This is a genomic window from Aerophototrophica crusticola (assembly GCF_012913305.1).
Taxonomy (GTDB): domain Bacteria; phylum Pseudomonadota; class Alphaproteobacteria; order Azospirillales; family Azospirillaceae; genus Niveispirillum; species Niveispirillum crusticola.
Window position 1 is genome coordinate 2,229,186 of sequence record NZ_CP051775.1, and the last position, 53,546, is coordinate 2,282,731.

The following is a 53,546-nucleotide window of genomic DNA, read 5'->3' on the forward strand; positions in this document are numbered from 1 at the left end:
AGGCTGGGTTGCAAGCGGAGGTAAAGCTCGCGCCGTTCGCCCAGGCCATGGAACTGGCGCTGACGGAGGGCGGGGTCGTCACCGGCGTCTTCCACACCAAAGAACGCGCGGAGAAGTACCTTTTCAGCACCAACCTAGTGGATGACACGGTGCTGGTCGTCGTCAAGAAGGGCAAGGAGTTCAAGCTGAACACGGCCGCCGACCTGGCGGGCAAGCGGGTGGGCTACCAGGAAGGCGCCCGCTTCGGCCAGGAATTCGAGGATGCGGTGAAGAGCTTCACCTCCGTCACCGACAATGATCCCAAGGTCCGGCTGAAGCGCCTGCTGGACGGGGAGCTTGACGCCGCCATCATCAACCCGGGCCTGGGCGCCCTGGCAATGGGCACCAAGGCCGCCGGCCTGGACATGCGTGAGTTTTCCGCCCTGCCCACGCCCATCGCCCTGCTGCCGAACTACATGGTCATGGCCAAGGGCCCGGCGAACGAGGCGACGATGACCCGCATCAACGCGGCAATCAAGAAGCTGTCGGCCAACGGCACTCTGCAGAAGATCCGGGCAAGTTACGACCACTGACCGGGCGCGCGGCGCCCGTCTGGACGCCGCGACACCCCAGAAAGCGAACTGGCGCCCCTCCCTTGGGAGGCGGCGCCAGCGCTTGGTTCGGTCCGGTTGCCCGGCTCAGTTCCGGGCCTTGTCCACCAGCTTGTTGGCAGCGATCCAGGGCATCATGCCGCGCAGCTTGGCGCCCACCTCCTCGATGGGGTGCTCGGCCTGGCGGCGGCGGGTGGCCTTGAAGCTGGGCAGGCCGGCCTTGTTCTCCAGCATCCAGTCGCGGGTGAAGCGGCCGGACTGGATGTCCTCCAGCACGCGCTTCATTTCCGCCTTGGTCTCGTCCGTCACGATGCGGGGGCCGACGGTGTAGTCGCCATACTCCGCCGTGTTGGAGATGGAGTAGCGCATGTTGGCGATGCCGCCCTCGTAGATCAGGTCCACGATCAGCTTCACCTCGTGCAGGCACTCGAAATAGGCCATCTCCGGGGCGTAGCCGGCTTCCACCAGCGTCTCGAAGCCGGCCTGGATCAGCTTGGTCAGGCCGCCGCAGAGCACCGCCTGCTCACCGAACAGGTCGGTCTCGCACTCTTCCTTGAAGCTGGTCTCGATGATACCGGACCGGCCGCCGCCGATGGCGGAGGCGTAGGACAGGGCGACCTCCAGCGCGTTGCCGGACGCGTCCTGGTGGACGGCGACCAGGCAGGGCACGCCGCCGCCCTTCTTGTACTCCCCGCGCACGGTGTGGCCGGGGCCCTTGGGCGCCACCATGAAGACGTCCAGGTCGGGCCGCGGCTCGATCAGGCGGAAGTGGATGTTCAGGCCGTGGCCGAAGGCAATGGCGGCACCCTGCTTCAGGTTGGCGGCCAGCTCGTTGGCGTACAGGTCGGCCTGCAGCTCGTCCGGGGTGAGGATCATGACCACGTCCGCCCAGGCCGCGGCCTCCGCCGGGGTCTTGACGGTGAAGCCGGCGCCCTCCGCCTTGGCGCGGGTGGCCGAACCGGCCTTAAGCGCCACCACCACCTCGCCCACGCCGCTGTCGCGCAGGTTCTGGGCATGGGCATGGCCCTGGCTGCCATAGCCGACGACGGCAACCTTCTTGCCTTTGATCAGGTTCACGTCGGCATCGCGGTCATAGTAAACGCGCATGATTCTTTCCCGTACGAACGAATAACGTGAACTTTCCTTACCCAATGCCTTGCCGCAGGGCAACATGAAAATCCCGCAGGGCAGGTCTGACCCCCCGTGGCGGGCCCGGGGCGACACTTTGCAGCGGGTCAGGCGACAGGCAGAAGGCCGTCCACCAGGGCGGCATTGGCCGGATCGAACGGGTTCACGAAGGTGATGCCGCCGAGGGAGCGGCCGTCCTGGAAGTCCTCGGTCAGCAAGTGGGTGCAGCCGGCCCGGCGGACGGTAGCCCAGACTTGGGCGTCGAAGATCGACAAGCCATGCTCCCAGTGCGCGGTGATGGCGTTATCGAACGCGCCTTCGTCCAAGAAAGCGATGGTCGTGATGGCGCGTATTTGCCGGGCGGCGAACACCGCCTCCGCCCGGCCAAGCCTGAACTTGCGCTACAGGACATGGATGAACTCGGCATGGACCTGGGCGGGGACAACCACCGGAGCCAGGGCCAACCGCCGTACCAACTCCCCGGCCCGCTGCCGCTTGGCGGCGCTCTCCGGGCGAGAGTCGTACAGGTAGATCGGGACGTTAGCGTCGATTGAGGCGGTCATCATAGAGTTCGTCCCGGCTGAAACGCCAACCGGGCTCCGGCGAACCCAAGTTCGCCTGGGCATGGCTCAACAAGCCCTCGACGGCTGCCCTCCGCTCCTCGATTTCTGCAGCCATTTCCTCGAATGCGGCCATGCGCTCTTCCAGCGTCGGCACGACATTCTCCCGCCGGGACGGGCACCAGCCGGGCAACGGGCTTGCCGTGCTTGAGGATAAGGGTCTCCTCCCCCGCCTCGGCGCTGGCGAGAAGGTCAGCGACGTGTTCTTCGGCCTCGCGGGCCGTCACTGTCCGGGCCATGCCTGCCCCCTGTGATCCGTGCCTACAAAACTACCACAGGGGGAAAGACGCTCAGAGCCCCGCCGCCCCCCGGCTCATGGCCACGGCACCGGTGCGGCTGATGTCCACCAGGCCGAGCTGGTCCATCAGTTCCACGAAGCGGTTCAGCTCCTCCGCCGTGCCGGTGATCTCGAAGACGAAGCTGGTGATGGTGGCGTCCACCACGCGGGCCTTGAAGATGTCGGCGATGCGCAGGGCCTCCACCCGCTTCTCCCCCGACCCGCTGACCTTCACCAGCGCCATCTCCCGCTCGATGAAGGGGCCAGCCAGGGTCAGGTCCTTCACCTTGTGCACGGGCACCAGCCGGTCGAGCTGTGCCTTGATCTGCTCGATGATCATGGGCGTGCCCGAGGTGACGACGGTGATGCGGGACAGGCTGTCCTTCTCGTTCACCTCCGCCACCGTCAGGCTCTCGATGTTGTAGCCTCGGCCGGAGAAAAGGCCGATGACCCGGGCCAGCACGCCCGGCTCGTTGTCCACCAGGACGGAAATGGTGTGGCGGCGGATGGTGTCTTGCGGTGCCATGGGAGGGTTCCCGACGAGAGCTTCTTGTTTGTTTCCCCTCTCCCTGGGGAGAGGGTGGCGCGGCAGCGCCGGGTGAGGGGGACGGGTTCCGCGAAGCGGGTGGGTTTGCGTGGCGCTCTACGCCCACCTCCCTCACCCGCCCCTGCGGGGCACCCTCTCCCCAGGGAGAGGGATCAGACGAGCACCATCCCCTCCTCCGGGGTCGCCTCGGACACGCGTTCCTCGGGACCCAGCAGCATCTCGTTGTGGGCCTTGCCGCCGGGGATCATGGGGAAGCAGTTTTCCTTGGGGTCGACGCACATGTCCACCACCACGAAGCGCGGCGTCTCGATCATGGTGCGGATCACGTCGTCCACCTCCGACACCTTGGTGGCGCGCAGGCCCACGCCGCCGAAGGCCTCCGCCAGCTTCACGAAGTCCGGCAGGGCCTCGCTGTAGCTGTGGGAGTAGCGGGAGCCGTGCAGCAGCTCCTGCCACTGGCGGACCATGCCCATCCACTGGTTGTTCAGGATGAAGACCTTGACCGGCAGCCGGTACTGGGCGGCGGTGCTCAGCTCCTGGATGTTCATCAGGATGCTGGCCTCACCGGCCACGTCGATGCACAGGCCCTTGGGGTTGCCGATCTGGGCGCCGATGGCGGCGGGCAGGCCGTAGCCCATGGTGCCCAGCCCGCCGGAGGTCAGCCAACGGTTCGGCTTGTCGAAGGGCAGGAACTGGGCGGCCCACATCTGGTGCTGGCCCACCTCCGTGCTGATGAACACGTCGTCGCGGCCCTTCACCGCGTCGCGCAGCCGCTCCAACGCGTATTGCGGCTTGATCACCTGGTCGGTGCGGTCGTAGCGCAGGCAATCCTTGGCCCGCCACTGGTTGATCTGGTCCCACCAAGCCTTCAGCGCCTTCTGGTCGGGGCGCTTCTGCCGCGCCTTCCAGATGCGGATCATGTCCTCCAGCACATAGGCCGCGTCGCCGACGATGGCGATGTCTACCGGAACGTTCTTGTTGATGTTGCTGGGGTCGATATCGACATGGATCTTCTTGGAGCCCGGCGAGAATTCGCTGAGCTTGCCGGTCACCCGGTCATCGAACCGGGCGCCGATGTTGATCATCACGTCGCAGCCATGCATGGCCAGATTGGCCTCGTAGGTGCCGTGCATGCCCAACATGCCCAGGAACTGCGGGTCCGACGCGGGGTAGGCGCCCAGGCCCATCAGCGTGTTGGTGCAGGGATAGCCGGTCATCCGCACGAACTGGGTCAGCAGTTGGCTGGCGATGGGGCCGGCGTTGATCACGCCGCCCCCCACATAAAAGATCGGCCGCTTGGCATTGGCGATCAGCTCCACCGCCTCCTCCACCCGGTTCAGGTCGGGCTTGACCTGGGGGCGGTAGGATTTGGGTTGGCTTTCGCCGGGCGTGCGGTAGGTGCCCTCGGCGAACTGCACGTCCTTGGGGATGTCGATGACCACGGGGCCGGGGCGGCCGCTCTTGGCCACATAGAACCCTTCGTGCAGGGTGCGGGCCAGGTTGTTGACGTCCTTGACCAGGTAGTTGTGCTTGGTCGCCGGGCGGGTGATGCCTGTCGTGTCGCACTCCTGGAAGGCGTCGTTGCCGATCAGGTGGGTGGGGACCTGCCCGGTCAGGCAGACAAGCGGGATGCTGTCCATCAGCGCGTCCACCAAACCCGTCACGGCGTTGGTGGCGCCGGGGCCGCTGGTGACCAGGACGACGCCCACCTTCCCGGTGGAGCGGGCGTACCCTTCCGCTGCGTGGACGGCCGCCTGCTCATGCCGGACCAGGATGTGCTTGATGTCGTTCTGCTTGAACAGCGCGTCGTAGATGGGAAGTACCGCGCCGCCAGGATAGCCGAAGATCGTGTCCACGCCCTGGTCCCGCAACGCCTTGATGACGATGTCGGCACCGGTCAGCTTCGTTCCCGTCGACATGGCAGCACACTTTCCCTGAAATCGGTCCCTAGAGGCGGAAACAGCCCCTCTCGCAGGTGCGGGATGGGGCCTTGGGCCGGAAGCTAGACAAATCTGGAATGCCGGTCAACCCCGTCCGGAAATCTTCTTCTGCATATCACCCATGACACTGTCATAAAGTTGCTCGATTGCCGAATGATGCGCCCACGCGCCGGGATCGACCCGCCGCGCCGCGGCAAGCTGGTGGCGGAACCAGGTGAGCTGGCGCTTGGCATAGTTGCGGGTCATCTGCTGGGCCCGTGCCGTCGCGTCCGCCAAGGGAACCTCTCCCCGCAGATGGGCGAGAAGCTCCGGCACCCCAAGGGCCTTCATGGCGGGAAGGTCGGGGTCCAGGCCCAGGACGGCCAGTTGCCGCACCTCATCCAGCGCGCCCTGCTCCAGCATGGCCAGGAACCGGGCGTCGCATTGGGCATAGAGCCGGTCCCGCGGTGGCTCCACCACCAGGGGCAGGAAGGACAGGCCGGCGGGGGGATCGGGGTGGCGTGGCGCTGCCACCAGGTGATGCCGTGGCCGGTGGCCTCCAGCACCTCCCAAGCCCGCACCAGCCGCTGGGTATCGCCCGGGTTCAGGCGGGCGGCGGTCTCCGGGTCCCGCTCCGCCAGGAGGGCGTGCAGGGCGGGGCTGCCGATGTCCCGCTGGAGGGCCAGGGTGGCTTCCCGCACCGCCACCGGGATGTCCGGCATGTCGGCGATGCCCTGCATCAGGGTACGCAAGTACAGGCCGGTGCCGCCCACCACGATGGGCAGGTGACCGGTCGCGTGGGCGGTGCGGATTTCAGCGAGGGCCAAGTCGCGCCAGCGGGCGGCGCTCATCCGCTCCGACGGGGGGACGACGCCGTACAGCCGGTGGGGGGCGCGGGCCTCGTCGGCGGCCGAGGGGCGGGCCGTGACGACATGCAGCACCCCATAGACCTGCATGCTGTCGGCATTGATCACCATGCCGCCCGCCCGCTCCGCCAGGGAAAGCGCCAGGCCGGACTTGCCGGACGCGGTGGGGCCGCCGATGACGAGCACGGGTTGTGCCGCTTGCGTCCCCTCTCCCGCATCCGCATAAAGGCGCTGCCTCGACCCCGTGCTTCCGGACATTCCCGATGACCCATGTGATGACCCTGATCACCGACCCGGCGCAGGGCGGGCTGGACGATAGCACGGCGCGGCTGGCGCGCACCGCCCTTCGGGACCTGGGCGCGGAGGCAGGCGCCCCCGACTGGCTGCATGAAGGTATCGCCTGCGACGTGGCCTTCTCCGGCCTGGACGCGGACCAGGCCCAGGCCGCCGTCGCCAAGGCCCTGGCCGGCCAGCCGGTGGACGTGGTGGCGCAAGTGGCGGAGGGGCGGCGCAAGGCCGTGCTGGTGGCGGACATGGAATCCACCATCATCGAGCAGGAAATGCTGGACGAGTTGGGGGAGCTGGTGGGCGCCCGCGACAAGATCGCCGCCATCACCGCCCGCGCCATGAATGGGGAGATCGATTTCAAGGGCGCTCTCAGGGAACGAGTGGCCTTGCTGTCCGGCCTGCCGGGGACGGTGCTGGCGGACATGATGGGCCGCATCACCCTGATGCCGGGGGCGGCCACGCTGCTGGCGACCCTGAAGAAGCACGGCACCTATTGCGCCCTGGTGTCCGGCGGGTTCAAGCCCTTCACCGCCCATGTGCGGGACCGGCTGGCCTTCGATGAGGACCAGGCCAACGATTTGGAGGTGGCGGACGGCAAGCTGACCGGCAAGCCGCTGGAGCCCATCCTGGACAAGGACGCCAAGCTCCAGGCCCTGATCCGCATCGCAGGATCGCGGCGCGTGCCCCTGGTCGCCACCATGACGGTGGGCGACGGGGCCAACGACCTACCCATGCTGCAAGGGGCCGGCACCGGCGTCGCCTTCCATGCCAAGCCCACCGTCGCCGCCCAGGCCCGAGCCCGGGTGGACCATGGCGACCTGACGGCGCTGCTGTACATCCAGGGCTACCGCGCGGCGGAGATGGTCGCATCTTGACCGAATGGCTGCTGCCGCTCCTGCCGAATGTCTGGCAGGCCCTCGGCCTCATCCTCGTGGGTGTGGTGGCCGGGGTGATCCGGGGATTGACGGGGTTCGGGGCGGCGCTGGTGATCGTGCCGGGGCTGTCCCTGTTCCTGGACCCGGCCCATGCCGTCGCCACCAGCATGGTGGCCATCGCCGCCACCAACATCCCCCTGCTGACCGGCGCGTGGAAGGAGGCGGACGGGCGGACCGTGGCCGTCTTCTACTTGGGTTGCCTCGCGGCCCTGCCCTTCGGCGTGTACCTGCTGCTGGTCCTGCCGGCGGAGGTGCTGGAAAAGGCCATCGGCGCCAGCGTCATCGTCGCCAGCCTGCTGCTGTCGCGCCCGCGGTTCCGGCTGGAGCGGGCGGGCCTGCCCCTGAAGCTGGGGGCCGGGGCCATGGCCGGACTGATGAACGGGTCCGTGGGCATGGGCGGGCCGCCGGTGATCCTGCTGCTCCTCGCCCTGCCCATCCCGGCCGCGGTGCAGCGGGCCAGCCTGATCCTGTTCTTCACCTGCCTGAACTTCACCAGCGTGGCCCTGCTGGCGTGGAACGGCCTGATCGACGGGCAGGTGCTGGTCTGGGGCACAGTGCTGTGCGTGCCGCTGATGCTGGCGGCCAAGTGGGGGGAGCGGCTGTTCCGCAAGGCGGGCGGCGCCCATTTCCGGCCCATCGCCATTGGCGTGCTGGTGGTGACGGGCGTGGCGGCGATCTTAGGGTAAGGGGCCGACAGACAAGGAAAGGCCCGCCCGGCTGTTCGGCGGGGCGGGCCTTCAAGGCTCTTGGGAACGAACTGGGGCTAAACTCACTGGCAGGTCAGTGCCGGACCTCCCAGGCGAACTCCACATGGCAGGGCGCGTTGGGCATGGCCGCGATGGGGTTCATCTGAAGCCAAGTCCAGAAGTCCTTGAAGGCGAGCTGCGGCCGGGCCTGGGCATAGGCGCCCAGACGGTCCGCCACCCGCTCCGTCAGGGTGCGCGTCACCTCCTCATACGCGACCTCCGGCACCCCGTGGGCCACCGCGATCTCCCCCGTGCGGGGGTCGGCGGCACGGAAGCTGTGGGCCCCGTTCCGGAACGCGTACGCAACCTTGATCGGCTCTTCCTGGTACATGATGTCCGTCCTGCATCGGATCGCGAACGATATGTACCAAAGGAAACGTCGGCGCGAAAGGAAAAGTCACATGCGCCGTGCGCAGTGCAGCATTCCATCGCGCCGACTCCCCTCACTCCACCACGATCCGCGGCCCCGCGCGGCGGGCGCCGGCGCCGCCCACCTTTGCCCAGACCTGGGCGGCGATGGCGCGGTAGACCTTGGCGTGGGGGCTGTCCGGTTGGGACATGACGATGGGGGCACCGCCGTCGCTGGTCTCCCGGATGGCGATGTCCAGCGGCACCTCGCCCAGGAAGTCCACGCCCAGCTTCTCCGCCTCCGCCCGGGCGCCGCCGTGGCTGAAGATGTCCGTGCGGTGTCCGCAGTTCGGGCAGCAGAAATAGGACATGTTCTCCACGATGCCCAGCACGGGCACGTCCACCCGGCGGAACATGTTCAGCCCCTTGCGGGCATCCAGCAGGGCGATGTCCTGGGGGTGGAGACGATGACGGAACCGGCCAGCGGCACGTTCTGCGCCATGGTGAGCTGGGCGTCGCCCGTGCCCGGCGGCATGTCCACCACCAGCACGTCCAGCTCACCCCAGTTCACGTCGCGCAGCATCTGTTGCAGGGCGCTGATCACCATGGGGCCGCGCCAGATCATGGGCGTGTCCTCGGCCACCAGGAAGCCCATGGACATGACCTTGATCCCATAATTCTGCATGGGCTCCAGGGTCTTGCCGTCGCGGCTGTTGGGCTTGCCGGAGATGCCCATCATCCGCGGCATGCTGGGGCCATAGATGTCCGCGTCCAGCAGGCCCACCTTCTGCCCGTTGGCAGCCAGTGCCAGGGCCAGGTTGGCGGCGGTGGTGGACTTGCCCACCCCGCCCTTGCCCGAGGCGACGGCGACGATGGCCTTCACGCCCGGCACGGCGGCCTTGGCACCCCCGCCCTGCCCTTGGGGAGCGCCGTGCGAGTGCCCGTGGTCATGGCCATGCCCGCTACGGGCCGGCATCTGCGGGCCCGCCCGGTGGGCGGTCAGCACCGCGGTCACGGAAAAGACGCCGGGCAGCGCGTCCACCGCCCGCTCCGCCGCTTGGCGCAGCGGTTCCAGCGCGGGGCCACGCTTGGGGTCCACCTCGATGGAGAATCCCACGTTGCCGCCCTTCACCACCAGGCCGGACACCATGCCCAGGCTGACGATGTCCGCCCCCTTGTCAGGGTCCTTCACGGTGCGGAGCGCGTCCAGCACAAGTGCTTCAGTGACCTCGGCCATGGTTGAAATCCCTATCCCCTTCCCAATATTGGCAGTCATCTCTCGGCCGAGAGCCTTTCCTGCCAGCGCCCGGATATATACGGTGCCCGGCAGGCGCTGGAAAGCGCCCCGGCCGGGAAAGGCGGGGGGACGGTCATCCGCCTGTCCCGGGAAGAAATAGCGATAACAAGGGGTCGGTGCACATGCCCTGGAACAATCAGAGCGGTGGTGGTGGCGGGGGACCATGGGGGCCACCTCCCGGCGGTGGCGGCAACCCGTGGGGCGCCCGCCCGGCGGGGGCGGCGGCCAGCCGCCCGGGCCCGACCTGGAGGAGCTGCTGCGCAAGGGGCAGGAGCGGTTCAAGCGCTTCGCCCCCGGCGGCTTCGGCAGCGGCAAGGGCATCGCGCTGGTCCTGGCCATCCTGGCCGGCCTGTGGCTGCTGAGCGGGTTCTACCGCGTGCAGCCGGACGAGCAGGGCGTGGTGCTGCGCTTCGGCCAGTATGTCCGGACGGAGGAGCCGGGCCTGCGCTACCATATCCCCTCCCCCATCGAGACGGTGCAGCTGCCCAAGGTCACCCGCGTCAACCGCATCGAGGTCGGCTACCGGTCCGGCGGCGCCCTGCGCCCGCAGGAGGACAGCCAGGAAAGCCTGATGCTGACCGGTGACGAGAACATCATCGACATCGACTTCACCGTGTTCTGGCGCATCAAGGACGCGGGCAACTACCTGTTCGAGATCCGCGACCCCGATTCCACCGTGAAGATGGCCGCCGAGAGCGCCATGCGTGAGGTGATCGGCCGCACCGACATCCAGCCGGCCCTGACCGAGGCCCGCGAGGAGATCGAGCAGGCCACCCGCACCCTGTTGCAGCAGATGCTGGACGACTACCGCTCGGGCATCGAGGTGCAGCAGGTCCAGCTGCTGAAGGTGGACCCGCCGGCCCAGGTGGTGGACGCCTTCAACGACGTGCAGCGGGCCCGCCAGGACCGGGAGCGCCTGCGCAACGAGGCCGAGTCCTACCGCAACGGCATCATCCCCGCCGCCCGCGGCGAGGCCGAGCGGCTGATCCAGGAGGCCAGCGCCTACCGGGAGCAGGTGGTCAACCTGGCCCAGGGTGACGCGCAGCGCTTCCAGAAGGTGCTTGAGGCCTACCAGCTGGCGCCGGAGGTCACCGCCCGCCGCCTGTACCTGGAGACCATGCAGGAGGTCCTCAGCGGCACGAACAAGCTGATCATCGACGAGAAGCAGGGCGGCCAGGGCACCGTGCCATACCTGCCGCTGAACGAGATGCTGCCGCGCGCGCCGGGCCAGCCGGCCGCGCCGCGCCAGTAAGGGGGACGGGACATGAACAGGAAGCTTTCCGTCCTCGGCGTCGTCATCCTCGCCGCGCTGGTCATCTTCTCCGGCGCCTTCTTCACCCTGGCCCAGACCCAGCAGGCGTTGGTGCTGCAGTTCGGCTCCATCCAGCGGGTGGTCACCGAACCCGGCCTGAAGTTCAAGATCCCCTTCATCCAGGACGTGGTCTACCTGGAGAAGCGGGTGCTGGACGTGTCGCCGGAGAATTTGCAGGTGCTGCTGGCCGACCAGAAGCGGCTGGAGGTGGACGCCTTCGCCCGCTACCGGATCAAGGACCCGCAGCAGTTCTACCAGTCCGCCCGGACGGAGCAGAACGCCGCCTCCCAGCTGTCATCCTACGTCAACTCGGCGCTGCGCCGCGTACTCGGCAGCGTGACGCTGCTGGCGGTGCTGTCGGATGAGCGGGCCAGGATCATGGACCAGATCAAGTCCCAGGTGAACCAGGAGGCCCAGCGGCTGGGCGTGGAGATCGTGGATGTCCGCATCCGCCGCGCCGACCTGCCGGAAGCCACCTCCCAGGCCGTGTATGAGCGCATGCGCTCCGAGCGTGTCCGCGAGGCGGCCGAGGCCCGCGCCCAGGGCCAGGAGCAGGCCCAGCAGATCCGCTCCCGCGCCGAGCGCGAGCGTACCGTGATCCTGGCGGAGTCCCAGCGCGACAGCCAGATCCTGCGCGGTGAGGGCGACAACCAGGCGATCCGCATCCTGTCGGAGGCGGGCACCAAGAACCCGGAGTTCTACCAGTTCTACCGCTCGCTGGAGGCCTACCGGGCCGCCCTGAAACAGGACAACACCACCATGGTCCTGTCGCCGGACAGCGAGTTCTTCCGCTACTTCGACAGCATGGGCGCGCTGAAGCCCCCGGCGCCGGGTCCCCGGGCCGCGGCACCGGGGCAGTGAACCGGTAAGCCATTCGGTGCTAGACTGGCGGACGGCCGGACCGGGTTCCCCCTGGTCCGGCCGTTCTGCCGTCCAGGCCCTGACGATTCGGAATCCCCGTGACCGATTTCCTGACCGCCCTCGCCCTTGTCGTCGCGATCGAGGGCCTGTCCTATGCCGCCGCCCCGTCGGCCATGAAGTCCCTGGCCGCCAAGGCGGCCGAACTGCCGGAGCAGACCTTGCGCCAGATGGGCCTGGTCGCCCTGGCGCTGGGCGTCTTCCTGGTCTGGCTGATCCGGGGCTGAACCCCGCACGGGGCCGTTCCGGACCGTCGGAACGGAACCAAATCCCGCTTGGCACGAAGGAATGCTTCGCCACGGGAATGCCGCATCCTATATTGAGGATCGGGACAGGTGCCGCGGGGGACGGCGCCGCTCCCCTCCCTTCGCCCGCGCGGCGGGGTGGCACCGGCGGCAAGCCGGCAGTGAAGAAGGCCCATGGAGACTCATGTGACTATTCCCGTTCGACTCCGCCCTGCCCTTGCCCAAGCAGCACCGGCCCCGGCACCCCGGAGGCTGGCCCGCTGGCTGTTTGCCGCGCCGGTGGCGGCCGCGCTGCTGCTGACCGGCACGCCGGCGGTCCAGCCGGCCCATGCCCAGCGTGGCGCGCCGGAAAGCTTCGCGCCGTTGGCGGAGCGTATCCTGCCGGCGGTGGTGAACATCTCCACCAGCCAGACCGTGCAGCAGAACCGGCCCGGCGGCGGGCGCTCGCCCGTGCCGATGCCGGAGTTCCCGCCCGGCTCCCCCTTCGAGGACTTCTTCCGCGACTTCTTCGAGCGGCAGCAGCAGGACCCCAATGCCCCGCCGCGGCGGGCGCAGTCCCTGGGCTCCGGCTTCATCATCGATGCCAGCGGCTACATCGTCACCAACAACCACGTGATCGAGGGCGCGGACGAGATCACTGTCATCTTCCAGGGCGCCGACCAGCAGGAGCTGAAGGCGGAGCTGATCGGCACCGATAAGGAGACCGACCTTGCCCTGCTGAAGGTCAACGCCGGCCGGTCGCTGCCCGCCCTGAAGTGGGGTGACAGCGACGGCATCAAGGTGGGCGACTGGGTGGTGGCCATTGGCAACCCGTTCGGCCTTGGCGGCACGGTGACCGCCGGCATCATCTCCGCCCGCGCCCGCGACATCGGCGCCGGCCGCTTCGACGACTTCCTGCAGACCGACGCCTCCATCAACCGCGGCAATTCCGGCGGCCCGCTGGTGAACCTGAACGGCGACGTGGTGGGCATCAACTCCGCCATCTTCAGCCAGACCGGTGGCAGCATCGGCATCGGCTTCGCCATCCCCGCCAACATGGCCAAGAACGTCATCGGCCAGCTCCGCGAGGGCGGCAAGGTGAAGCGCGGCTGGCTGGGCGTGCAGATCCAGAACGTCAACCCTGATGAGGCGGAGGCCCTGGGCCTGAAGGAAGCCAAGGGCGCCCTGGTGGGCACCGTCACCCCGGAGAGCCCCGCCGCCAAGGCAGGCCTGCGCCCCGGCGACGTGATCCTGACCTTCGACGGCAAGGACGTGGCCAACAACCGCGCCCTGCCCCGCATGGTGGCGGAGACGCCCATCAACAAGAAGGTCAGTGTCGGCGTCTTCCGCAAGGGGGAGCGGCTGACCGTGTCCGTCACCCTGGGCGAGTTCCCGGAGCAGCCCACCGTGCAGGCGGCCCTGCCGGGCGGCCGCGGCGGCCCGCAGGAGGAGCAGGGCCAGGCGAACGTGGAGGCGGTGGGCATGACCGTTTCCGGTCTGACCCCGGAGCTGCGCAAGCAGTTCAACCTGACCGAGGCGGCCAAGGGCGTGGTGGTGACCAAGGTCAACCCCAACAGCCCCGCCCAGGCCCGCCAGCTCCGCCCCGGCGACGTGATCGTCGAGGTGAGCCAGCAGGCCGTGGAAAAGCCCGCCGACGTGCAGGACCGGGTGAAGAAGGCCAAGGAGTCCGGCCAGAAGGCCGTGCTGCTGCTGATCGAGCGCGGCGGCGAGCTGCAGTTCCTGGCGCTGAGCCTGGGCTGAGCCGTCGGTAACGTCGGGCCTCGCTGCCGCTCGGCACCGACCCACGACTTGAATAATGAAGGGCCGCCATCCGGGATGGCGGCCCTTTTCCTTGGTCAGGCGAGCGGCGTGAACAGGCCTGCCGCCACGTCCGGCGGGATGCCCAGCAGCATCACCGTCGGCCCGCCGGCCAGCGTGAGGACGCTGCCGCCCGCATGGTCGCTGGTGACCAGCGGCGCCGGCTCCCCCTCCGCGCCCCAACCGTCCAGCAGCAGCGAGTCCCTGCCCAGCCGGAAGTCGGTGATGGTCACCCGGCCCGTGGCGGTGCCAATGACGAAGCTGTCGCGGCCCGCCCCGCCGGTCAGCACCTGGTCGCCGCCGCCCGCCACCAGCGTGTCGTCGCCCAGGCCCCCGTCGGCAAGGCCGCCGCCGCTGCCCAGCACCAGCCGGTCGCGGCCATCGCCCCCGTCCAGCACGGCCCGTCCCGTGCCGCCCGCCAGCACGTCGTTCCCCCTGCCACCCAGCAGGGTCGCCGCGCCCCAGCGGGCGGTCAGGGTATCGTTGCCGTCGCCCCCGTCGGCCGTGAGCGTGCCATAGCCGCCCAGCACCGTGTCATCCCCTGCCCCGGCGCTGACGAAGGCGGCCTCCGCCCTTGGCACCCACCGGCCGCGGTCCACATGGGTGAAGCTGTACCACATGTCCTCGGGCGTGGAGGGGGCCGGGCCGACCCCATCCACCTGGATGACATCGCCGCCCACGAGCCCCCAGGCATAGGGATTGCCCGTGTAGGCATAGGACCAGCCGCTCAAGGCCCCGTCGGCCGGATCCCAATCCCAAGCCCCTTCGTTGTAAATGTAAACCGAATCCAGATGGTTCGGGCCGATCCCGTACACGTCCATCCATCCCAAGGGCTGGCCGGTGAAGCCCTGCTCCAACGTCTTCCCGTCGAAGCTCATGGACCCGGTGCCCTTGCCCTCATAGGTCCAGCGCTCCTCCTCCCCGGAGAGATACCAGCGGAGATAGGCGCTGCCGGACTGGCCCAGGTCCGGGACCCAGTCGAACACGGCCGGATTGCTGATGGTGATGCTGTCAGCCCCATCCGTCCCAAAGATAGTCCTCATCGCCGCCTTCCCCGATCGTTTGGATGAGGAAGTATGGCGTTCCGGGAGCGGCGCTTTCAAATGTACTGAATTACGTCATTGATCCTTGCGATTTGCCAAGCATGCTCACGGGATTTCCCGTCATCTTCCTAGGCAAAGAAAAAGGGCGCCGGAGCACATGACCCCGGCGCCCCTTTGTGCTTGGCCTGTCAGCGTAGCGCTTGGTCCAGGTCGTGGAGCAGGTCGTCCAAATCCTCCACGCCCACGGACAGGCGCACCAGCCCGTCGTCGATGCCAAGGGCCGCCCGCTGCTCCGGCGGGACGGAGGCGTGGGTCATGATGCCGGGGTGCTCGATCAGGCTCTCGACCCCGCCCAGGCTCTCCGCCAGGCTGAACAGCTCGCACCGTTCCAGCATGCGCCGGGCCGGCTCCAGCCCGCCCTTCAGGTGGATGGTGATCATGCCGCCGCCGGCCCGCATCTGCTTCTTCGCGATATCGAACTGCGGGTGGCTGGGCAGGAAGGGATAGCGGACCCGGGCAACCGCCGGGTGCTTCTCCAGCCACTCGGCGATCACCTGGGCGTTGGCGCAGTGCCGCTCCATGCGCAGGGCCAGGGTCTTAAGGCTGCGCATGACCAGGAAGCTGTCGAACGGCCCCTGGATGGCCCCCACGGCGTTCTGCAGGAACTTCAGCTTGTCCGAAATCTCCCCCGCTTCCCGGGCCACCACCATGCCGCCCACCATGTCGGAGTGGCCGTTCAGGTACTTGGTGGCGGAGTGGCAGACGAGGTCGAAGCCATGCTCCAGCGGGCGCTGCACCCAAGGGCTGGCGAAGGTGTTGTCGCAGACCGTGATGATGCCGTGCTTGCGGCCCAGGGCGGCCAGTGCCTCCAGGTCGGCCAGCTTCAGCAGTGGGTTGGTGGGCGTCTCCACCCACAGCATCCGCGTCTCGGGCCGGATGGCGGCTTCCACCGCCTTCAGGTCGGACAGGTCCACCAGGGAGAAGGACAGGTTGGCCGTACGCTGGCGCACCCGGTGGAACAGCCGGTAGCTGCCGCCATAGAGGTCGTCCATGGCGATGACATGGCTGCCGGCATCCAGCAATTCCAGGATTGTCGCCTCCCCCGCCAGGCCGGAGGCGAAGGCGAAGCCGCGGTGGCCGCTTTCCAGGTCCGCCACGCAGGCCTCATAGGCGTTGCGGGTGGGGTTCTGGCTGCGGGCGTACTCATAGCCCTTGTGGACGCCCGGGCTGTCCTGGACGTAGGTGCTGGTCTGGTAGATGGGCACCATGATGGCGCCGGTGGTGGGGTCCGGCTGCTGCCCGGCATGGATGGCGCGGGTGGAGAAGCCTTGGCGGTTCGGGCGGTCGGTCATTGGGCAAACCTGTCAGCTCGGGGGAGACCGTTGTAGGGCGGCGGGAGGCACGGGCGCCAGCCCCGCCTCCCATTGGCCTCACCCCAATTGGCGGCGCAGGTGGTTCAGCATGTCCACCCGGGTCAGCAGGCCCAGGAACTTGTCCCCGTCCATGATGATGGCCACCAGGTTGCGGTCGAACAGCCGGGTCAGCTCGGACATGGGCGCCGTCACCGGCAGGGTCTCCAGCCGGTTGACCATGGCGGTGTAGACCTTGTCGCGGAATCGGGTGGGGTTCCGCTCCACATGCAGCAGCAGGTCGGATTCGTCCAGGATGCCGATGACCCGGTCCCCTTCCATGACGGGAAGCTGGGAGACGTCGCTGATCCGCATCCGCTTGTAGGCGGTCAGCAACGTGTCCTCCGGCCCGACGGTGACCACTTGGCCCTTGTCCCAGCGACGGGTCATCAGGTCGCGCAAATCGTTGTGGCGTTCCCGCGGGGTGAAGCCCTGGTCTTCCATCCAGGCGTCGTTGAACATCTTGGACAGGTACTTGTTGCCCGTATCGCAGACGAAGGTCACGACGCGCTTCTTCTCCGTCTGGTCGCGGCAGTACTTCAGCGCCGCGGCGAACAGCGTGCCGCTGGAGCTGCCGCCCAGGATGCCTTCCTTGCGCAGCAGGTCGCGGGCCGCGTTCAGGCTTTCCGCGTCGGAGCAGTAATAGGCGGCCTTGGCATATTTCAGCTCGCAGACCGGCGGCACGAAATCCTCGCCCACGCCCTCCACCACCCAGGAACCCGGGTCCTCGTGGGTGCCCTTGTTCACCAGGTCGGCGATGATGGAGCCGACGGGGTCGGCGATGACCATGGCCGTCTTCGGGCTGGCCTTCTCGAAAAAGGCGCCCAGGCCCGACAGGGTGCCGCCGGAGCCCACGCCCACCACCACCGCGTCGATGTCGCCGCCCATCTGGCGCAGCATCTCCGGCCCGGTCCATTCCTCATGCGCCCGCGGGTTCGCCGGGTTGGCGAACTGGTTCATATAGACGCTGCCGGGGATCTCCTTCGACAGGCGCTCGGCGATGTCCTGGTAATAGTCGGGATGGCCCTTGCCCACGTCGGACCGGGTGATGTGGATCTCAGCACCCAAAGCCCGCAGGTGGTTGATCTTCTCCACCGCCATCTTGTCGGGATGACCAGGATCAGCTTATAGCCCTTGGCCGCGCAGACCAGGGCCAAGCCAAGGCCGGTGTTGCCGGCTGTGGCCTCGATCACCGTGCCGCCGGGCTTCAGGCGGCCCTCGGCCTCCGCCGCCTCCACCATCTTCAGCCCGATGCGGTCCTTGATGGAGCCGCCGGGGTTCTGGTTCTCCAGCTTCAGGTAAAGCTCGCAGGGGCCCGTGTCGAACCTGGTGACACGGACGACCGGCGTGTCGCCGATCATGGACAGGATGGCGGGCGCCGCATGGGCGGTGGCAGGCATGTTTCCCCCGGAAAAGCTGGTTTTGCCGGGCAGGGAAAACTATTCGGGAAGCCGGGGCAAGGACGTTCCGACTCGCGACATCAAGCTGCCTCTGATGAGCATTCCCGGAAAGATTCGGGCGGTACGGGCCGCCCCGCCGCATCGATCAGTCCGCGCTGATACAGCAGCTCCAGGTTCTGCACCAGATTCGCGGCGCAGGCCGGCCGCTCCCACCCTTCCAGCCAGTTCTGCTCCAGGAAGGCCAGGATGGCGGGCTGGCCCAGCTCCACCTCCCACAGGATGCCGATGAGGCTGGCCAGCGCCTCTTCCTCGATCTGGGTGTCCTTGTCCACGCAGAGCTGGGCGTCCGCCTCCGCCACCCGCCCGCTCTCCGGCCCGGCGCCAAGGCCGAAATCCAAGAGGGTGCGCCGCTCCGGGCTGGCCACCAGCCAGTGCCCCACCTCATGGATCAGCACATAGGCCTCGGAGCGCGTGCGGATGCTGCGTCCGTCATAGCTCCAGGCGTCCTGCGGGGCCTCGTCGATGGTGCCGATGCCGAAGCGGCGGGCCAACTCGATCCCGGCCTGTCGGTGGGCCGGGGTGTCCACACCCAGGGGATCAGGTCGCGGGTAGCGGCAATCCGCTCGAACACGGCAAGGGCCATGGAGTCCGGGGCCAAGTTGGCGCGGACGCTGGCGATGGCTTGGGGAAGCTGGTCGTCGGGGATGGTGGTGAGCTGCATGGCGCGGGAAGATAGGCGAACGGGCCTGCATATCCCCTTGCGTATTTTGCCGCTCCCCCTTGCCGTACGTCGAGCGCACCGGACCGGAGGGCGCCCTTTGGTGTTAGGCAAGGTCTGAGCGATGCCATGGGAAAGACGATGACGGACACGCTTTCGGCACCCGAAGCCCTGTTCGAGCCAGGCCATGCCGTGACCCTGCCCTTCACCGTGACGGAGGGCATGATGGAAGCCTTCCGGACCGTCAGTGGGGACGACAACCCGCTGCATGACGACAAGGATTTCGCGGCGGCGCGGGGCTTCAAGGGGCCGGTGGTCTATGGCGGGCTGCTGGTGGCCCAGGTGTCGCGGCTGCTGGGCACCCGGCTGCCGGGCCATGGCTGCGTCTGGCAATCCCTGAACCTGCGCTTCCGCCAGCCTTTGCATGTGGGAGAGGCGGCGGAGGTGACGGGCACGGTGATCCATGGCAACGCCGATGTGGGCGTCGTGAGGTTGGCGCTTGCCATCACGTCGGGCGGCCGGAAGCTGGCGGAGGGGAGGCGCAGGCCCTGCTGCCGCGGGGGCGGGCATGAGCGCGGGCACGGTCCTGGTCACCGGCGGCAGCGGCGGCGTGGGCGCGGCTGTCTGCCGGCAAGCCGCCGCGGCGGGCTGGAAGGTCTGGGTCGGGTATGGCAACGGCGCCGACAGGGCGGAGTCGCTGGCGGTGGAGATCAACCGGGTCGGCGGCTGGGCCAGCGCCCTGCACGTTCCCCTGGCCGACCCGGACGGCATCCGGGAGGCAGCCATCGCCCTGGCCGCGGATGAGCCGGCCGACGCGGTGGTGCTGTGCGCCGCCGCGCCGCCTGACGTGGCGCCCTTTTTCAAGCAGACCCCGGAACAGCTCCGGGTGCAGTTCGAGGTGAACGTCGTCGGCAACCAGGTGCTGCTGGCGGAGTTGTGGCGCCGCTGCTTCCGCCCCCGCGGCGGCGGGCACGTGTTGGGCGTGCTCACCGCCGCCCTCGGCCCCCCGGCGGCACCGCACATGGCAGGGTACGTTGCGGCCAAGGGGGGGCTCGCCGCCCTGCTGGAAGCTGCCAAGGCCGAGCTGGGCCCGGCGGGGCTGCGGGTGGACAGCGTCAGCCCCGGCTATATCGAGACACCCATGCTGGAGGCCTTCCCCGCCCTGTTCATCGACCGCGCCCGCGCCGCGGCTCCTGGCGGGCGGTTCCTGACGCCTGAGGAAGTAGCGGGGATGGTGATGGAGAAGCTCGGCAGTCGCGCCCCGTAGGTCGGTGCAGAGCGGCAGTGAGGCCCGACAGGGATTGCTGTAGGGTCTTGCTGTCGGGCTTACGCTCCGCTCCAGCCCGACCGACGGTCGAGTTGCAGCACCCGGTACGCCGGGCTGTCCGGCCCTACGGGCGGCTGCCGGTCCAGTTCCGTCTCGGTGAACCCTGCCCGGTCGAAAGCCGGGAACCGCGCGTCGCCCTCCGGCTCGGCGTCCACCTCGGTCAAATAGAGGCGGTCGGCCAGGGGCAGGGTGTCGGCGAACAGGGCCTCCCCCCGATCACCATCACCTCCCCTTCTGGCCCGGCCAGGCGGCGGGCCTCGGCCAGGGCGGCTTCCAGCCCGTGCATCACCGTGGCCCCTTCCGCCACATAGGCCATGTCGCGGGTCAGCACGATATGCGGGCGGCCCGGCAGGGGCTTGGCGCCGAAGCTTTCCCAGGTCTTGCGGCCCATGACCATGGGCTTGCCCATGGTGGTGCGCTTGAAGAACTTCAGGTCGCCGGACAGCTTCCAGGGCAGGCGGTTGTCCACCCCGATGACCCCGTTCCGCGCCACCGCGGCGATGAGGGAGAGCCTGGCCATGGTCACACCGCCACCGGCGCCTTGATGTGCGGGTGGGCCTGGTAGCCTTCCAGCCGGAAATCCTCGTACCGGAAGGCGAACAGGTCCGTCACTTCCGGGTTCAGGTGCATGGTGGGCAACGGGTACGGTTCCCGCGCCAGCTGGGTGTCCACCTGCTCCAGATGGTTCAGGTAAAGGTGGGCGTCGCCGAAGGTATGGACGAACTCCCCCGCCTCCAGGCCCGTCACCTGCGCCACCATCATGGTCAGCAGGGCGTAGGACGCGATGTTGAAGGGCACGCCAAGGAAGATGTCCGCCGAGCGCTGGTAAAGCTGGCAGGACAGCTTGCCCTCCGCCACGTAGAACTGGAACAGGCAGTGGCAGGGCGGCAGGGCCATCTGGTCCACCTGGGCCGGGTTCCAGGCGCTGACGATCAGGCGGCGGCTGTCCGGGTTGGTCCGGATCATGCGGACCAAGTTGCTGATCTGGTCGATGCTGCCACCGTCCGGTGCCGGCCAGGACCGCCACTGGTAGCCATAGACAGGCCCCAGGTTCCCGTCGGCGTCCGCCCACTCATCCCAGATGCTGACGCCGTTGTCCTTGAGGTAGCGGATGTTGGTGTCGCCCTTCAGGAACCACAGCAGCTCATGGATGATCGACTTAAGGTGCAGCTTCTTGGTGGTGACCAGGGGGAAGCCCGCCGACAGGTCGAAGCGCATCTGGTAGCCGAAGACCGAGCGCGTGCCGGTGCCCGTGCGGTCCTGCTTGGTGACCCCATGGTCGCGCACGTGCCGCATCAGGTCATGGTACTGGCGCATCCCCGGGCCCCCGACATCTGGTGTGGGGAGGGAAGATAGGCGGGGTCCGCGGGGGAATCCAGTTGTTCCCTCTCCCCAAGGGGAGGGCACGGTTGCCCCCTTCCATCCCGCCGGCAAAAGGCCTATATGAGTCCGTGCCGGGGCAACCCGGCTATGGGGATAAACGCTGTACGGAATAGGCGTAGTGGACCCGGGGGCGGTACCCGGCGCCTCCACCATCACCCCTCCCCGCCAGGGGATGGGTCCATGGGGGCGAAACAGGATCGACACGCGTAGTAAAGGTACGGTCTTCTCCCGGCATGGTACCGCCGTTATCGGGCCATACTCACAGATGCCAACGATAACGTTGCGTCTGATCTGCGCGTGGCCGCCTAATTACCCCCTTCAGGGTAGTTAGCGGTTAACGCAGAACACGGCCCGGGGGAGCCGGGTAACAGAATCCCCCCACTTCATCCCAGCCCATCGACAGGCACGCGTCGTCGCGTTACCCCTGTGCCATCGGCGCCCCTTGATTGTTGGGGCATAATGGGCTTGTCTTGGGCCAATAGGCGGCATGGGGGTCGCCGGATCGGTTGGGAACGGGATGTCTAAGGATTTGCTCCGCTACGACCGCATGGTCGAGGCTGCCAAGCGCAGCGTGGTTCGCGCCGCCCTACGGGAGGTGGTGAACCGCGGCGGTGAGTTGCCGGGGGAGCACCATTTCTACATCACCTTCCGCACCGACGTGGCGGGCGTGGACCTGCCCGATTACCTGAAGGCCAAGTACCCGCAGGAGATGACAATCGTCCTGCAGTACCAGTTCTACGACCTGCAGGCGACCAACGAATCGGTCTCGGTCACCCTCAGCTTCGGCGGCGTGCTCCGCCGGCTGGTGATCCCGCTGGCCGCCATCACCACCTTCGCCGACCCGTCGGTGAACTTCGTCCTGCAGTTCCAGCCCGACGACATGCCGGACGCCCTGCCGGAGGAAGAGCCGGAGGCGGTGGAGGAAGAGGTGGCCGAGGCACCGGAACCCGAGGCCCCGAAGGCAGGCGCCACCGTGGTGGCCCTGGACGCCTTCCGCAAGAAATAGCACCACGCGGCGTCATCGGATGAAGAAAAGGGCCGGCCCCCATGGGACCGGCCCTTGTCATGTCAGGCGCGGGGATCAGAACCCGACGCGCAGCGCCACGCGGAAATTGTGCGCGGTGTTGTTGTCAAAGCCGTCACCCCCATCATCCACCCAGATGTAGCGGTAGGACGGGACGATGGCCAGGTTCTCCCCCACCGGGATGGCCACGCCGGCCTCGCCGAACAAGGTCAGGTTGGTGTCGGACCCCAAGTCGCCCGCGTTGATCCCCAAGGCGGAGACGTTCTCGATGTCGGCGCTGAGGAAGCCGATGCCGCCGCCGACATAGGGCTGGATGCCGTCGGCGCCGAAGTCGTAGTAGCCGGCCAGGGTGCCGCTGAACAGGGTCTGTTCGGCGTCGAAGGATGACTTGGCACCATTGAAGGTGAAGTCGCCGCCGGACACCTCGCCATAGGCAAGCTCACCCTCGACGCGGAACTGGCCGAAGCGGTAGCCGGCCGCCGCGCCGATGGTCCAGCCATTGTCAAACTCGACCTTGCCGGTGTCGACGCCGTCATCGTAGTCCTGGCTCTGCGGGACCAGCAGGCCCAGGCTGGGGGCGACATAGAAGCCGTCCTTCGCCAGGGCCGGGACAGCCGCGGCAGCCGAGATCGCCAGGGCGGCGGCGGTGGCAGCGAGGATCTTCTTCGTGGTCATCATATTCCGTAGGTTGCAGTTGTTGTTGCCAACGCCGCTCATATAGGGCCTGGATCGTGGCGCAAAAGTGGTGTGTTCTGGCTACGAAAGAGGCAGCGATCACCTGTTGCGCTCACGCAACAGCATCAGTCCGGCAATCTGGGAGAGATGCATGATGGTCAAGTCCCGCGCCTATGTTGACCATGTGCTGGAACTGCTGGCCCCCTTGGGGGAAGTGAAGGCGCGGGCCATGTTCGGGGGCTGGGGCCTGTCCCTGGACGGGTTGACCTTCGCCCTGGTGGCAGACGATGTGCTGTACCTCAAGGTGGATGCCACCACCCTACCCGCCTATGAGGCGCTGGGGCTGGAGCGGTTCGTGCCGTTCGCGGACCAGCCGGAAAAGGCCATGAACTATTGCCCACCGCCGGACACCGCCTTCGACGACCCGGAGGAACTGATGGCCTGGGCGCGCCCCGCGCTGGAGGTGGCCCGGCGGGCGGCGGCGGGAAAGCGCAAGAAGCGCTGAGGACGCAAGAAGCGGGTGTCGTCCCCCGTCCCGATGCCCGATCCTCCGGCAACCCTACCAGCCGGAGACCCGCCATGACCCCCTTCCGCATCACCGGTTTGCCCGGCGAGCAATTCCTAGCCCTGGCCGGCCTGCCCGATGCCGAACTGGCCGCCCGCGGCATCAGGCGCTACGTGGCCGACGCCAAGCCCGGCTATCCCTGCCGCGTCACCCTGGCCGACGCGGAGCCGGGGGAAAGGGTGCTGCTGCTGTCCCACACCCACCAGCCGGCCGACGGCCCCTACCAGGCCAGCGGGCCGATCTTCGTCCGGGAGGGGGCGGCGGGGACCGAGGTGTTGGGCCATGTGCCGGATTACCTGCGCACCCGCCTGCTTTCCGTCCGCGCCTATGATGGCGATGACCTGATCACCGACGCGGAGGTGGTGCCGGGGACGGAGCTGGAATCGCTGCTGGAGCGGTTCCTGGCCGACAGCCGCACGGCGTACGTCCACATCCACTTTGCCCGGCGTGGCTGTTACGCGGCGCGGGTGGACAGGGCGTGAGACCCGGGGTCTCGGGGTTGCCGTTGTCCACCCCGACAAGACGCGCTCAAGGCGCGAACTGCTCTTTCAATATCCGCTCCTCCAGGTTCAACTCCGGGTCGAACAGCAGGGTGGAGCGGACGGTGCGGTCCTCGAACACCTCCACGCAGGTGACGTCGCGTACCTCCGTGAAGTCGGCCACGGCGCTGACCGGGCGCTTCTGGGCCTCCAGCGCCTCGAACAGGATGCGGGCGCCGTGGGGCAGCAGGGCGCCGCGCCAGCGGCGGGGCGGAAGGCGCTGATGGGGGTCAGGGCCAGGATGTCGGCCCCCAGGGGCAGGATGGGCCCGTGGGCCGAGAGGTTGTAGGCCGTGCTGCCGGCAGGGGTGGAGACGAGCGCCCCGTCGCAGGTCAGTTCCGGCAGGCGCACCACCCCGTCAACGCTGATCCGCAGCTTCGCGGCCTGCCGCGTCTCCCGCAGCAGGGAGACCTCGTTGAAGGCCAGCCCCTGGTGCATCAGCCCGTCGGCGGTGCGGGCCACCATGCGCAAGGGGTTCAGGAAGACGCGCTGGGTCCGGGCGATCCGGTCCTGCAGCCCGTCCTCGCAGTAATTGTTCAGCAGGAAGCCCACCGAGCCGCGGTTCATTCCATAGACCGGCACTTCCCGCTCCAGGTAGGCGTGCAGGGTTTCCAACAGGAAGCCGTCGCCGCCCAGGGCGACGATCACGTCCGCCTTCTCCGGCGCGACGCAGCCATAGCGCTCGCAGAGCCGGTCCTTGGAGGCCTGGGCTTCCGCCGTCTCCGTCGCCACGAAGGCCAGGGCGGGCAGGTGGCCCACCCCGTTGCGGGCGGAGGCCTGGGGGATGGGGGGCGTCAGGGTCGTCATGGCAGCCGGAAGGTAGCGCAGGCGGCAACAACCACCTAGCCTTTATCCGCCGGTAACGCTCATGTGCCGGCCCACGGAGGGGGCGCGGCGGCGGTCGATGACGAAGTCGTGGCCCTTGGGCTTGCGCTGGATGGCGGCGCGGATCGCCTGGTCCAGCAGCGCGTCGTCGGCGCTGGCCCGCAGCGGGGCGCGCAGGTCGGCGGCGTCCTCCTGGCCCAGGCACATGTAGAGCGTGCCGGTGCAGGTGATGCGGACGCGGTTGCAGCTTTCGCAGAAATTGTGGGTCAGCGGCGTGATCAGGCCCAGCCGCTGCCCGGTCTCCTTGACCCTGACATAACGGGCGGGGCCGCCGGTACGGTAGTCGATGTCCTCCAGGGTCCAGCGCTTGGACAGGTCGCGACGCACCTCCGACAGGGACAGAAACTGCTCGGCCCGTGTCTCCCCGCCGCCGGTGCCGTCGATGTCGCCCAGGGGCATCACCTCGATCAGGGTCAGATCGAAGCCCTGTGCCCCGCACCAGCGGAGCATGTCATCGAACTCCCCGTCGTTGACGCCCTTCAGCGCCACGGCGTTGATCTTGACCTCCAGCCCCGCCGCCTTGGCCGCGGCCAGCCCTTCCATCACCTGGGGCAGGCGGCCCCAGCGGGTGATTCGGGCGAACTTGTCGGGGTCGAGGGTGTCGATGGAGACGTTGATGCGCCGGACCCCGGCGGCGCGGAGGTCGTCGGCATATTTGGCGAGCTGGCTGCCGTTGGTGGTGACCGTCAGCTCCTCCAGCGAGCCGTCGCGCAGGTGGCGGCCCAGGCTGCGCACCAGCTCCATGATGTTGCGGCGGACCAGCGGCTCCCCACCCGTCAGGCGCAGCTTGCGGGTGCCCATGCGGACGAAGGCGCTGCACAAGCGGTCCAGCTCCTCCAGGCTGAGGATGTCCGCCTTGGGCAGGAAGGCCATGTCTTCCGACATGCAATAGACGCAGCGGAAGTCGCAGCGGTCGGTGACCGAGACGCGCACATAGCTGATGGCGCGGCCGAAGGGGTCCACCAGGGGCTGGGTCCGGGAAGCGGCGGGGAACGTCCCGTCGGCGCTGGTCATGATACCGCCTTGTGCAGTCGGCCCCGGCGTCCCGGGGCGGTGTACATCAGGATATAGCGAGGCAAGGGCGCAGGGCCAAGTGACAGCGACGGGTCCCCCCTCCCCTGCCGCCTTGATTTCGCCGCCCGGGGTTGGGACCCTGTTGACGGAACGGGACGGGGAGGACGGTATGCGCAAGCTGCTGGTCGGTCTGGGCGTCGTGGTGGTCCTGTTGGTGGCCGCATTGGTGGCCATCCCCTTCCTGGTGCCGAAGGAGGCGCTGGTCGCCCGGCTGGAGCGGGAAGTGGAGGCCAGGACCGGGCGGGAGCTGTCCATCAAGGGGCCGGTGGACGTGTCCGTCCTGCCCAACATCGCCGTCACCCTGCGGGACGTGACCTTCGCCGGCCTGCCCGGCGGGCCGGACCTGCTGAACCTGGGCAGCATGGATGTGCGCCTGCAACTCTGGCCCCTGTTGTCCGGCGAGGCCAAGGTGGACCGGTTCGTGCTGGACCGGCCGACCATCAACCTGGTCGTGGACAAGCAGGGTCGCGCCAATTGGCAGATACAGCCGCAGCAGCCCGCCCCGGCCGACCCGAACCAACCCGCCGGCGGCCCGGTGAGCGAGCTGTCCCTGGGCGACGTGGAGATCCGCGACGGCACCCTGACCTATGCCGACGCCCGCACCGGCAGCAGCCACAAGGCGGAGGACCTGGACCTGGAGCTGTCCATGGCCCGCCTGGACGCGCCCCTGGAACTGACCGCCGACATGCGCGTGGACGGCAAGCCCCTTTCCGTCCGCACCCAGGCCAACCCGGCCCGCGCGCTGGTGGAGGGCGGCACGGCCAAGCTGGTCACCACCCTGTCCACCGAGGGGGCGGAGGCATCGCTGGACGGGCAACTGACCCGCCCCGCGGGGGGTGAGGTGTCGGTGGCGGGGGACCTGCAGGCGGCGGTGGCGTCCCTGCCCGCCACGCTGAAGGCCCTGACCGGGCAGGCGCCGGCCAACCTGCCCGTCTCCAAGCTGGACCTGACCGGCAAGCTCCAGGCCACGCCGCAGCGCGTAGCGCTCAGCGGCATGGATTTGAAGGCGGATGAGATCGCCGTGACCGGCGACCTGGCAGCATCCCTGGGCGGGGTGCGGCCGGCGGTGAAGGGGGCGCTGGCCGTGTCGCGCCTGGACCTGGACAGGCTGATGCCCCCCGCCACCCCGGCGGCGGCGCCCGCCCAACCCGCCCCGGCAGGGGCACCCGTGTCGGCCCAGGCCACGGGCTGGAGCCGGGAGCCCATCGACCTGTCGGGGCTGAAGGCCGCCGACCTGGATTTGGACGTGAAGCTGGCCGGCCTGCTGGTGGCGGGGGTGGAGGCCGGGGCCACCACCCTGGGGCTGGACCTGAAGGATGGGAAGCTGAACACCGCGCTGGCGCCGATGCAGCTGTTCGGCGGCAGTGTCCAGGGCAAGCTGGGGCTGGACGCGGCGGCAGCCACGCCGGGTGTCGCCGTGCAGGCGACACTGAAGGGCATCCAGGCGGAACCGGTGCTGCGCCGCTTCGCCAACTTCGAGCGGCTGAGCGGCACGACGGAGGCGACCCTCGACATGAAGGGCCAGGGGCGCAGCCAGCACGACCTGATGGGCAGCCTGGACGGCCAGGGCCAGGTGATCTTCCGCGACGGTGCCGTGAAGGGCATCAACGTGGCGGCCCTGGTCCGCTCCGTCACCGGCGGGGCCACGGACGGGCCGCAGCAGACCGACTTCGCGGAGATGGGCGGCGCCTTCACCGTGCAGGACGGCGTGGCGAAGACAGAGGATTTCCGCCTGATCGCCCCGCTGCTGCGGGTGGCTGGGTCGGGCACGGTGCAGTTGCAGCCCCGCACCGTGGATTTCCGCATCGTGCCCCGGCTGGTGGCCAGCATCGAGGGCCAGGGGGCCGGCAGCACCGACCAGAAGGGCCTGTCCGTGCCCATCCTGGTCACCGGCAGCTTCGACGCGCTGAGCTTCAAGCCCGACCTGTCCGGCGTGGTGCAGGAGGCCATCCGCGACCCCGCCGCCCTGCGCGACAAGGCCAAGGAGCTGCGTGACCTGCCCGGGGCCTTGCTGGGCGGCGGCGGCCAGCCGGCCCCGGACGGGACCCAACCCCAGAGCGCGCCGAAGCCGGAAGAGGCCGTGCGCGGCGTGCTGGAGGGGTTGCTGGGCGGGCAGAAGCCCCCGGCGGGAAGCGGGCGGTGACCATGTCCGACCTGGCCATCCCGTTCTGGCTTGGCGATCTGCTGGGGTCGGCCGAGGCGGCTTCCCTCGGCATCACGGCCTGTCCCATGCCGATAGCCCTGGCCGAACGGGTCGAGGGGCTGCGGCCCTATCCACTCCTGGAGAGCCCGTCAGATGAGGTCGACATGACCCGCCTGCCGGGCATGCCGTCGGGCCAAGTGGTTCTGCCCCTGTCAGACAGCAATATCCACAATCACCTGCGAGGGCTGTTCGCGGCGTTGCGGGCCAGGGGCATCGACGCGATCTACTGCATTGGCTGCGTGCCAACCGAGCCGGCCCACGACGTGGTTTACCGATACCCGACAACAGAAGCGCTGGCCGACGCCCTGCACGGGCGATTCCAGCTGTCATCACGGATTTACCTGGACGAGGCCGGTACCTTCATCGCCCAGGACCTGCATGGCGACTTCCTGCAAATCCGGGCTGCCCGGCCCTTCTTGCAGGAGGTGCTTGGCCCCTGGGACCTGACCGCGGCGATGGCCGAGCACTTGGCATACCTTAGGATATCGACCTTGCCTGATGTCCAAAGGCTTGCCAGCGAGATCGAGGCATTCAACAGCAGCGTCCCCATGGCCGTCGGCATGCGGTGAGTGACCAAAGGCGACCTTAAGGTGACGTAAGGTGACCTTAACGCGACGCTTAAGGTGACGCGTGTCACCTTCCAAGCACTTGGGCGATATAGGAATTTGCGCTTAAGGAGACAAAGGTGACGCGGTTCGAATTGTGTCACCTTAAGCGCCGATCTCCCTAGGCTTCCTGCCATTCACCATGTCCAAGACCCGCCGCGCCCGGAAAGCGCGGCGGGCCCAGCATGTCATGGCCTAGGACACCTGTCCACTGGAGCCGGTTCCTTCCCCGGCTCATGCCACCTTGTCCAGGAACGACCGGATCACGGCGAAGCAGCCGTCCGGGTCGTCGCGCCAGAGGCCGTGGCCGCAATGGGGGACGCGGTGGTAGGTGGTGAGGTGGGGCGGCAGGTGGGCCACTAGCTCCTCCGCGCATTCCCAGGGGGTGATGGGGTCCAAATCGCCGGCCAGAACCAGGACCGGCACCCTTGTGCCGCGAAGGCTGTCGCGGAAGTCCATCTGCCACATCTCCCCACCCCGGCCGCTGAAATGCTCCAGCACCTCCGGCTTCTGGAGGGAGCGGCGGCGGCCGGGGACGCCGTCGGCGGGCTGCTGCGCCGTGTAGTAGGGCATGCAGGTACGGCTGAAGGCTTCCACCTTCTCTGCCCGCACATCGTTCCAGAAATCCATGGCCGCATCGCGCACGGCCGGGCCGCCGCGGCGTTCAAAGGCGGCGGCGATCAGGTCGGGGCACATGCGGGCGGCGGTGGAGGAGAGGATCACGCCCGCCGCATGGTCCGGGTGGCGGCGGAGATATTCCTGGGCGACGAAGCCGCCGAAGCTGTTGCCCAGGACCACCGGCTTCTCGATCCCCAGCGCGTCGCAGAAGGCGCGCACGTCGTCCGCCCATTGGGCCAGGGTCCAGGTGGAGCGGTCCTCGCCCCCGCTGCGCCCCTGCCCCCGGTGGTCCAGGTAGATCACCTGCGCCGTGTCGGCCAGGGCGCCGAAGGCCGGCTTGAAGGTGGCATGGTCGAAGCCCGGGCCGCCATGCAGCAGCACCAGGGTGGGGCGTTGGCGCATCCCTTCCCCGTCCGGCACCAGGCCGGGGCCCTCCACGTCGAACCAGAGCCGGATGCCGTTGACCGCGACCTGCATGGATGCACCTTTATTGCGGGAAAGCTGCCCCGTCCTAGCATTCCCAGCGGCCACGCCGCCAGCCCGGCATCGCTTTGTTGCCGAAGCATGCGCTTGGCATTAGATGGTCGGGGAGGAGGCGGGGCACCGCCTTGAGGGAAGAACGACAAGCCGATGCCAGGGAAGGCCAAGGACGGATGCGCAAGACGCTGGGAGCGCTGCTGGTGGCAGCGGTGGCGGCCATGCCGCTGATGACAGAAACCGTCGCCGCGGCGGACACCAACCCCCAACCCGGCCGCGGCGACCGGCTGGTGGGCGCAAACTTCGCCGGCCGGTCGGAGGTGATCGCCAAGAACGGCATGGCGGCCACCAGCCAGCCCCTGGCCACCCAGGTGGCGGTGACCATCCTGCAACAGGGCGGTAGCGCCGCGGACGCAGCCATCGCCGCCAACGCCATGCTGGGCTTGGTGGAGCCCACGGGCAGCGGGGTGGGCGGCGACCTGTTCGCCCTGGTCTGGGACCCCAAGACCAACAAGCTGTACGGCCTGAACGCCTCTGGCCGCGCGCCCAAGGGGCAGACGCTGGAACAGCTCCGCCAGCGTCTGGCGGACCGGGACGCCATCCCCAGCTTCGGGTCCCTGTCGGTGACCGTGCCGGGCGCCGTTGGCGGCTGGTTCGACCTGCACAAGAAGTTCGGCAAGCTGCCCATGGACAAGGTGCTGGCCCCCGCCATCGCCTATGCCCAGGACGGCTTCCCCCTGTCCCCCTTCATCGGCCAGGGCATGGCGCGCAACATCAAGCGCCTGCTGGAGCAGAAGGACGTGGAGGAGGTGGAGAACCTAAAGAAGACCTACCTGCCCGACGGCCGGATGCCGGAGGCGGGCCGCGTCTTCCGCAACCCAGACCTGGCCCGCACCTATTCCCTGATCGCCAAGGGCGGGCGTGATGCCTTCTACAAGGGCGAGGTGGCGAAGACCGTCGACGCCTACATGAAGCGGATCGGCGGGCCCCTGCGGTTCGAGGACTTCGCCGACCACACCAGCACCTGGGTGGAGCCGGTCAGCACCAACTATCGCGGCTACGACGTCTGGCAGATCCCGCCCAACGGCCAGGGCATCGCCACGCTGCAGATGCTGAACCTGCTGGAGGGCTATGACCTGAAGGCCATGGGCCACAACAGCGCCGACTTTGTGCATGTGATGGTGGAGGCGAAGAAGCTGGCCTTCGCCGACCGGTCCCGCTGGTACGCCGACCCGGAGTTCGTGAAGGTCCCGCTCCAGCGCCTGATCTCCAAGGACTATGCCAACGAGCGGCGGCCGCTGATCGACATGGCCAAGGCCGGCACGCCCGACCCCGGCAAGATGCCGGAAAGCCATGACACCATCTTCCTGTCCACCGCCGACAAGGACGGGATGATGGTGGCGCTGATCCAGTCCAACTACCGCGGCATGGGCAGCGGGCTGGTGCCGGACGGGCTGGGCTTCATGTTGCAGGACCGGGGGGAGCAGTTCGCCCTGAACCCGCAGCACCCCAATGTCTATGCGCCCGGCAAGCGGCCCTTCCACACCATCATCCCCGGCTTCGTGACCAAGGACGGCAAGCCTTGGCTGGCCTATGGCGTGATGGGCGGGGCGATGCAGCCCCAGGGCCATGTCCAAGTGCTGGTCAACATGATCGACTTCGGCATGAACGTGCAGGAGGCGGGCGACGCCGCCCGCTGGCAGCATGACGGCAGCGCCGAGCCAACCGGCGCCCCGGCGGAGGGGGTGGGCACCCTGTTCCTGGAGCAGGGCATCGCCCCGTCGGTGCTGGAGGAGCTGAAGCGCCGCGGCCACAACGCGATCTACAAGCCCGGCACCCATTACGGCAGCTACGAGGCCATCCAACGCGACCACGCCAACGGCGTCTACCGCGGCGGCACCGAGATGCGGGTGGACGGGCACGCGGCCGGGTTCTGAGGACGGACGTTGCCAGGAGGGGGCGCCGGCGGGGAGGCTCGCCGGCGCCCTTTTTGTTTCCTGCCAAGCACTTGCTGTCACCCCGGGCTTGACCCGGGGCCCTCGGGATCGGGTCGTGCAGGGCACCGGAAGCCCAACGGGCAGCCCGGGGAAACTTACGGGAACGGTGATGACAGGGATGGCCAGGGATGACAGTGATGCGTCGCTGCTTCCCGATTCTTCGCACCAGTGACTGGCCTGTTCGGGGAACGCAGAGGACGCAGATGGCCGCAGAGGACACGGAGGCTGTCGGTGCGGCCCTGCCGTTGGGCTTTGCTTGCCATGGCAACTATAACAGTGCGCCGCAGGCCGATGATGGTTCACGCCGACATCCGGGCACCACGCCGATTACAAGCCGAACCCATCACCGTCATCCCTGGCCATCACCGTCATCACTGTTCCCCTAGGTTGGTCTCCCCTCTGCGTCCTCTGCGGCCAACTGTGTCCTCTGCGTTCATAAGCCCCCTGACCACCGCGCCGGCGCCCACAAGATGGCCCGCTACCGCCCCTTGGCATGTCCGCTTTCTCAAGGGTCCCGGGTCACGCCCGGGCTGACAACCAGCATCTTGCAGAATGCAACACATGCACTCTGCAAATTGCATTTTGCAATCCCTTGCGAAATGCAACGTCTCAACCCTAGGCGACCAACCCCTTCATCCCAAGCATTTCCAACAACTTAGCTGACGGGAGCCCACCCCTACCCCTTTGGCACAGGGCCTGCAAACCTTCCTCGGCAAAGGCGCAAACGCCGAACCGATGGAGAGACAGATGACCAAGATCGCCGCCACCCTCGCCGCCGCCGTCGCCCTCGCCGCCCTGGCTTCCGCCCCCGCCCTGGCCCAGTCCGCCACCGGCACCATCCAGCTCCGCGGCTCCGTCGCCCAGAGCTGCACCATCCAGGTCCAGGACATGAACCAGTCCCTGAACCTGGTGAACGGCGAGAGCAACCGTGAGGTCGGCCGGGTGGTGGAGACCTGCAATTCCGGGACCGGCTACAACATCACCGTGGCCTCCGCCAACAAGGCCCTGACCAGCAATGCCTCCGGCAGCGTGCCCGTGGCCTACACCCTGGCCTACGACAACCAGGCCGGCAACCCGACCGCCAACCTGGTCGTGGCCCGCGCCACCGCCCAGTTCGGCAAGCAGTCCAGCCTGACCGTGACGGTCCCGGCCTCCGCCTCCCGCATCGCCGGCGACTATGCCGACACACTGACGGTCACCATCGCCGCCAAGTAAGGCCTTCGCATTCCCATCGGTTCTCCCGACGACTGCCCCGCCCGGATCACCCGCGGCGGGGCTTTGTCGTTATGGCTGGCATGGGGTGAGGAGCCTTGACAGGGCCGCTTCGGCGGCCGACCTATCCGCCCCATCATGCCGCGTGACCCGATCAAGCAAGTGAAGACCCTGCGCCGCCCCGCCGACCTGGCGGCGGCCGGCCTTGTCCAGCCGGAAGCCCTGTCGGCGCTGGAGGCGGTGGCCCAGCGCTTCGCCGTGGCGGTGACGCCGGACATGGCGGAGCTGGTGGACCCGACCGACCCGCGCGACCCCATCGCCGCCCAGTTCATCCCCGACGCGCGGGAGCTGGAGGTGCGGCCGGAGGAGCGGGCGGACCCCATCGGCGACGAACCCTTCACCCCCGTCAAGGGCATCACCCACCGCTACAAGGACCGGGTGCTGCTGAAGCCGGTGCATGCCTGCCCGGTCTATTGCCGCTTCTGTTTCCGGCGGGAGATGGTGGGCCCGGGGTCAGAGGCCCTGGACCCGGCGGAGCTGGACGCGGCCCTGGCCTATATCGCCGGGCATGAGGAGGTGTGGGAGGTCATCCTGACCGGCGGCGACCCGCTGATCCTGTCGCCGCGGCGCCTCCAGGAGATCATCGGCCGGCTGAACGACATCTCCCATGTGGGGCTGGTGCGAATCCATACCCGCGTGCCCGTGGTGGACCCGGGCCGGGTGACGGACGAGATGGTGCGCGCCCTGCGGGGGAGCGGGCCCCCACCTGGATCATGCTGCACTCCAACCACTGGAAGGAGATGACGGCGGAGGCCCGGGCGGCCTGCGGGCGGCTGGTGGACGCGGGCATCCCCATGCTGGCCCAGACGGTGCTGCTGCGCGGGTGAACGACGACGTGGAGACCCTGGCGAAGACCTTCCGCACCCTGGCGTCGGCGCGGGTGAAGCCCCACTACCTGCACCAGGGCGACCTGGCCCTGGGCACCGGCCATTTCCGTACGTCGGTGGCGCGGGGCCAGGAGCTGATGCGGGCGCTGCGGGGCAACCTGTCGGGCCTGTGCCAGCCCACCTATGTGCTGGACATCCCCGGCGGCCACGGCAAGGTGCCCATCGGGCCGGGATATCTGGAGCCGGGGGCCGACGGCGCCTGGACCGTCACCGACCCCAAGGGCCACACCCACCCCTATGAGGGTTAGGCGCCCGCAGCCGGGGGCCTGAGTATCTTTCCCTCAGCGCAGCGCCGGGTCGTCTTCGTCCACCACGGACAGGCTGACCACCGCGGCGTTGATCAGCAGCTTGCCGGCATGCTCGAAATTCACCGTGACCCGGTTGCCCACCACCGACTGGACCTGGCCCAGGCCCCAATCCGGCTGGCCGGGGTGGCGCACGATGGCGCCGGGTACCAGCGTGTCATCCATGGGGCGGCCTTCCGATGCACTTGGTTCCGGGATGGAAACCATTCACCATTTGTTACGGAAACCAATGCTACCCTTCCGTGCCATTGGGCGCCAGGGTGGCTTCGGCCAAGAAAACTCGGGAGTCGGGGGAATGCCGGTGACACTGTCCGTCCGCGCCGTGGAGCTTTTGTGCTCCCGCCTCTGCCATGACCTGGTCAGTCCGGTGGGCGCCATCAACAACGGCGTGGAGCTGATCGAGGAGACGGGCCTCGCCGACGGCGGGGAGGCGCTGGACCTCATCGCCGACAGCGCGGATGCCGCCGCCAAGCGGCTGAAGCTGTTCCGCCTGGCCTTCGGGGCCGCGGGCGGCCAGGACGGAATCAGTGCCGCGGACGCGCGGGCCGTGCTGGAGGGCTGGTTCCGCGGCGGGAAGGTGGCCCTGTCCTGGACCGCCACGCTGCCCACCGCCCCGCCGGGCTTCTTCAAGCTGCTGCTGGCCGCCGGCGTGCTGGCGGAGGAAGGCCTGCCCCGGGGCGGCAGCCTGCGGGTGGACGGCGATGCCGGCCGGCTGACCCTGGCCGCCCAGGGCACCGGTGCCGCGCTGCGGCCGGAGGTGCGAGTCGCCTTGGGCGGTGACCAGCCCGACGCGGAGCTGACCCCCGCGGCATCGTGGCCCATGTGGCCGCGCGGATGGCCCTGGCCTATGGCTTCACCCTGGCCCTGGGCGAGGAGGCGGAGGGCCGCTTCACCCTGGCCATCGCCCAGGCCTGAACCCGGCAAGTTTCCCCCGCCCCCGCACTCGTGCGGGCAGGCGCCTGGCCCGTGTGTGTCCGCCCCGGATTTGACACCTGACCGAACGAACCCGGATGTCCGCTCGAAAGGGATAGTCCTGCCCCTCTCGAAAAAGGTATGCTCCCCCTTGCCAGGGAGGACAGGCCGCGCCATCAATTCGATCGTGGTAAGGCGGATTTAAGACAATACCGCCAGACTGCCATCGTCCGGCTGGCTGGATGGGGGCCATGGGGGTCCCGGTCCAGCCGTCTTGATGTGTGTTCGCGGCGCCAGACTATCCCGTGACGGGCGAGGGACCATGGATGACCTGCTGAGTGAATTCCTCACGGAGACCAACGAGAACCTCGCGGTCCTCGACGTGGAGCTGGTGAGGCTGGAACAGAACCCCAACGACCCGGGGCTGCTCAGCAACATTTTCCGGCTGGTGCATACCATCAAGGGCACCTGCGGGTTCTTGGGGCTGCCCAGGCTCGAGTCGGTGGCCCACGCCGCCGAGAACGTGCTGGGCCGCTTCCGCGACGGGGAGCTGGAGGTCAGCCCCTATGCCGTGTCGCTGATCCTGGAATCGCTGGACACGATCAAGGCGATCCTGTCGGTCCTGGAACAGACCGAGGCGGAGCCCCCGGGCACCGACGAGGACCTGATCAAGCGGCTGAACGCCATGGCCGAGGGGCGCGAGCTGCCGAAGGCGGCCACCCCCGCACCCGCGCCGGAGCCGGAACCTGCCCCCGCCGAGAACGACCCGGACCAGCTTTTCGAGCCGGTGACGGCCGCCGCCATGGCCGCCGCCGTGGCCGCCGAGGCTGCCGCCGCGGCCGCCCCCCTGCCCCGCCCGTGCCGGCCACCCCCGCCGTGGTGAAGGCGACCCCGCCGGAGCCCGTGCAGTCCCGCCAAGTGGCCCCGGTGGCCGAGGCCCCGCCCCCGGCCGAGGCGCCGCCGCCCGCGCCGAAGATGGACGTCGCCGACCACGGCCCCATGGGGGAGGCGAAGGAGAGCGCCGTCGCCCAGCAGACCATCCGCGTCAACGTGGACCTGCTGGAAAACCTGATGACCATGGTCTCGGAGCTGGTGCTGACCCGCAACCAGCTGCTGCAGATCCTGCGGTCCCAAAAGGACAGCGAGTTCGCCACCCCGCTGCAACGCCTGAACCACGTGACGTCGGAGCTGCAGGAAGGCGTCATGAAGACGCGCATGCAGCCCATCGGCAACGCCTGGGCCAAGCTGCCGCGCCTGGTGCGTGACCTGGCGCACGAGCTGCACAAGAAGATCGACCTGCAGATGCTGGGCGCCGAGACCGAGCTGGACCGGCAGGTGCTGGAGCTGATCAAGGACCCGCTGACCCACATGGTCCGCAACTCCGGCGACCACGGGCTGGAGACGCCGGCGGAGCGCGTGGCCAAGGGCAAGCCGGAGACGGGCCGCATCACCCTGAACGCCTTCCATGAGGGCGGCCACATCATCATCGAGATCAGCGACGACGGCAAAGGCCTGCCGCTGGACAAGATCAAGGCGAAGATCGTCCAGAACGGGCTGGCGACGGAGGCCGAGCTGGCCACCATGTCGGACCAGCAGATCCAGCAATACATCTTCAAGCCGGGCTTCAGCACCGCCGCCAAGGTCACCAGCGTCTCCGGCCGCGGCGTCGGCATGGACGTGGTGAAGACCAATATCGAGAAGATCGGCGGCACGATCGAGATGAAGTCGGTGGAGGGCCGCGGCACCACCTTCACCATCAAGATCCCGCTGACCCTGGCCATCGTGTCGGCCCTGATCGTGGAGTGCGGCGGGGAGCGGTTCGCCGTGCCGCAGATCAGCGTGGTGGAGCTGGTCCGCGCGGCGGATGACAGCGAGCACAAGATCGAGCGCATCAACGGCGCCCCGGTCCTGCGCCTGCGCAACCGCCTGCTGCCCCTGGTCAGCCTGCAGCGCCTGCTGAAGCTGGGCGCGGACGACGAGGACAAGCGGGAGACCTTCATCGTCGTCACCCAGGTGGGCAACTACACCTTCGGCATCATTGTGGACCGGGTGTTCGACACCGAGGAAATCGTGGTGAAGCCGGTGGCGCCCATCCTGCGCCATATCGAGCTGTTCAGCGGCAACACGATCCTGGGCGACGGCTCGGTGATCATGATCCTGGACCCCAACGGCATCGCCACCGCGTCCGGCACCACCGCGGTGCAGGACACGGCCGCCCAGGCCGCAGAGACCGCCGCCAAGGCGCGCCGCGAGGACGACAAGATGGCGCTGCTGATCTTCAGCGCCGGCGAGGGCGGGCCGAAGGCCGTGCCGCTGTCGCTGGTGGCCCGCCTGGAGGACATCGACCTGAACCAGGTGGAGCTGTCCAACGGGGAGCCGGTGGTGCAGTACCGCGGCAAGCTGATGCCGCTGGTGCCCATCGACCCCAACTGGTCCATCGTCCGCGGCAAGCGCCAGCCGGTGGTGGTGTTCGCCGACGGCGACCGCTCCATGGGCCTGGTGGTGGACGAGATCGTCGACATCGTGGACGACAAGCTGCAGGTGGAGCTGGGCACGGAGCGGCCGGGCTTCCTGGGCAGCGCCATCATCGCCGGCAAGGCCACCGACGTGATCGACGCCGGCTTCTACCTGACCCGCGCCTTCAAGGACTGGTTCGGCAACGGCCGGGACACGGGCTTCGAGGAGGAGCGGCAGCACCGGGTGCTGCTGGTGGACGACAGCCCCTTCTTCCGCAACCTGCTGACCCCGCTGCTGAGCGTGTCGGGCTATGACGTGACGGCGGTGGACAGCGCGGACGAGGCCCTGTCCCTGCACGAGGCGGGCGAGGATTACGACGTCATCATCAGCGACATCGAGATGCCGGGCATGACAGGCCTGGAGTTCGCCCAGGCGGTCCGGGGCAGCGCCCGCTGGTCCGGCGTGCCCCTGGTGGCGCTGTCCAGCCACGCCACGCCCCGCGACCTGGACCGGGGCCGGCAGGCCGGCTTCACCGACTATGTCGCCAAGTTCGACCGTGACGCCCTGCTGTTCGCCCTGCAGCAGACCATCACCGAAAGCAAAGGTGCCGCATGAGTGCCCGCCTCCCCGCCAAGAGGACCCAGGCCACCGAGGTCTCCGTCGCCAAGAACGAGGACTTCGTGACCGCGACGATCGCGGACCAGCTGTTCGGCATCCCCGTGCTGCAGGTGCAGGACGTTCTGGGGCCGCAGAAGATCACCCGCATCCCCCTGGCCCCGCCCGAGGTGGCGGGGTCCTTGAACCTCCGCGGCCGCATCGTCACCGCCATCGACGTGCGGCTGCGCCTGGGCCTGCCCAAGGCGACCAAGGAGAGCAAGGGCATGAGCATCGTCGTCGACCACAAGGGGGAGCTGTACTCCCTGATGGTCGACAGCGTGGGCGAGGTGCTGAGCCTGTCCGGTGACGACTTCGAGCGGCACCCCGCCACCATGGACCAGCGCTGGCGCGAGGTCTCCACTGGCATCTACCGGCTGAAGGAAACGCTGCTGGTGGTGCTGGACGTGTCGCGCCTGCTGAACTTCGCCAACATCGAGGCGGCGTGAGCCGCCGCGACGGCCCCGCCGGGGCGCCCCTGATCGAGGTCCCTTGATGAAGTCCTGCCTCGTCGTCGATGACAGCCGCGTGGTCCGCAAGGTCGCGCGCAAGATCCTGGAAGAACTGGGCTTCTCCTGCTCGGAGGCCGAGGACGGCAAGCAGGCCATGGACCAGTGCGCCAAGGCCATGCCCGACGCCATCCTGCTGGACTGGAACATGCCGGTCATGACCGGGATCGAGTTCCTGCGCCGCCTGCGCAAGATGTCCGGCGGCCAGGCACCGAAGGTGGTGTTCTGCACCACCGAGAACGACCTGGCCCATATCCAGGAGGCCCTGTCGGCCGGCGCCAACGAGTACATCATGAAGCCGTTCGACAGCGAGATCATCGAGACCAAGTTCCAGCAGGTCGGCCTCCTCTGAGGCCGGCCGAGGCGCCCCCATGACCGAGTATGCCGGCCGAGCCGCCGCACCCCCGACACCCAGCACGCCCGACCCGTTCCGGGTGATGGTGGTGGATGACAGTGCCGTCATCCGCGGCCTGATCACCCGCGCGCTGGAGACGGACCCCGAGATCAAGGTGGTGGCGTCGGTGGCCAACGGTCAGATGGCCATCAACACCCTGCCGCGCCAGCCCATCGACGTGATCGTGCTGGACATCGAGATGCCGGTGCTGGACGGGCTGTCCGCCCTGCCGCACCTGTTGCAGGCCGATCCCAACGTGAAGGTGGTCATGGCCTCCACCCTCACGGCCAAGGGGGCGGACGTGTCCCTGCGGGCCCTGCGGGCGGGTGCCGCGGACTATATCCCGAAGCCCTCCTCCACCCGGGAACTGACGGGGGCCGACACCTTCAAGCGCGAGCTGACGGAGAAGGTGAAGGCCCTGGGCCAGGCGGCCCGCAAGGCCGACCCGCGCAAGGCGGTGCCGACCCCGGCCGTGGCCCGCCCCGCCCCGGGGGCGCCGGCCCAGCCCACCAGCGGCTTCACCCTGCCCACGCCCATCCGGACCCGGCCGGAGCCGGGGCCCGTGGTGCTGCGCGCCGCGCCGGAGTTCCGCCCGGACGTGATCGCCATCGGCAGCTCCACCGGCGGCCCCCAGGCCCTGTTCGAGGTGCTGGGCAACCTGAAGGAGCTGAAGCAGCCGATCCTGATCACCCAGCACATGCCCGCCACCTTCACCACCATCCTGGCGGAGCACATCACCCGCCAGTGCGGCGTGCCCTGCGCCGAGGCGAAGGAGGGGGAGGTGATCATGGGTGGCCGCGCCTATGTGGCCCCGGGCGACTTCCACATGCTGGTGGTGCAGAAGAACGGCCAGAACACCCTGACCCTGACAAAGGACCCGCCGGAGAATTTCTGCCGCCCGGCGGTGGACCCGATGCTGCGCAGCATCGTGAAGGCCTATGGGCGGAAGGTGCTGGCCGTCATCCTGACCGGCATGGGGCATGACGGGCAGAAGGGCTGCGACCATGTGGTGCAGGCCGGGGGCGCCGTCGTCGGCCAGGACGAGCCCACCAGCGTGGTCTGGGGCATGCCGGGGGCCGTCGCCACGGCCGGCCTGTGCAGCGCCGTCCTGCCCCTGAAGGAAATCGGTCCCTACATCCGTAAGCAGGCGACGAGGCAGGCGGCATGAAGGTCGAAGACTTCGATATGTTCTGCACCCTGCTGCGGCAGCGTTCGGGCCTGGTCCTGACCAAGGACAAGGCCTACCTGCTGGAGTCGCGGCTGATGCCGGTGGCCCGCAAATGGAACCTGAAGGGGCTGGAAGACCTAGCGGCGGTGATCCGCGCCAAGCGGGACGAGGCGCTGCTGCGCGACGTCACGGAGGCGATGACCACCAACGAGTCCTCCTTCTTCCGTGACACCAAGCCGTTCGACCAGTTCAAGGCCGTCGTCCTGCCCATGCTGTTGCAGAGCCGGGCGGCCAAGAAGACCATCCGCATCTGGTCCGCCGCCTGTTCCTCCGGCCAGGAGGCCTATAGCCTGGCCATGCTGTTGAACGAGGAAGGGGCGCGGCTGGCCGGCTGGCGGATCGAGATCATCGGCACCGACCTGTCCGGTGAGATGGTCAACAAGGCCAAGGCCGGCATCTATACCCAGTTCGAGGTGCAGCGCGGCCTGCCCATCACCCTGCTGGTCAAGTATTTCAAGCAGGTGGGCGACAAGTGGCAGATCACCGAGGACATGCGGTCCCGGGTGCAGTACCGGGAGTACAATCTGCTGAGCGACCTGTCCCCGCTGGGCCAGTTCGACGTGATTTTCTGCCGCAACGTGCTGATCTATTTCGACGGCCCGACCAAAGGCAAGGTGCTCGAGGCCATGGCCAAGCAGATGCCGCCCGACGGCGTGCTGTACCTGGGCGGTGCCGAGACGGTGCTGGGCATCACCGAGAAGTTCAAGCCCATGGAGGGCCAGCGCGGCCTGTACACCCTGGCCGGGGTGCCGGTAAGGGCGTGACACCAAGCGCATGAGATTCTGACCCATGCGCTTGGAGGCCGGCGACCGCCGGCCCGCGTGAGCCAAGCCGCCGGATGGCGGCGCGAGCCTGCCCCGGCCCCCGAGCCGGGGGCGCCTGGGGGGCCGTTGGTCGGTCACGCTCAACGGCGGCTGGTATGAGGCGTGATCTGTCGGGGTTCCCGTTGGTCACCCCGACCTACGGGCGCGTAGTGAGCGCCAGCGAACCCCGATACGTCACCCCGCATACGCTGCTAGGAACCGCCGGTCGATCCGGTCCTTCAGCCACCAGGCGCTTCGACCCGCCCACCAGAAGCTGCCGCGGACCGCAAGGCCGGTGCGGTCGCCCAGGTTCATGATCCAGAGATAATCCTTCTGCGGCACGAACCGGCGCAGGGGCTGGCCCTCCGCCGCGGCCAGCAGGTTGTGGCAGAGGATCGGGGCCTGGCGGATGGCGTAGACGCCGACCTTGGGTAGCTCATGCCCGTCCAGGGCCACCCCGTCCCCGGCGCCGAAGACCGAGGGGTCGGCGGGGCTGCGCAGGGTGCCGTCCACGACCAGGGCACCGTCCCGGTCCATGGGCAGGCCGCTCCCCCGGGCGATGGGCCTGGGGCGCAGGCCGGTGGCGTTGAGGAACAGGTCGAAGGGCAGCCGGTCACCGCCTTCCATCACCGCCTCCACCCCCTCCACCCGCTTCACCCGGTCGCCGACGCGGAAGACCACGCCCCGCCGCTCCAGGTCCGCCACCACCCGCTTGGCCGCCTTGGGCGGGAGCTGGGACAGCGGTTCCCCGCCCGCCAGCACGGTGACCAGCACGCTGCCGCCGCGGGAAGCGGCCAGGGCCAGGATGTTGGCCGCCAGCTCACACGCCGTGACCCCGCCGCCGGCCACCAGCACCACCACGGCCCGCGCCGGGTGGCGCTTGAACCGCTGTTCCAGCGCGGTCTTCAGCTCCATCAGCCGCGGGATGGGCTTGACGGGGAAGCAGCGGGCATGCCCCTCCGTCCCTGGCAGGGCGGGCACCTCGCTGCCTGTCGTCAGGGACAGCAGGTCGTAGGAAAGGCTGTCGCCGCCCGCCAGCACCAGCCGCTTGGCGGCCGTGTCGATGCGGGTCACCTGGTCCTGGATGAAGGTCCCCCCGCCGCGCACGGCCAGGCGGGCCACGTCCACCTGGTCCAGCGTCTCAGGGTAATGGCCGCCCAGCACCCCGGTGGCAAGGCCGGAGTACCAGAAGGGCCCGGGCGCGACCAGCGTCACCGCATGGCCGCGCGCCGTGAAGCCCGACAGGTGCTTCAGGGTGTGGAGTTGGGCGTGGCCGGCGCCCACCAGGACGATGTTGGCCATGGGCGGCAGGAACCCCGGTTCAGGCGGAGGCCCGCTGGGGCTGGGCCTTCGCGTCCTCCGGCGGGTCGCGCAGCACATAGCCGCGGCCCCACACGGTCTCGATGTAGTTATCCCCGTCCGTCGCGGTGGCCAGCTTCTTGCGGAGCTTGCAGACGAAGACGTCGATGATCTTCAGCTCCGGCTCGTCCATGCCGCCATACAGGTGGTTCAGGAACATCTCCTTGGTCAGGGTCGTGCCCTTGCGCAGGGAGAGCAGCTCCAGGATCCCGTATTCCTTGCCGGTCAGGTGCAGGGGCGCGCCGTCCACCTGCACCGTCTTGGCATCCAGGTTGACGGTCAGCTTGCCCGTGCGGATCACGCTTTCCGAATGGCCCTTGCTGCGGCGGACGATGGCCTGCACCCGGGCCAGCAGTTCCCGCTTGTCGAAGGGCTTGGTCAGGTAGTCATCCGCCCCGAATCCCAGGCCCTTGATCTTGGCATCCAGGTCGGACAGGCCCGACAGGATCAGGATCGGGGTGGTCACCCTGGCCGAGCGCAGGCGCCGCAGCACCTCATACCCATCGATGTCCGGGAGCATCAGGTCCAGGATGATGATGTCATAGTCATACAGCTTGCCGATCTCCAGACCGTCCTCGCCCATGGCGGTGCTGTCGACGATATAGCCGGCCTCGGAGCCGAGCATCAGCTCGATGCTTTTCAGCATCATCGGATCGTCTTCGACCAGCAGGACTCTCATCGCACATTCCTTGCCGCTTGGCCCCGAAAGGTCGGGGTGGTTGCAGGGGTGTGTCCATCGGGAATAGCCCCGACGGGAGTGGCGCACGACCGGCTGCCCGTCCGCTCGACACCACTAGGTTAACAGAGGGTAGCCGCTTATGCTATGCACGCCGAGTGTTACCAATGGTTAACACCGACAGGTCACAGTCGGTCCCACCTCTTATTTTCCGCCGGGAGCCGCCTTGATCCACGACCCTGACCGCCTGGTGGCCGAGATCGACGCCTTGCCAGACACCCGGATGTTCGGCCGGGTGACCTCCGTCCTCGGGATGATGGTGGAGGTGGGCGGGGTGGAGAAGAAGTTGTCCGTGGGCGGGCGTTGCCGGGTGATCACCCGCGGCGGCAAGCCTGTTCCCTGCGAGGTGGTGGGATTCCGCGCCGGGCGCGCCCTGCTGATGCCGTTCGGCGGGCTGGACGACATCGGCCTGGGCTGCCAGGCGGAGGTGGCGGAGGGCCAGGCCGCCATCTTCCCGACGCAGGCTTGGCTGGGCCGGGTGGTCAACGCCCTGGGTCAGCCCATCGACGGCAAGGGCCCCCTGCCCCAGGGGGAGGTGCCCATGCTGGTCAAGGCAAACCCGCCCCCGGCGCATGCCCGCCGGCGGGTGGGCGGCAAGATGGACCTGGGTGTCCGGGCCATCAACACCTTCCTGACCTGCTGCCGCGGCCAGCGCATGGGCATCTTCGCCGGGTCGGGCGTGGGCAAGTCGGTGCTCATGTCCATGCTGGCCAAATATACGGAGGCCGGGGTCAGCGTCATCGGCCTGATCGGCGAGCGCGGGCGCGAGGTGCAGGAGTTCCTGGAGCATGACCTGGGCCCCGAGGGCCTGGCCCGCAGCGTGGTGGTGGTGGCGACCAGCGACGAGCCGCCGCTGATGCGCCGGCAAGCGGCCTACATGACCCTGACCATCGCCGAGTACTTCCGCGACTTGGGACAAGACGTGCTGTGCCTGATGGACAGCGTCACCCGCTTCGCCATGGCCCAGCGGGAGATCGGCCTGTCCGCCGGCGAGCCGCCGACCACCAAGGGCTATCCGCCCACCGTCTTCGCCGAACTGCCGCGCCTGCTGGAGCGGGCCGGGCCCGGCACCGGCCAGGGCACCATCAGCGGCCTGTTCACCGTGCTGGTGGAGGGCGGCGACATGGAGGAGCCCATCGCCGACGCCGTCCGCGGCATCCTGGACGGCCACATCGTCATGGAGCGCCGGATCGGCGAGCGCGGGCGCTATCCCGCCATCAACATCCTGCGCAGCGTCAGCCGCACCATGCCCGGCTGCAACAATGAGGAGCAGAACGCCCTGGTCACCCGCGCCCGGCGCCTGATGGCCAGCTATGCCGACATGGAGGAGATGATCCGCCTGGGCGCCTATCGCCGCGGCAGCGACCCGTCGGTGGACGAGGCCATCCACTTCAACCCGGCCATCGAGGGCTTCCTGCGCCAGCGCAAGGATGAGCGGGCGCCGCTGGAGACCTGCTATGCCGAGCTTGCCGCCATCCTGGGCGGCGGGGGTGCCGGATGAAGGACCTGAAACCCCTGATCCGCCTGCACCAGCGGGAGGTGGACGAACGCCGCCGCGCCCTGGCCACCGCGCGGGAACGGCTGGAGGAGCTGCGCGCCCAGCGGCAGCGGTTCGAGGAGCAGGTGGTGGCGGAGAAGCGGGTGGCCGGCAGCGACCCCACCATGGCCGGCCTGACCTACCACGGCTTCGCCAAGCAGGTGATCCAGCGCCGGGAGCAGTTCGAGCGGGGCGACGCCATGCTCCAGGCCGAGGTGGCCCGCGCCGAGGAGGCGGTGACCGAGGCATTCCGCGAGCTGAAGAAGTTTGAGCAGGTCCAGGAACAGCGCGACCTTGCCGCCAAGGAAGCCCGGCGCCGCCGCGAGACCCAGATGTTCGACGAGGTCGCCTCCATCCGCTTCAGCCGCCAGCAGGGGGAGGAGGAAGCGGGCTGAGGGGCTTTAATCCTCGCGCGACGGAACCAAGTGGTCGAGGGAAATGCCCAACGCCCCGGCCAGCCGGGCCATGGCGTCGAAGCTGCCCGGCTTCTTCCCGGCCTCGATCTCCGACAGGTAGGATGCGGACACCCCCGCCCGCTCAGCCAGCGCCCGCAGGGTGAGGCCCCGGTGCTCACGGAAGACGGTCACGGGATGGTCGCCGTCCAGCAGCCGCTCGGCCACCTCGAACGGGAAGACCTCCGTCTCTCCGGCAGCCAGCTTCGCACTGATCCGCTCAACCTCCGCGAGGTCGCGGGCGTCCTCAAGCAATTCAGACAGCCTCAGAAAATCAGCGCGGCTGAGCGTCACCGACTCTGCCGTTTCGGCAATCGGACGGATCGGCTGATAGCTCATCGGTAGATCTCCCGCCGGTTTCCGATCTTCAGAACGAAAACGGTTAGGACACCGCCATCAATTCTGTAGATCGCTCTCCAATCCCCATGACGTATGCGGCCGATTCCCGGGGCGAAAGCTTTCGCCCAGCCGTGCTTTGAATATGGGTCGGCCGCAAAGGCCTTCAGCTTTTCACGAAGGGCATCGGCATCAGCTTTCGGCAGTTTCCGAAGAGCCTTCAACGCCGCGCTTTCGATCACAAGCTTCATTGAACGAGTATCGCTATTGGCGAACAGCGGCGCAAGCGGATTTGAACTGCCCTACTTGATCCCCGGTGCGGAGGTGCTGCTGTCCCGGCGGATGTAGGGATTGTGGTAGGGGTAAGGGTTGTAGGAACGGGGCGGCGGGCCGGAATAGTAGGGGGAGTAGCCGGGCGGCGGGTAGGGCTGGTAGCCCTGGTAGCGGGGATGGATGTTCACGCCATAGCCGTCGCCGCCGTACCCGCCAGAGTAGCCGCGGGGGGTGTAACCGCCAGTGCCATAGCCGCCCGAGCCATAGCCGCCGGAATACTTGTAGGGTTCGTAATAGGCGTCCACGGTGCAGCTCCAACGGTAGGAGGAGCCCTCCGAGCCGTTGTCGTCGCAACCGCAGCGGCCATACTCCTGGACCGAGCCGGCGCGGCCCGCGGCGATGCCCGCGGCGGTCTTGGCGGCCTGGCAGGCATAGGCGCGGCTGGAGCCGCTGCCCGTGCTGCTGGTGACCTCTGCCGCGGCAGGCAGGGCCCACAGGGAAGCGGCGGCCGCCGCAAGAAGCACCAACCCTTGACGCGCCATCGCCCCCTCCCCCCGGATACCCATACCGGAAGACGTATCGCGCCAATATGGCGGGAAAAGGGCCGGGCCTGCGGCAGGCCTACTCCGCCGCCACCCGGGCCGTCCGGTCCTTGGCATACTCACCCAGGCGGCGGACCAGGCGGGTCAGGTTGCCGCGCAGCTCCTCGAAGCCGTCATGTCGCTCCAGCGTCTCCTCGTTCATGTAGAGGCGCCGGTCGATCTCCAGCTGCAGGCTGTGCCGGCCCTGGGCCGGGCGGCCGTGGCGGCGGACGATCTCCACCCCCTTGTAGGGGTCGTTCAGGCGGACGCTGTAGCCCATGGCGCGCAGCGTCTCCGCCACCAGCCGGGTGAAGCCGGGGTCGCAGGTGGTGCCGTCGCGGTCGCCCACGACGAAGTCCACCGCCGGGCCGGAGCCGGTGGCCAGCGACGGCATGGAATGGCAGTTCACGTGCCAGACGCTGCCGAACCGGGCGTGCAGCGCGTCCAGGGACTGGGCCAGCACCTCATGGTAGGGGCGCCAGTAGCGCTCGATCCGGTCGATGACCTGGGCGGCGGAGAGCTTGCCGTCATACATGGGCAGGCCCGGGCGGCAGAGGGTGCGGACCAGGCCCATGCCGGCGTTGCACTTGTCCGACGGGGTCAGCGGGCCCGGCCAGCGGTCGGCCAGCATGACAGGGTCGATGTCGTCCGGGGCGCGGTTGGCGTCGATGTAGCTGCGGGGGAACAGGGCGCAGACCAGCGCCGCGCCATGGTCCGGCGCGGGGGAGAACAGCTCGTCCACATGGGTGTCCTCTGCCTGGCGCAGCACCGGCAGGGGGCAGATGAAATGGAAGTCGGCGGGATAGCGGGTACCGCTGTGGGGGCTGTCGAACAGCAGGGGCACGGGCATGCCCACCGGATCGTGCCGCACCACCACATCGTCGATGACCAGACTCATCGGCTGCTCACTCGGCCTCTCACTGCGGGTAGGATGGCTCCCGGCATTCCCCCTCCCGTGGCCCGTGTTGGGGGTCCGGCGGGCGGACCCTGTCACTGGCCGTTTATGAAACCATCACAATTCCGTATACAAGCTGGGGCGCCCGGGGTCGACAGAATCCCACAGGCGTATGGCATGGGGGGGGCCGGCAGATGGTAGCAGGGGGCGGCACGATGGAGCGGGCGGAGTTGCAGGCACCTGATCTGTCGGGCTGGCGGGCGGGCAACACCGGCATTCCCGCCGTCACCAGCTTCACCGCGTCCGAGCCCGGGCCCCATGTGGTCGTCTCCGCCCTGATGCACGGGAACGAGTTGTCCGGCGCCCATGCCGTGGACGCGCTGCTGCGGGCCGGGGTCCGGCCGCGGCGGGGGCGGCTGACCTTCGCCCTGTGCAACCTGGCGGCTTTCGACCGGTTCGATCCCATGGCCCCCGCCATGTCCCGCTTCGTGGACGAGGACATGAACCGGATCTGGTCCCCGTCCCTGCTGGAAGGGGCGCGGCAGAGCGCGGAGCTGCGCCGCGCGCGGGAGCTGCGGCCCCTGTTCGACACGGCCGACCTGGTGCTGGACCTGCACTCCATGCAGCATGAGAGCCCGCCCCTGACCCTGTGCGGACGCACGGCCCGGGGCGGGAGCTGGGCCGTGCGCTGGGGGAGCCGGGCTGGGTGGTGGCGGACGCCGGCCACCTGGCGGGACCCCGCCTGATCGATTATGGCCGCTTCAGTGACCCGGAGGGTCGGGCCGCCGCCATCCTGGTGGAGTGCGGCCAGCACTGGAACCCCCGCTCGGCCGAATATGCCCTCCGGGTGGCCGCCCGCTTCCTGGCGGTCACCGGCTGCGTGGCGGCGGAAGACCTGGCGCCCTGGCTGCCGCCCGACGCGCCGGCCCCGCCCCGGGTGGTGGAGGTGACGGAGGCCGTGACCGTGGGCAGCGACCGGTTCCGCTTCACCGACGATTTCCGGGGCATGGAGATAATCCCCCGCGCCGGCACGGTCATCGCCAACGACGGCGACCACCCGGTCCGCACGTCGTACGACGACTGTATCCTGATCATGCCGTCAAAGCGCCTGTACCGCGGCCAGACGGCGGTGAGGTTGGGTCGGTTGGTGGGGTGAGGGCTCTCGTCCCGGACGGGTCGGTGCCATCAACATTCACGAACACGCACAATACACGCACGAACATTCACAAGAAAGATTGGCTGCGCCGCAATGCACAACGATGCGCCGCAGGCATTTTCGTTTGTGCGTGTTTGTGAGCGTTTGGTGCGTGTCCGTGAATGTTGATGGCCCCACGCTACCAGGACAGAAAAACTCTCACACGAACTTCGCCTGCCGCAACAGCTCGTAGAAGCCCTTGATGGCGGCGGTTTTTTCCTCTGGCGTGGTCAGGCCTTCCACATATTTGCCGTCGAAGTTGGGTTGGCGCAGGTGGCCGATGATCTGGTCGCGGACGATGCGGCGGGCCTTGGGGCTGGACAGCACGTCGGCGGCGGCGAACTGCATCAGGCGGGTGGCGCGGACCCGCAGGGACGCCGACGGGTCGTCCAGCTTCTCGATCACCTGGGCCTGGACGATGTAGTCGGCCACCATGACGTCCACCCGGTCGGCCAGGGCGTCCCGGTCGGCGGAATCGAAGCCGGCGGCCAGGGTGGCGCGGTAAAGGCCGGCCATCATCTGCATCTTCTGCTTCAGCGGCGTCTGCGGCGTGGTCAGGCTGTTGACGCCCTGGCCGGGTGCCAACAGCGCCTGCGCCCGGGAAAGCACCAGCCCGGCTTCCCGCTGGCCCAGGGGAGAGGCGGACAGGGCCATCAGGTAGACCAGCCGGTCCCGCGGCAGGGCCATCATGTGCAGCACCCCGTCGATGGACAGGCGCCGCCCCTCCGCCCCGCCCTGCTCGATGAAGCGCAGGTAGCCCGAGGTCATCGCCTCCGCCCCCTCCCCCCGGCCAGCACGCCGTCCTGTCGGACCAGCCGTTCCAGCAGGGTGCGGAAGCGGGCCCGCTGCTGTTCCGGGTCGCGGGCCAGCGGGTTGGTGCCGCGGAGTGACCGCAACAGGAAATCCAGCAGCACGCCCCGCGTCTCCGGCGCGCCGCCGCTGCCGATCCAGCGGCTGAGCAGGGTGGTGATCGCCGGTGCCGATTCGTGCTTCTGCCCCTCGAAGGTGCCGTCCAGGATGTCGACCAGGCGGGACAGGGCGGTCCCCAGGTCGGGCTGGCGGGCCAGCAGGTCCTGCACCACGGCGGGGAAGCCCAGCGCGTCCGCCACCAGCGCGTCCACCGCGGCGAAAGGCCGGCTGTCGCCGCAGGTCTCCAGCAGCCACTCCACCTTGCCCAGCAGGTTGCGGACCTGCATCGTGTCGCGGCAGAGGGCGACCTTGGCCAGATAGTCCGCCTCCACCGGATCGCCGGCCGCCACCTTTTCCACCTGGGCCAGCAGGGCGGGCAGGCCGTCCTTGGCGGCACTCGGCAGGTTCAGCTTCGCCGCCGCCTCTGCCCGCACCCGCAGGTCGGACAGGCTGTCATAGATGGATTCCCGCCGGTCGCGCACGTCCAACCCGGCCGCCTTGGCCTGCACCGTCGCGACGCGGGAGACGGCGGCGGGGACCATGTCCTCGAAGTTCATGGCCCGCTTCATCTCCGCCGGGTGGCAGAGCACCTCCGACGCGGTCAGGCCGCGCTGCTCCAGGTACTGGCGCAGCAGCCTGGTCACGATGCGGCGGCTGTCGCCGCCCAGGTACTGCTTGGGGTCGGTGCAGAGCGGCGCCTCCTCGATGGCCGGGACGACCACGGCCTTCGGGTTCACCTGACGCATCTCGGAGAAGATGATGGTCTCGGCGCTGGTCCCGTCGCGGCTGCTGCCGTTGTATTCCCGGACGATGCGCACGCCTTCGCGGTTGGGCAGCAGCTTCCGGGCGAGTTCGCGCGCCTCCGCCTCCGTCGTGCAGACTGCCTCGATGACCCAATGGTCGGTCTTGAACACCTGGACCTCGAAGGCTTGGCGGCGGCCCTTGGCCCCGCTGCCCCCTACCAGATCGTTCAGCCACATGCCCAAACCCCCGAACGGGCAATCTGATTGCGCATTCGGGGTAATATTGCATGGAATCCAGAATTAATCTCGACCTAACTCATTCGGCCGAACACCGGCCCGGGCGATCGGAATGGTTGCCCGGCGCCGTTGCCGCCCCCGACCTCAACCGGTCGGCTTGCCCTTGGTCCAGGTGGGGTTCGCTGCGAACAGGGGCACGGTGGAGATGCTCATCTTCGCCGAGGCGTCCTTCACCTGCCGGCTGTAGGCCACATACACCAGCGTGTCGTTCTTGCGGTCATAGATGCGCCGCACGGCCACCGATTTCCAGATCAGGCTCTGGCGCTGGGAGAACACCTCCTCCCCGCCCTTGTCCGTGTCGATGTCGCCGATGGTGACCGGCCCGGTCTGGCGGCAGGCGATGGAGGAGTTGGAGGGGTCCTCGAACCAGTTGCCCTTGGACAGCCGGTCGATGACGGAGCGGTCGAAGGTGACCACATGGCAGGTGATGCCCTGGATCTTGGGATCGCTCACCGCCTCCACCACCAGGCCGTTGCCGGTCCAGTCGTTGCTGAAGGAGCCCACCTCCTCCGCCGCGGCCGGCAGGGCGGCAAGGGCGAGCATTGGGGCGAGGCAGGCGGCGGGCAGCAGGCGGGTGAACAAGGCACGCATGGGAAACTCCGTCCCGGGTCTGGGTTCGTCCTGGCAAGGGTAACGGCCCGGGAGGCCAAAGGGCAACGGCCCGCCCTTCCGCGGCACCCCGGGACCCCTGGGGCGGGCTGCGGTGTTCTGGCCCATGTCCCCGCACAGATGAGCGACCCACGGCACCACCATGCCCGAGCAGACGGCGGTCGAACGCACCTTCGCCGAGGCCAAGGCCGAACAGGCCGCCCTGCCCCGCCATGACCCCGACCGGACCCAGAAGGTAGTGTTGTGCTGCCTGCTGGCGCTGGCGGTCATGTACACCCTGTACTTCGCCCAGGACATCCTGCTGCCGGTTTTCCTGGCCTTCCTGCTGGCCCTGCTGCTGCGGCCGCTGGTGAAGCGCCTGCGGCGCATCCGCGTGCCGGAGCCGCTGGGCGCGGCCCTGGTGGTCTTCGCCCTGGTGGCGGCGCTGGGCTGGGGCCTGTTGTCCGTGGCCCGGCCGGCGGCGGAATGGGTGGACCGGGCGCCCCGGGTGATGAAGGAGTTGCAGGTCAAGCTGAAGGACATCCAGGCCGGCATCGCCCACGCCCGCAAGGCGACGGAGCAAATCCAGGACATGGGCAACGACGCCAGGGGCCCGCGGGAGGTGGTCGTCCGCGGCCCCACCCTGGCCGACACGATCCTGACCCAGACCCAGGTGGTGCTGGCCCAGGCGGGGCTGACCGTGGCGCTGGCCTTCTTCTTCCTGGCCTTCGGGCGGCACACGCTGGAAAGCGTGCTGCGCTCCATGCCGCGGGTGCGGGACAGGCTGCACCTGGCCGACATCGTCAACACGGTGCAGATCAACATCAGCGCCTATCTGGTGACCATCACCATCATCAACATCCTGCTGGGGCTGGTGGCCGCCGGGGTGTTCTGGGCGCTGGGGGTGCCGAACCCGGTGCTGTTCGGCATGCTGGGGGCATCGCCAACTTCATCCCCTTCATCGGCCCCTTCATCATGGCGGCGATCATGCTGGTGGTCGCCGCCCTGACCTTCGACATCTGGTGGCAGGTGCTGGCGCCTTCCGCCGCCTTCCTGCTGCTGCACGCGGTGGAGGGGAATTTCCTGACGCCCGCCATCATCGGGCGGCGGCTGACCCTGAACCCCATCTTCGTCTTCGCCACCGTGCTGTTCTGGGGCTGGCTGTGGGGCGTGCCGGGGGCGTTGCTGGCCGTGCCCATCCTGGCCGTCTTCAAGATCCTGTGCGACGCCACCCCGCAGCTCCGCACCATCGGGGCGCTGATCGGGGATAGTTTCCCAGGGCCGGCCTGCATATTCCCGCCTACCCGCACCGCGTGCATCGGCAGTGCCCCTGTGACATACTTGCGCCCAAGGAACTGACAGGGGGGCGGGGATGGAGGCGGTGAGCCTGTTCGTGCTGGCGGTGGTGGTCTTTGCCGTGATCCTGCTGCTGGCGGGGGTGAAGACGGTGCCGCAGGGCATGGAGTACACGATCGAGCGGTTCGGCCGGTACACCCACACGCTGCGGCCGGGGCTGAGCTTCATCATCCCCATCGTGGACCGGGTCGGCGCCAAGATGAACATGATGGAAACCGTGCTGGACGTGCCCAGCCAGGAGGTCATCACCAAGGACAACGCCATGGTCACGGTGGACGGCGTCGTCTTCTTCCAGGTGCTGGACGCTGCCAAGGCGTCCTATGAGGTCAACCAGCTCCAGACCGCCATCCTGAACCTGACCATGACCAACATCCGCACCGTGATGGGCGGCATGGACCTGGACGAGCTGCTGTCGCAGCGGGACAAGATCAACGCCCAGCTGCTGCACGTGGTGGACGACGCCACCCAGCCCTGGGGCGTGAAGGTGACCCGCATCGAGATCCGGGATATCCAGCCGCCCCGCGACCTGGTGGACAGCATGGCCCGGCAGATGAAGGCGGAGCGCGACCGCCGCGCCGTGATCCTGGAGGCCGAGGGCCTGCGCCAAGCCGCCATCCTGCGCGCCGAGGGCGAGAAGCAGGCCGCGATCCTGGAGGCGGAGGGCCGGCGGGAGGCCGCCTTCCGCGACGCGGAGGCCCGGGAGCGGGCGGCGGAGGCGGAGGCCGCGGCGACGCGGCTGGTGTCCGACGCCATCGCCGGCGGCAACGTGCAGGCCATCAACTACTTCGTCGCCCAGAAATACCTGGAGAGCTGGAAGGAGTTCGCCCACAGCCCGAACCAGAAGCTGCTGTTCATGCCCGTTGAGGCCACCGGCATCATCGGCGCCCTGGGCGGGTTGGCCGAGCTGGCCAGGGACGCCTTCCCCGGCAAGGACGGCGGCGGCGCGGCAGCCCCGAAGGCCCCGGCGCCCCGCCCCAACCTTCCCCCTGCCCCCCAGCCCCCGGCCGGCCCCTGGGGCCCGGCGGGTGGCGACCAAGCCTGACGGGAGGGCGCCATGGAGTCGCTGAAGCTCGTGTTCTGGCACTGGTGGGTG

At 68.6% G+C, this 53,546-nt stretch carries 56 protein-coding genes, 1 other RNA gene and 7 pseudogenes (2 of these 64 cut by a window edge); 33 read left to right on the forward strand and 31 right to left on the reverse strand.

The window, feature by feature from the left end; genetic code table 11:
* Positions 1-572, forward strand: the 3' portion of a protein-coding gene (locus HHL28_RS10840) for a substrate-binding periplasmic protein (protein WP_075771992.1). 163 nt of this gene lie to the left of the window's left edge; only the last 572 of its 735 coding nucleotides appear in the window; the start codon falls outside the window, past its left edge; its stop codon occupies positions 570-572.
* 105 nt (positions 573-677) lie between these two features.
* Here HHL28_RS10840 and ilvC read toward each other — a convergent pair whose 3' ends face one another.
* The 8 genes and pseudogenes from ilvC to HHL28_RS19125 all read right to left on the reverse strand — a co-directional run.
* Positions 678-1,697, reverse strand: coding sequence for a ketol-acid reductoisomerase (gene ilvC, locus HHL28_RS10845; RefSeq protein ID WP_075771991.1), 1,020 nt, complete (start codon positions 1,695-1,697; stop codon positions 678-680).
* Positions 1,698-1,825: 128 nt separating this feature from the next.
* A complete protein-coding gene (locus HHL28_RS18615) occupies positions 1,826-1,993 on the reverse strand; it encodes a hypothetical protein (protein ID WP_404325563.1) in 168 nt (55 codons plus the stop codon).
* A gap of 126 nt (positions 1,994-2,119) precedes the next feature.
* Positions 2,120-2,284 carry a PIN domain-containing protein gene (locus HHL28_RS10855; RefSeq protein WP_169655120.1) on the reverse strand — a complete coding sequence of 55 codons (165 nt, stop codon included), beginning with the start codon at positions 2,282-2,284 and terminating at the stop codon, positions 2,120-2,122.
* Positions 2,281-2,577 (reverse strand): type II toxin-antitoxin system Phd/YefM family antitoxin, encoded by a 297-nt coding sequence (locus HHL28_RS10860; protein WP_075771989.1) that lies wholly within the window; start codon positions 2,575-2,577, stop codon positions 2,281-2,283. Before HHL28_RS10860 ends, HHL28_RS10855 begins: the two co-directional genes overlap by 4 nt.
* A 51-nt stretch (positions 2,578-2,628) precedes the next feature.
* Complete coding sequence (gene ilvN, locus HHL28_RS10865; protein ID WP_075771988.1) at positions 2,629-3,141, reverse strand: acetolactate synthase small subunit; 513 nt, start codon at positions 3,139-3,141, stop codon at positions 2,629-2,631.
* Positions 3,142-3,314: 173 nt separating this feature from the next.
* Positions 3,315-5,081, reverse strand: a complete 1,767-nt coding sequence (locus HHL28_RS10870) for an acetolactate synthase 3 large subunit (protein WP_075771987.1) — start codon at positions 5,079-5,081, stop codon at positions 3,315-3,317.
* 105 nt (positions 5,082-5,186) lie between these two features.
* Positions 5,187-5,615 (reverse strand): hypothetical protein, encoded by a 429-nt coding sequence (locus HHL28_RS19120; protein ID WP_449686558.1) that lies wholly within the window; start codon positions 5,613-5,615, stop codon positions 5,187-5,189.
* A 35-nt stretch (positions 5,616-5,650) separates the two neighbouring features.
* Positions 5,651-6,205, reverse strand: a pseudogene (locus HHL28_RS19125) (tRNA (adenosine(37)-N6)-dimethylallyltransferase); the annotation flags it as partial.
* Between the two features lie 5 nt (positions 6,206-6,210).
* Here HHL28_RS19125 and serB point away from each other — a divergent pair.
* Positions 6,211-7,110 carry a phosphoserine phosphatase SerB gene (gene serB, locus HHL28_RS10880; RefSeq protein WP_075771985.1) on the forward strand — a complete coding sequence of 300 codons (900 nt, stop codon included), beginning with the start codon at positions 6,211-6,213 and terminating at the stop codon, positions 7,108-7,110.
* Positions 7,107-7,856, forward strand: a complete 750-nt coding sequence (locus tag HHL28_RS10885) for a sulfite exporter TauE/SafE family protein (RefSeq protein ID WP_075771984.1) — start codon at positions 7,107-7,109, stop codon at positions 7,854-7,856. Before serB ends, HHL28_RS10885 begins: the two co-directional genes overlap by 4 nt.
* Positions 7,857-7,950: 94 nt before the next feature.
* Here the strand turns inward: HHL28_RS10885 and HHL28_RS10890 are convergent, their stop codons facing one another.
* Together HHL28_RS10890 and apbC are read right to left on the reverse strand one after the other, a co-directional pair.
* Positions 7,951-8,247 carry an acyl-CoA synthetase family protein gene (locus tag HHL28_RS10890; RefSeq protein WP_075771983.1) on the reverse strand — a complete coding sequence of 99 codons (297 nt, stop codon included), beginning with the start codon at positions 8,245-8,247 and terminating at the stop codon, positions 7,951-7,953.
* 112 nt (positions 8,248-8,359) lie between these two features.
* Positions 8,360-9,501, reverse strand: a pseudogene (gene apbC, locus HHL28_RS10900) (iron-sulfur cluster carrier protein ApbC).
* A 256-nt stretch (positions 9,502-9,757) separates the two neighbouring features.
* On the opposite strand from apbC, the gene hflK reads away from it, so the two are divergent.
* The 4 genes from hflK (at position 9,758) to HHL28_RS10920 (ending at position 13,776) form a co-directional block, all read left to right on the forward strand.
* Positions 9,758-10,813, forward strand: coding sequence for an FtsH protease activity modulator HflK (gene hflK, locus HHL28_RS10905; RefSeq protein WP_404325567.1), 1,056 nt, complete (start codon positions 9,758-9,760; stop codon positions 10,811-10,813).
* 12 nt (positions 10,814-10,825) lie between these two features.
* On the forward strand, positions 10,826-11,734 hold the full coding sequence (hflC, locus tag HHL28_RS10910) for a protease modulator HflC (protein WP_075771980.1): 909 nt from the start codon (positions 10,826-10,828) through the stop codon (positions 11,732-11,734).
* Positions 11,735-11,832: 98 nt separating this feature from the next.
* The gene (locus HHL28_RS10915; protein ID WP_075771979.1) at positions 11,833-12,018 is read left to right on the forward strand and encodes a DUF2065 domain-containing protein; all 186 of its coding nucleotides are present in this window, start codon (positions 11,833-11,835) and stop codon (positions 12,016-12,018) included.
* A 297-nt stretch (positions 12,019-12,315) separates the two neighbouring features.
* Positions 12,316-13,776: a DegQ family serine endoprotease gene (locus HHL28_RS10920; RefSeq protein WP_404325569.1), complete on the forward strand. Its 1,461-nt coding sequence runs from the start codon at positions 12,316-12,318 to the stop codon at positions 13,774-13,776.
* Positions 13,777-13,871: 95 nt separating this feature from the next.
* Here HHL28_RS10920 and HHL28_RS10925 read toward each other — a convergent pair whose 3' ends face one another.
* The 5 genes and pseudogenes from HHL28_RS10925 to HHL28_RS10940 all read right to left on the reverse strand — a co-directional run bounded on the left by HHL28_RS10925 (position 13,872) and on the right by HHL28_RS10940 (position 18,272).
* Positions 13,872-14,876 (reverse strand): calcium-binding protein, encoded by a 1,005-nt coding sequence (locus HHL28_RS10925; RefSeq protein ID WP_075771977.1) that lies wholly within the window; start codon positions 14,874-14,876, stop codon positions 13,872-13,874.
* Positions 14,877-15,064: 188 nt separating this feature from the next.
* Positions 15,065-16,228, reverse strand: a complete 1,164-nt coding sequence (locus HHL28_RS10930) for a trans-sulfuration enzyme family protein (RefSeq protein ID WP_075771976.1) — start codon at positions 16,226-16,228, stop codon at positions 15,065-15,067.
* Between the two features lie 78 nt (positions 16,229-16,306).
* On the reverse strand, positions 16,307-16,747 hold the full coding sequence (locus HHL28_RS18620) for a CBS domain-containing protein (protein ID WP_404326911.1): 441 nt from the start codon (positions 16,745-16,747) through the stop codon (positions 16,307-16,309).
* 84 nt (positions 16,748-16,831) lie between these two features.
* A pseudogene (locus HHL28_RS18625) lies at positions 16,832-17,685 on the reverse strand (PLP-dependent cysteine synthase family protein); the annotation flags it as partial.
* 80 nt (positions 17,686-17,765) lie between these two features.
* Positions 17,766-18,272, reverse strand: coding sequence for an elongation factor P hydroxylase (locus HHL28_RS10940; RefSeq protein WP_404325571.1), 507 nt, complete (start codon positions 18,270-18,272; stop codon positions 17,766-17,768).
* Between the two features lie 356 nt (positions 18,273-18,628).
* Here HHL28_RS10940 and HHL28_RS18630 point away from each other — a divergent pair.
* Positions 18,629-18,802, forward strand: a pseudogene (locus HHL28_RS18630) (MaoC/PaaZ C-terminal domain-containing protein); the annotation flags it as partial.
* Between the two features lie 169 nt (positions 18,803-18,971).
* Positions 18,972-19,670, forward strand: coding sequence for an SDR family NAD(P)-dependent oxidoreductase (locus HHL28_RS10950; RefSeq protein ID WP_075771973.1), 699 nt, complete (start codon positions 18,972-18,974; stop codon positions 19,668-19,670).
* Between the two features lie 59 nt (positions 19,671-19,729).
* On the opposite strand, the pseudogene HHL28_RS10955 reads toward HHL28_RS10950, so the two are convergent.
* Both HHL28_RS10955 and HHL28_RS10960 read right to left on the reverse strand, forming a co-directional pair.
* Positions 19,730-20,250: pseudogene (locus HHL28_RS10955) on the reverse strand (dihydrofolate reductase).
* A gap of 2 nt (positions 20,251-20,252) precedes the next feature.
* Positions 20,253-21,047, reverse strand: a complete 795-nt coding sequence (locus HHL28_RS10960) for a thymidylate synthase (protein ID WP_075771971.1) — start codon at positions 21,045-21,047, stop codon at positions 20,253-20,255.
* Positions 21,048-21,143: 96 nt separating this feature from the next.
* Between HHL28_RS10960 and ssrA the strand changes: the two genes are divergently transcribed.
* Together ssrA and HHL28_RS10970 are read left to right on the forward strand one after the other, a co-directional pair.
* Positions 21,144-21,496: a transfer-messenger RNA gene (gene ssrA, locus HHL28_RS10965) on the forward strand.
* Between the two features lie 134 nt (positions 21,497-21,630).
* On the forward strand, positions 21,631-22,119 hold the full coding sequence (locus tag HHL28_RS10970) for an SspB family protein (RefSeq protein WP_075771970.1): 489 nt from the start codon (positions 21,631-21,633) through the stop codon (positions 22,117-22,119).
* Positions 22,120-22,194: 75 nt separating this feature from the next.
* On the opposite strand, the gene HHL28_RS10975 is transcribed toward HHL28_RS10970, so the two are convergent.
* Complete coding sequence (locus tag HHL28_RS10975) at positions 22,195-22,812, reverse strand: outer membrane protein (RefSeq protein WP_169655124.1); 618 nt, start codon at positions 22,810-22,812, stop codon at positions 22,195-22,197.
* Between the two features lie 151 nt (positions 22,813-22,963).
* On the opposite strand from HHL28_RS10975, the gene HHL28_RS10980 reads away from it, so the two are divergent.
* Together HHL28_RS10980 and HHL28_RS10985 are read left to right on the forward strand one after the other, a co-directional pair.
* On the forward strand, positions 22,964-23,317 hold the full coding sequence (locus HHL28_RS10980) for a TfoX/Sxy family protein (protein WP_404325572.1): 354 nt from the start codon (positions 22,964-22,966) through the stop codon (positions 23,315-23,317).
* 74 nt (positions 23,318-23,391) lie between these two features.
* The gene (locus tag HHL28_RS10985; RefSeq protein ID WP_075771968.1) at positions 23,392-23,859 is read left to right on the forward strand and encodes a DUF1203 domain-containing protein; all 468 of its coding nucleotides are present in this window, start codon (positions 23,392-23,394) and stop codon (positions 23,857-23,859) included.
* A gap of 46 nt (positions 23,860-23,905) precedes the next feature.
* Here HHL28_RS10985 and HHL28_RS10990 read toward each other — a convergent pair.
* Positions 23,906-24,723 (reverse strand): annotated as a pseudogene (locus HHL28_RS10990) (NAD kinase).
* Between the two features lie 42 nt (positions 24,724-24,765).
* A complete protein-coding gene (gene moaA / locus HHL28_RS10995; protein ID WP_075771967.1) occupies positions 24,766-25,815 on the reverse strand; it encodes a GTP 3',8-cyclase MoaA in 1,050 nt (349 codons plus the stop codon).
* A gap of 169 nt (positions 25,816-25,984) precedes the next feature.
* Between moaA and HHL28_RS11000 the strand changes: the two genes are divergently transcribed.
* Together HHL28_RS11000 and HHL28_RS11005 are read left to right on the forward strand one after the other, a co-directional pair.
* Entirely contained in the window at positions 25,985-28,018 is a 2,034-nt protein-coding gene (locus tag HHL28_RS11000) for an AsmA family protein (RefSeq protein WP_075771966.1), read from the forward strand.
* 2 nt (positions 28,019-28,020) lie between these two features.
* A complete protein-coding gene (locus HHL28_RS11005; RefSeq protein ID WP_075771965.1) occupies positions 28,021-28,647 on the forward strand; it encodes a hypothetical protein in 627 nt (208 codons plus the stop codon).
* 270 nt (positions 28,648-28,917) lie between these two features.
* Here the strand turns inward: HHL28_RS11005 and HHL28_RS11010 are convergent, their stop codons facing one another.
* On the reverse strand, positions 28,918-29,778 hold the full coding sequence (locus HHL28_RS11010) for an alpha/beta fold hydrolase (protein WP_075771964.1): 861 nt from the start codon (positions 29,776-29,778) through the stop codon (positions 28,918-28,920).
* A 176-nt stretch (positions 29,779-29,954) separates the two neighbouring features.
* Between HHL28_RS11010 and ggt the strand changes: the two genes are divergently transcribed.
* The 4 genes from ggt (at position 29,955) to HHL28_RS19135 (ending at position 34,182) form a co-directional block, all read left to right on the forward strand.
* Positions 29,955-31,715 carry a gamma-glutamyltransferase gene (gene ggt, locus HHL28_RS11015; RefSeq protein WP_075771963.1) on the forward strand — a complete coding sequence of 587 codons (1,761 nt, stop codon included), beginning with the start codon at positions 29,955-29,957 and terminating at the stop codon, positions 31,713-31,715.
* A gap of 807 nt (positions 31,716-32,522) precedes the next feature.
* Positions 32,523-32,990, forward strand: coding sequence for a spore coat protein U domain-containing protein (locus HHL28_RS11020; protein WP_075771962.1), 468 nt, complete (start codon positions 32,523-32,525; stop codon positions 32,988-32,990).
* 135 nt (positions 32,991-33,125) lie between these two features.
* Positions 33,126-33,791, forward strand: coding sequence for a radical SAM protein (locus tag HHL28_RS19130; protein ID WP_449686568.1), 666 nt, complete (start codon positions 33,126-33,128; stop codon positions 33,789-33,791).
* A 79-nt stretch (positions 33,792-33,870) separates the two neighbouring features.
* Positions 33,871-34,182: a hypothetical protein gene (locus HHL28_RS19135; protein WP_449686570.1), complete on the forward strand. Its 312-nt coding sequence runs from the start codon at positions 33,871-33,873 to the stop codon at positions 34,180-34,182.
* 33 nt (positions 34,183-34,215) lie between these two features.
* On the opposite strand, the gene HHL28_RS11030 is transcribed toward HHL28_RS19135, so the two are convergent.
* Positions 34,216-34,404 carry a DUF3553 domain-containing protein gene (locus HHL28_RS11030; RefSeq protein ID WP_075771960.1) on the reverse strand — a complete coding sequence of 63 codons (189 nt, stop codon included), beginning with the start codon at positions 34,402-34,404 and terminating at the stop codon, positions 34,216-34,218.
* Between the two features lie 130 nt (positions 34,405-34,534).
* On the opposite strand from HHL28_RS11030, the gene HHL28_RS11035 reads away from it, so the two are divergent.
* The 6 genes and pseudogenes from HHL28_RS11035 (at position 34,535) to HHL28_RS11060 (ending at position 41,157) form a co-directional block, all read left to right on the forward strand.
* Positions 34,535-35,356, forward strand: a complete 822-nt coding sequence (locus tag HHL28_RS11035; protein WP_169655127.1) for a histidine phosphotransferase family protein — start codon at positions 34,535-34,537, stop codon at positions 35,354-35,356.
* A 117-nt stretch (positions 35,357-35,473) separates the two neighbouring features.
* Positions 35,474-38,223 (forward strand): annotated as a pseudogene (locus tag HHL28_RS11040) (hybrid sensor histidine kinase/response regulator).
* On the forward strand, positions 38,220-38,711 hold the full coding sequence (locus HHL28_RS11045) for a chemotaxis protein CheW (RefSeq protein ID WP_075773037.1): 492 nt from the start codon (positions 38,220-38,222) through the stop codon (positions 38,709-38,711). The pseudogene HHL28_RS11040 and the gene HHL28_RS11045 overlap by 4 nt, the downstream one beginning before the upstream one ends.
* Positions 38,712-38,757: 46 nt before the next feature.
* The gene (locus tag HHL28_RS11050; protein WP_075773036.1) at positions 38,758-39,123 is read left to right on the forward strand and encodes a response regulator; all 366 of its coding nucleotides are present in this window, start codon (positions 38,758-38,760) and stop codon (positions 39,121-39,123) included.
* 19 nt (positions 39,124-39,142) lie between these two features.
* Positions 39,143-40,333: a protein-glutamate methylesterase/protein-glutamine glutaminase gene (locus HHL28_RS11055; protein WP_075773035.1), complete on the forward strand. Its 1,191-nt coding sequence runs from the start codon at positions 39,143-39,145 to the stop codon at positions 40,331-40,333.
* Positions 40,330-41,157 (forward strand): CheR family methyltransferase, encoded by an 828-nt coding sequence (locus HHL28_RS11060; protein ID WP_075773034.1) that lies wholly within the window; start codon positions 40,330-40,332, stop codon positions 41,155-41,157. The genes HHL28_RS11055 and HHL28_RS11060 overlap by 4 nt, the downstream gene beginning before the upstream one ends.
* A 234-nt stretch (positions 41,158-41,391) precedes the next feature.
* Here the strand turns inward: HHL28_RS11060 and HHL28_RS11065 are convergent, their stop codons facing one another.
* Together HHL28_RS11065 and ctrA are read right to left on the reverse strand one after the other, a co-directional pair.
* Entirely contained in the window at positions 41,392-42,498 is a 1,107-nt protein-coding gene (locus tag HHL28_RS11065; RefSeq protein ID WP_075773033.1) for an NAD(P)/FAD-dependent oxidoreductase, read from the reverse strand.
* A gap of 19 nt (positions 42,499-42,517) precedes the next feature.
* On the reverse strand, positions 42,518-43,234 hold the full coding sequence (gene ctrA, locus HHL28_RS11070; RefSeq protein WP_075773032.1) for a response regulator transcription factor CtrA: 717 nt from the start codon (positions 43,232-43,234) through the stop codon (positions 42,518-42,520).
* 280 nt (positions 43,235-43,514) lie between these two features.
* Between ctrA and fliI the strand changes: the two genes are divergently transcribed.
* Entirely contained in the window at positions 43,515-44,792 is a 1,278-nt protein-coding gene (fliI, locus tag HHL28_RS11075; RefSeq protein WP_404326913.1) for a flagellar protein export ATPase FliI, read from the forward strand.
* Positions 44,789-45,223: a flagellar export protein FliJ gene (gene fliJ / locus HHL28_RS11080; RefSeq protein ID WP_075773030.1), complete on the forward strand. Its 435-nt coding sequence runs from the start codon at positions 44,789-44,791 to the stop codon at positions 45,221-45,223. The genes fliI and fliJ overlap by 4 nt, the downstream gene beginning before the upstream one ends.
* A 6-nt stretch (positions 45,224-45,229) precedes the next feature.
* Here the strand turns inward: fliJ and HHL28_RS11085 are convergent, their stop codons facing one another.
* The 4 genes from HHL28_RS11085 to HHL28_RS11100 form a co-directional block, all read right to left on the reverse strand.
* The gene (locus tag HHL28_RS11085) at positions 45,230-45,619 is read right to left on the reverse strand and encodes a helix-turn-helix domain-containing protein (protein ID WP_075773029.1); all 390 of its coding nucleotides are present in this window, start codon (positions 45,617-45,619) and stop codon (positions 45,230-45,232) included.
* Positions 45,616-45,867 (reverse strand): type II toxin-antitoxin system RelE family toxin, encoded by a 252-nt coding sequence (locus HHL28_RS11090; protein ID WP_075773028.1) that lies wholly within the window; start codon positions 45,865-45,867, stop codon positions 45,616-45,618. Before HHL28_RS11090 ends, HHL28_RS11085 begins: the two co-directional genes overlap by 4 nt.
* Before the next feature lie 51 nt (positions 45,868-45,918).
* A complete protein-coding gene (locus tag HHL28_RS11095) occupies positions 45,919-46,431 on the reverse strand; it encodes a hypothetical protein (protein ID WP_169655129.1) in 513 nt (170 codons plus the stop codon).
* Between the two features lie 79 nt (positions 46,432-46,510).
* Positions 46,511-47,368 carry an N-formylglutamate amidohydrolase gene (locus HHL28_RS11100; RefSeq protein WP_075773026.1) on the reverse strand — a complete coding sequence of 286 codons (858 nt, stop codon included), beginning with the start codon at positions 47,366-47,368 and terminating at the stop codon, positions 46,511-46,513.
* 191 nt (positions 47,369-47,559) lie between these two features.
* Between HHL28_RS11100 and HHL28_RS18635 the strand changes: the two genes are divergently transcribed.
* Positions 47,560-48,111 carry a M14 family metallopeptidase gene (locus tag HHL28_RS18635; RefSeq protein ID WP_404325578.1) on the forward strand — a complete coding sequence of 184 codons (552 nt, stop codon included), beginning with the start codon at positions 47,560-47,562 and terminating at the stop codon, positions 48,109-48,111.
* Entirely contained in the window at positions 48,075-48,521 is a 447-nt protein-coding gene (locus tag HHL28_RS18640) for a hypothetical protein (protein WP_404325579.1), read from the forward strand. Before HHL28_RS18635 ends, HHL28_RS18640 begins: the two co-directional genes overlap by 37 nt.
* Positions 48,522-48,719: 198 nt before the next feature.
* Here HHL28_RS18640 and HHL28_RS18645 read toward each other — a convergent pair whose 3' ends face one another.
* The 3 genes from HHL28_RS18645 to HHL28_RS11115 all read right to left on the reverse strand — a co-directional run bounded on the left by HHL28_RS18645 (position 48,720) and on the right by HHL28_RS11115 (position 51,100).
* Complete coding sequence (locus HHL28_RS18645; protein ID WP_404325581.1) at positions 48,720-49,328, reverse strand: hypothetical protein; 609 nt, start codon at positions 49,326-49,328, stop codon at positions 48,720-48,722.
* Positions 49,325-50,449, reverse strand: coding sequence for a hypothetical protein (locus tag HHL28_RS11110; protein ID WP_404325583.1), 1,125 nt, complete (start codon positions 50,447-50,449; stop codon positions 49,325-49,327). The genes HHL28_RS18645 and HHL28_RS11110 overlap by 4 nt, the downstream gene beginning before the upstream one ends.
* Positions 50,450-50,593: 144 nt before the next feature.
* Complete coding sequence (locus tag HHL28_RS11115) at positions 50,594-51,100, reverse strand: CreA family protein (RefSeq protein WP_075773023.1); 507 nt, start codon at positions 51,098-51,100, stop codon at positions 50,594-50,596.
* 160 nt (positions 51,101-51,260) lie between these two features.
* Here HHL28_RS11115 and HHL28_RS11120 point away from each other — a divergent pair, with 160 nt between their 5' ends.
* The 4 genes in view from HHL28_RS11120 to HHL28_RS11130 are tightly spaced (at most 13 nt apart) and all read left to right on the forward strand, a layout consistent with a single transcriptional unit that may run on beyond the window.
* Positions 51,261-52,106 (forward strand): AI-2E family transporter, encoded by an 846-nt coding sequence (locus tag HHL28_RS11120; protein WP_404325585.1) that lies wholly within the window; start codon positions 51,261-51,263, stop codon positions 52,104-52,106.
* Positions 52,085-52,456, forward strand: coding sequence for an AI-2E family transporter (locus HHL28_RS18650; RefSeq protein WP_404325587.1), 372 nt, complete (start codon positions 52,085-52,087; stop codon positions 52,454-52,456). Before HHL28_RS11120 ends, HHL28_RS18650 begins: the two co-directional genes overlap by 22 nt.
* Before the next feature lie 13 nt (positions 52,457-52,469).
* Complete coding sequence (locus HHL28_RS11125) at positions 52,470-53,495, forward strand: SPFH domain-containing protein (protein ID WP_083699522.1); 1,026 nt, start codon at positions 52,470-52,472, stop codon at positions 53,493-53,495.
* Between the two features lie 12 nt (positions 53,496-53,507).
* Positions 53,508-53,546: the 5' portion of an NfeD family protein gene (locus HHL28_RS11130; protein WP_075773021.1), read on the forward strand. It continues 411 nt past the right edge of the window; the window shows 39 of its 450 coding nt (coding positions 1-39); it begins with the start codon at positions 53,508-53,510; its stop codon lies off the right edge, out of view.

Excerpts from the sequence above, each read along its gene's own strand:
- HHL28_RS11085 (WP_075773029.1), bottom strand. The coding sequence starts at position 45,619 with ATGAGCTATCAGCCGATCCGTCCGATTGCCGAAACGGCAGAGTCGGTG.
- serB (WP_075771985.1), top strand. The coding sequence starts at position 6,211 with ATGACCCATGTGATGACCCTGATCACCGACCCGGCGCAGGGCGGGCTG.
- HHL28_RS18635 (WP_404325578.1), top strand. The coding sequence starts at position 47,560 with ATGGTAGCAGGGGGCGGCACGATGGAGCGGGCGGAGTTGCAGGCACCT.
- HHL28_RS11030 (WP_075771960.1), bottom strand. The coding sequence starts at position 34,404 with ATGGATGACACGCTGGTACCCGGCGCCATCGTGCGCCACCCCGGCCAG.
- HHL28_RS11120 (WP_404325585.1), top strand. The coding sequence starts at position 51,261 with ATGCCCGAGCAGACGGCGGTCGAACGCACCTTCGCCGAGGCCAAGGCC.
- HHL28_RS10890 (WP_075771983.1), bottom strand. The coding sequence starts at position 8,247 with ATGTACCAGGAAGAGCCGATCAAGGTTGCGTACGCGTTCCGGAACGGG.
- HHL28_RS11005 (WP_075771965.1), top strand. The coding sequence starts at position 28,021 with ATGTCCGACCTGGCCATCCCGTTCTGGCTTGGCGATCTGCTGGGGTCG.
- HHL28_RS18620 (WP_404326911.1), bottom strand. The coding sequence starts at position 16,747 with ATGTTCAACGACGCCTGGATGGAAGACCAGGGCTTCACCCCGCGGGAA.
- hflC (WP_075771980.1), top strand. The coding sequence starts at position 10,826 with ATGAACAGGAAGCTTTCCGTCCTCGGCGTCGTCATCCTCGCCGCGCTG.
- HHL28_RS10980 (WP_404325572.1), top strand. The coding sequence starts at position 22,964 with ATGATGGTCAAGTCCCGCGCCTATGTTGACCATGTGCTGGAACTGCTG.
- HHL28_RS11125 (WP_083699522.1), top strand. The coding sequence starts at position 52,470 with ATGGAGGCGGTGAGCCTGTTCGTGCTGGCGGTGGTGGTCTTTGCCGTG.
- HHL28_RS11110 (WP_404325583.1), bottom strand. The coding sequence starts at position 50,449 with ATGTGGCTGAACGATCTGGTAGGGGGCAGCGGGGCCAAGGGCCGCCGC.
- HHL28_RS11115 (WP_075773023.1), bottom strand. The coding sequence starts at position 51,100 with ATGCGTGCCTTGTTCACCCGCCTGCTGCCCGCCGCCTGCCTCGCCCCA.
- HHL28_RS18645 (WP_404325581.1), bottom strand. The coding sequence starts at position 49,328 with ATGACCTCGGGCTACCTGCGCTTCATCGAGCAGGGCGGGGCGGAGGGG.
- HHL28_RS10985 (WP_075771968.1), top strand. The coding sequence starts at position 23,392 with ATGACCCCCTTCCGCATCACCGGTTTGCCCGGCGAGCAATTCCTAGCC.
- ggt (WP_075771963.1), top strand. The coding sequence starts at position 29,955 with ATGCGCAAGACGCTGGGAGCGCTGCTGGTGGCAGCGGTGGCGGCCATG.
- ctrA (WP_075773032.1), bottom strand. The coding sequence starts at position 43,234 with ATGAGAGTCCTGCTGGTCGAAGACGATCCGATGATGCTGAAAAGCATC.
- HHL28_RS11065 (WP_075773033.1), bottom strand. The coding sequence starts at position 42,498 with ATGGCCAACATCGTCCTGGTGGGCGCCGGCCACGCCCAACTCCACACC.
- fliI (WP_404326913.1), top strand. The coding sequence starts at position 43,515 with ATGTTCGGCCGGGTGACCTCCGTCCTCGGGATGATGGTGGAGGTGGGC.
- HHL28_RS11000 (WP_075771966.1), top strand. The coding sequence starts at position 25,985 with ATGCGCAAGCTGCTGGTCGGTCTGGGCGTCGTGGTGGTCCTGTTGGTG.
- HHL28_RS11020 (WP_075771962.1), top strand. The coding sequence starts at position 32,523 with ATGACCAAGATCGCCGCCACCCTCGCCGCCGCCGTCGCCCTCGCCGCC.
- HHL28_RS11100 (WP_075773026.1), bottom strand. The coding sequence starts at position 47,368 with ATGAGTCTGGTCATCGACGATGTGGTGGTGCGGCACGATCCGGTGGGC.
- HHL28_RS10925 (WP_075771977.1), bottom strand. The coding sequence starts at position 14,876 with ATGAGGACTATCTTTGGGACGGATGGGGCTGACAGCATCACCATCAGC.
- HHL28_RS11035 (WP_169655127.1), top strand. The coding sequence starts at position 34,535 with ATGCCGGTGACACTGTCCGTCCGCGCCGTGGAGCTTTTGTGCTCCCGC.
- ilvN (WP_075771988.1), bottom strand. The coding sequence starts at position 3,141 with ATGGCACCGCAAGACACCATCCGCCGCCACACCATTTCCGTCCTGGTG.
- HHL28_RS10960 (WP_075771971.1), bottom strand. The coding sequence starts at position 21,047 with ATGCGCCAGTACCATGACCTGATGCGGCACGTGCGCGACCATGGGGTC.
- HHL28_RS10855 (WP_169655120.1), bottom strand. The coding sequence starts at position 2,284 with ATGATGACCGCCTCAATCGACGCTAACGTCCCGATCTACCTGTACGAC.
- HHL28_RS10930 (WP_075771976.1), bottom strand. The coding sequence starts at position 16,228 with ATGACCGACCGCCCGAACCGCCAAGGCTTCTCCACCCGCGCCATCCAT.
- fliJ (WP_075773030.1), top strand. The coding sequence starts at position 44,789 with ATGAAGGACCTGAAACCCCTGATCCGCCTGCACCAGCGGGAGGTGGAC.
- HHL28_RS11010 (WP_075771964.1), bottom strand. The coding sequence starts at position 29,778 with ATGCAGGTCGCGGTCAACGGCATCCGGCTCTGGTTCGACGTGGAGGGC.
- HHL28_RS10950 (WP_075771973.1), top strand. The coding sequence starts at position 18,972 with ATGAGCGCGGGCACGGTCCTGGTCACCGGCGGCAGCGGCGGCGTGGGC.
- HHL28_RS11060 (WP_075773034.1), top strand. The coding sequence starts at position 40,330 with ATGAAGGTCGAAGACTTCGATATGTTCTGCACCCTGCTGCGGCAGCGT.
- HHL28_RS11055 (WP_075773035.1), top strand. The coding sequence starts at position 39,143 with ATGACCGAGTATGCCGGCCGAGCCGCCGCACCCCCGACACCCAGCACG.
- HHL28_RS11050 (WP_075773036.1), top strand. The coding sequence starts at position 38,758 with ATGAAGTCCTGCCTCGTCGTCGATGACAGCCGCGTGGTCCGCAAGGTC.
- HHL28_RS11045 (WP_075773037.1), top strand. The coding sequence starts at position 38,220 with ATGAGTGCCCGCCTCCCCGCCAAGAGGACCCAGGCCACCGAGGTCTCC.
- HHL28_RS18650 (WP_404325587.1), top strand. The coding sequence starts at position 52,085 with ATGCTGGTGGTCGCCGCCCTGACCTTCGACATCTGGTGGCAGGTGCTG.
- HHL28_RS10970 (WP_075771970.1), top strand. The coding sequence starts at position 21,631 with ATGTCTAAGGATTTGCTCCGCTACGACCGCATGGTCGAGGCTGCCAAG.
- ilvC (WP_075771991.1), bottom strand. The coding sequence starts at position 1,697 with ATGCGCGTTTACTATGACCGCGATGCCGACGTGAACCTGATCAAAGGC.
- HHL28_RS10860 (WP_075771989.1), bottom strand. The coding sequence starts at position 2,577 with ATGGCCCGGACAGTGACGGCCCGCGAGGCCGAAGAACACGTCGCTGAC.
- moaA (WP_075771967.1), bottom strand. The coding sequence starts at position 25,815 with ATGACCAGCGCCGACGGGACGTTCCCCGCCGCTTCCCGGACCCAGCCC.
- HHL28_RS19130 (WP_449686568.1), top strand. The coding sequence starts at position 33,126 with ATGCCGCGTGACCCGATCAAGCAAGTGAAGACCCTGCGCCGCCCCGCC.
- HHL28_RS11090 (WP_075773028.1), bottom strand. The coding sequence starts at position 45,867 with ATGAAGCTTGTGATCGAAAGCGCGGCGTTGAAGGCTCTTCGGAAACTG.
- HHL28_RS10975 (WP_169655124.1), bottom strand. The coding sequence starts at position 22,812 with ATGACCACGAAGAAGATCCTCGCTGCCACCGCCGCCGCCCTGGCGATC.
- HHL28_RS11095 (WP_169655129.1), bottom strand. The coding sequence starts at position 46,431 with ATGGCGCGTCAAGGGTTGGTGCTTCTTGCGGCGGCCGCCGCTTCCCTG.
- HHL28_RS10870 (WP_075771987.1), bottom strand. The coding sequence starts at position 5,081 with ATGTCGACGGGAACGAAGCTGACCGGTGCCGACATCGTCATCAAGGCG.